The sequence below is a fragment of the Pseudomonas sp. S2_F03 genome (assembly GCF_054668335.1).
This window is the reverse complement of sequence record NZ_CP162759.1, coordinates 1,476,875-1,534,545: the sequence shown is the minus strand read 5'-3', so window position 1 is coordinate 1,534,545 and position 57,671 is coordinate 1,476,875. Positions and strand designations below refer to the sequence as shown.

Sequence of the window (57,671 nt, the reverse complement as noted above, 5' to 3'; positions counted from 1 at the left end):
CTTCCGCATTCAGGCGCCGCTGCAGAACCTGAGCAAGGCGCAGATCGTTGAGGCTGGCGTGAAGCTTGGCGTCAATTACGGGCTGACCGTTTCCTGCTATCAGGCCGACGATAACGGCCGTGCGTGCGGAAAATGCGACAGCTGCCGATTGCGTGCAGAAGGCTTCGCAGCGGCCGGAATCAGCGACCCAACACCTTATTTTTGATTTATTTCAAATTAGGTGTTGAATAGTCCTTAAAAATCAGTATTATACGCGCCACCACACAGCGGGTCGTTAGCTCAGTTGGTAGAGCAGTTGGCTTTTAACCAATTGGTCGTAGGTTCGAATCCCACACGACCCACCATTTTTGTAGCAGTTTTAAAAGTCTGGAAGGCCCACGCAAGTGAGGATTTCCGGATTTTTTTTTGCCTGCGATAAAGCAAGGACGAGCGAAACTGCGCGCACTGCGCAGTGGCGATGGATGAGTCCTTCAGCGAACTCTTGGTTAGGTTAGTGTTTCGTTCTGGCGGTGACCTGACTGCGTTGATACTCGATTTGCGGGCCACACGAGTCATTGACGAGGGCATCCTCAAAGACACCCTGTCTGACCCTGTCGCAGGCGCTGGAGCGCCTTCCAGGGCCTATATGTCTTTCGCTACCCCTTTGAACAACCCCTTCAGCTGTTGATTGCCCGCATCCACGAGATGGTTGTCATCAAAATACAAAGGAACGCCGTCCTTGGACCCCATGCAGTGTCCTTCCGGGCAAAGGTATGGGGCCGGGTCCACTACCGTCACGTTGCAACGCTTCGCAACTGCTTCAATTACGGCGATAGCGTTCCTGTTGCGCTGCTCATACTCATACAGCGGGATCGAAATGTCTGATGCCTGCTGGAATATCCGCCGATGCAGATTCAAGCCTTTGTAGACGCTGAAGGGCATTTCCGGAATCGGCTTCACGATATAAACCGGATGATTTTTCGCGATCGAGCAGACGACGTCGGAGTATTGCTCCGTGTAGGTCTCGACAAATGATGAAGCATCCAAGTGCTTCTGTTCAGGGAAGGAAATACGGTAGCTGTTGTTTCTGCTTGGGTCTGAATACAGTGCTGCCCTGCTGAATAGCACCACAGGGATGCCCTGGTACGACCTTTTCAATACTTCCAGTTTTTCATGATTGAACGCTTGGCATTGGCTTTCCAGCTCTTTGTCTCGCATTGCGAAGTTTTGCAGGGGAGGGCAGCCGCCGCGAGCCCAGGACAATGCGGCCTGCTTGTTCTCCATCTGGACAGCCGCAGCCGTAGATTGAGCATGACTGTCGCCAAATAGGATGACCGACACTTCACCCGTCCCGAGTTTGCAATCGGCGGCGGCAAAGTTGTTGGGGTAGCACTCCTGCGGGTACAGCTTGCTGGTGTATTCGGGCTGCCCCAAGTCGACAAATGCAAACCGCACGGCCGGGTAGTTCTTCACTACCGAAGACGTTATGGCTGACAAGGCAACCACCCCCACTGCGTATGACGCGAATTTGAGGATCGTTGCTGGCGCAGACGTAATCTTCTTCACCTTCGACTCAATCAGGTAGAACGACAGCGCACCCAGCACGAACGAAAGAACAATCGCCCCCACAATGTGCGGCACGCTCGTCAGCAAGCCACAGCTATAGAGAAACACCACCAACGGCCAATGCCACAGATAAACGGAGTAAGAGATTTTTCCGGTGAATTGCAGAGCCTTGTGGTTGCTGAAAACTGATTGAGTATTCCCGTAGATCACCAGCGCTGTGCCTAAGACCGGGAGCGCCGCAAGATACCCAGGCCAGAGATCCTGCTCAGAAAAGCAGAACACACTGGCCAGAATTGCCAGTAACCCGAGTCCCTCGCAAACCGTGCTGTTGCGCTTGCCGAGTTGAAGGGGAACAGAAATACCAGTCCCCCCCGCGATCAGCTCCCAGGCACGGGTCGGCAGCATGTAGAACGCAAAAACGGGATTGGCCTTCGTCACAAGGATGGACGCGCCAAAGGACATCAAGGCCAGTATCACCAGTGCATAGGTGGTCTTGCGGGCACCGAAGCATTTGTACAGCGCCATGAGCAGCACGGGGTAGAGCATGTAGAACTGCCACTCAACTGACAGCGACCAGGTATGCAGCAGCCAGTTCTCGTGCAGCGGGGCATCGAAATAGCTCCCGCCTTTGGCAAACATGAAATTAGAGCTGAAGAGCAAGCTGCTTTTGATCGTTCTGATGGTGTCCCGGTAGTCGTCAGGGGTAGAAACGCGAAGCCGAACACCAATAGCGCAACGCACAGAGCCAATAGTGCCGGAACAATTCGGCGTGCTCTTGATGCGTAGAACCCGAGGAGCGAGAAATTTTGTTTTTGAAGGCCGGTAAAGATGATTCCGGTCATCAGGAAGCCGGATATGACGAAAAAGACGTCAACCCCCGCAAACCCCCCGCCGAACCCTTCGATCTCGAAGTGGAAAAGCACTACGGATAGGACGGCAAGCGCTCGTAACGCATTGATATTTTTGTGAAATTGCATTTTATTCCCGCTATCACATCCCTATTGGCAGGGGGCATTGTAGTGGCCGTGTTTACTGATTTGTACATTCTCACTACAAATCTATTTGCCTGTGAGCATGGGTGTAGAGCACGCGGGGTGGTGCAGGTCAGAATCATCTTTTGCATCCGCGGGATATTCTGTAGCCTTGCGCATCTTCAACGCTGTCCGTGCCTGTTGAATACTCACTTTCCCGGCGGTACCCAGTAGGGTCCGGAGCCGGGTGTATACTCGACTTTCGCGCAAATGCGCCTGCAGGTCTTGCGAACATGACGCAGATTTCCGAACGCCTTTTGGTTCAGGCTCACCTCGATGCCAAGCAGCCCAAACCGCTGACTGCCGAGGAAGAGGCCTATTACCGTGCCGCCATCGCCGCCGAGCTCAAGGCTCAGAACGCGGTGCTGGTTGCCCACTTCTATTGCGATCCGGTCATTCAGGCATTGGCTGAAGAAACCGGTGGATGCGTCTCCGACTCGTTGGAGATGGCCCGCTTCGGCGCCGCACATCCGGCCAAAACCGTGGTGGTCGCCGGTGTGAAGTTCATGGGTGAAACCGCGAAAATCCTCACTCCTGAAAAACGTGTGCTGATGCCCACCCTCGAAGCGACGTGTTCGCTGGACCTGGGTTGCCCGGTGGACGAGTTTTCGGCGTTCTGTGATCAGCACCCGGAACGCACCGTCGTGGTGTACGCCAATACCTCGGCGGCAGTCAAAGCCCGGGCGGATTGGGTGGTGACCTCCAGTTGCGCACTGGAAATCGTCGAAAGCCTGATGGACAACGGCGAGACCATTATCTGGGGCCCGGACAAACACCTGGGCACCTACATTCAGCGCCAGACCGGTGCAGACATGCTGCTGTGGGACGGTGCCTGCATCGTTCACGAAGAGTTCAAGTCCAAGCAGCTTGAAGACATGAAGGCGCTGTACCCCGAAGCCGCGATTCTGGTGCACCCGGAGTCCCCGACCTCGGTGATCGAACTGGCGGATGCCGTCGGTTCTACCAGCCAGTTGATCGCGGCGGCGCAGAGCCTGCCAAACAAGACTTTGATCGTCGCCACCGACCGCGGCATTTTCTACAAAATGCAGCAGCTGTGCCCGGACAAGGTCTTCATCGAAGCGCCAACGGCCGGTAACGGTGCCGCGTGCCGCAGTTGCGCACACTGCCCGTGGATGGCAATGAACACGCTTGAGCGCCTGCTGAAGAGCTTGAAAGAGGGGGCGAATGAGATCTTTGTCGATCCTGCGCTGATTCCGCAGGCGATTCGCCCGTTAAAGCGCATGCTCGACTTCACTCAGGCTGCGCGAATGAAGCTGGCGGGTAACGCCTGATTCGCTGGCCGCTAAAAAAAACGCCCCGATTTGGTCGGGGCGTTTTTGCATCTGGTGGTCTACTTGGTTTTTTTCGGAATCTGTACGAGCTGAGTGTTGGAGTACATGTCATGCCAGCTGCGTTTCTGCTTGTCGAACAGCGACCAGTAAAAACCCAGCCCCAGACATAGCCAGGACGCTATCGACACTACAAACCGCAACAGCGCCTGCCACAGGCTGATGGACGAGCCGTCGACGTTCTGTACGCGGATGCACCACACCTGCATGCCCAGTGTCTGGCCAGACCAGGTCCAGAACTTGGCGAAAAAGCCGAACAGTACAAACAGCAACACCGTCGAGAGCAATGGATCGCCGTCCAGCGCGCCGGCTTCGGTCAGGGTGCGCATTTTTTCTTCGCCAAGGATGGCCATCTGGATCATCTTGTAAATGCCGCTGGTGACGATCAGCAGGGCGGTACACAACAGAAAGTCATAGAACATCGCTGCCATGCGACGACCCAGGGGGGCGGTGGGGAAGTCGCCCTGGGGGTTGAGCAGGTGTTTCGACATGGCAGCCTCTGGGCAGAAAAAAGAAGCCATTTTACGGATTTACGCGCACAAAAAAGCCCCTGATGTCAGCATCAGGGGCTTTTTCGTTACAGAAGATTAACCTTCTGCTTGAACCTCGTCAGCCTGCATGCCTTTCTGGCCTTGCACGGCAACGAAAGTCACTTTCTGGCCTTCTTTCAGGCTCTTGAAGCCGTTGCCCTGGATGGCGCGGAAATGTACGAACAGATCCGGACCGCTTTCAGGAGTGATAAAACCAAAACCTTTCTCGTCGTTAAACCACTTGACGGTACCGCTCTGACGTTGGGACATTTCTTATTTCCTTTGACGCAAAAATTAATGACAGTCTCCTTCTCGTGAAAGAGTACTGGGGCTGGTTGCAGGAGAGTAAGAAGACGTCGAACGGGATGTAGCTAACTTGTAGGCTACTGCCCAGGTCACGATTCCAAGCGACCCATGCAAACACAGTGGACAAACTCTACGCCAACTACGGGAGAAAAAACAAGCCCCGTTAGAGGCCCGGTTTTGCTCAGGTTGAGCGCACTAGTCGATCCACTAAAGCCTTCTTATTCTATGTCGCTGCTCAATTGTTTTAGAACGTTATAAGCAGCGTTCATAAGCGAAGCTTATTGGTAATGACATGCACTATTTTATGGCGGTTGCGTTACACATTAGTGCACTGTTAACGCAACCGCGTTACTTATAGAAACAGTCAATCAGCCGCGATAGTAGCGTTGTGCAACAAATGGCATTTTGCTTACAAGCAAAGGCACCTTTTTCCCACGGACAATCGCCCATGCGGGTGTGTCGATGGCGATGTAGGCGCTGTCGAGGTAACCCATGGCCAAAGGACCTGCCAGGGTCGGGCCAAAACCGCCGCTGCATACGGCGCCGATGATGTCGCCAGCCTCGTTGACGATTTCCGCACCCTCACGCACAGGCGTGCGTTCCTGAGGCAGCAGGCCTACGCGCTTGCGGCTGACGCCACCTTGTTGTTGCGCGAATACGGTTTCAGCGCCAGGGAAGCCGCCGGCCCGCGCACCATCGGCACGACGCGGCTTGGAGATGGCCCACAGCAGGCTCGCTTCGATCGGGGTGGTCTCGGTGTTCATGTCGTGGCCGTAGAGGCACAGGCCGGCTTCCAGGCGCAGCGAGTCGCGCGCACCCAGGCCGATGGCGGCGACTTCTGGTTCGGCCAGGAGGGCGCGTGCCAGGGCTTCGGCATTGGCGGCCGGTACGGAGATTTCGAAGCCGTCTTCACCGGTGTAGCCCGAACGGCTGACGAAGCAGTCCACGCCCAGCAATTTCACGCGGGTGAACTGCATGAAGGTCATCTTCGCCACTTCAGGGGCCAGGCGCGCAAGCACGGTGACTGCGGCCGGACCTTGCAGGGCCAGCAAGGCGCGTTCTTCGAACAGAGGCTCAATGGTGCATTGCTCGCCAATGTGCTTGCGCAGGTGCGCCAGGTCCTGATCCTTGCAGGCTGCGTTGACCACCAGGAACAATTCGTCGTTACCGAGGTTGGCGACCATCAGGTCGTCGAGAATGCCACCGGTTTCATTGGTGAACATCGCGTAGCGCTGCATGCCCACCGGCAGGTCGATGATGTCCACCGGCACCAGGGTTTCCAGGGCCTTGGCGGCATTGGCGCCGGTCAGGCGGATCTGGCCCATGTGCGAGACATCGAACAGCCCGGCCTGATCGCGGGTGTGCTGGTGTTCTTTCATTACGCCAAGCGGGTATTGCACTGGCATGTCATAGCCGGCGAACGGCACCATGCGCGCGCCGAGTTCGATGTGCAGGGCGTGCAGCGGGGTTTTCAGCAATTGTTCGGTGGACATATTCAGCTCCTGAAAAAGTGTGCCAATGCGCGTGAGCATCAGCACTCGATAATGTTGACCGCCAAACCGCCACGGGCGGTTTCCTTGTATTTGCTTTTCATGTCGGCGCCAGTCTGGCGCATGGTGCGGATGACCTTGTCGAGGGAGACGAAGTGCTGACCGTCCCCACGCAGCGCCATGCGCACCGCATTGATGGCCTTCACCGAGCCCATGGCATTGCGCTCGATGCAAGGCACTTGCACCAGCCCGCCAATCGGGTCGCAAGTCAGGCCCAGGTTGTGTTCCATGCCGATTTCCGCCGCGTTTTCCACTTGCTGCACGGTCCCGCCAAGGACCTCGCACAAGGCGCCGGCGGCCATGGAACAGGCCACGCCGACCTCGCCCTGGCAACCGACTTCGGCGCCAGAGATCGAGGCGTTTTCTTTGTAGAGAATGCCGATGGCCGCCGCGGTCAGCAGAAAGCGCACGACCCCGTCTTCATTGGCCCCCGGGATAAAGCGCATGTAGTAATGCAAAACCGCTGGAATGATCCCGGCTGCACCGTTAGTAGGCGCGGTCACGACGCGTCCGCCATTGGCGTTTTCTTCGTTGACCGCCAGGGCGTACAGGTTGACCCAGTCCAGCACCGACAGCGGATCGCGCAATGACGATTCCGGGTTCTTGCACAATTGTCGATGCAGGGCGGCGGCGCGGCGCTTGACCTTCAAGCCGCCGGGCAGAATGCCTTCGTTGCGGCAACCGGCGTCGACGCAGTCTTGCATCACTTGCCAGATTTTCAACAGGCCGGCGCGGGTTTCCGCTTCCGGGCGCCAGGCGCTTTCGTTGGTCAGCATCACCTGGCTGATGGACAGGCCGTAGGTGGTGCAATGACTGAGCAAGTCCTTGGCACTTTTGAACGGGAAGGTCAGCGGCGTGGCGTCTTCGACGATGCGGTCGGCGCCGGCGGCGTCTTCATCGACCACAAAACCACCACCGACCGAGTAGTACTCGCGGCTGCGGATCTGTAGGCCCGCCGCGTCGAACGCGCGAAAGATCATGCCGTTGGGGTGATAGGCCAACGGTTTGCGAATCATCGCCAGGTGTTCTTTCTCGTTGAACGCAATGCTGTGTTCGCCGAGCAGGTTCAAGCGCCCGCTACCGCGAATTTCTTGCAAGCGCGCAGCAACGGTTTCGGTGTCCACGGTGTCCGGGTGTTCGCCTTCGAGGCCGAGCAACACAGCCTTGTCGCTGCCGTGGCCCTTGCCGGTGGCACCGAGCGAACCGTAGAGCTCGATTTTGACGCAGGTGGTTGCAGCCAGCAGTCCTTCACGGCGCAAACCTTCGGCGAAGCGTGCGGCGGCGCGCATCGGACCGACGGTGTGGGAGCTGGAGGGGCCGATGCCAATCTTGAACAGGTCGAACACGCTTAACGACATGGTTGTTCTCCGGTTTCTTGTTATAGGTATGGGCGAAATCTAAGGCTTGCCACAGAACCCTGTGGGAGCGGGCTTGCTCGCGAAAGCGGTGAGTCAGTCACCATGAATGTTTACTGACCCACCGCTTTCGCGAGCAAGCCCGCTCCCACAAGGGTTTTGTGGTGTTCTTGAAAGTGGGGCGGATCAACCGCCCCACACTGCTTTAAGCGTAGCTTTCGATCGACGGGCAGGCGCACACCAGGTTGCGATCGCCGAAGACGTTGTCGACGCGACCGACCGGTGGCCAGTATTTGCCTTCGATCAGCGAGGCAACTGGATACACCGCTTGCTCACGGCTGTACGGGTGGGTCCACTCGCCAACGATCTCTGCTGCGGTGTGCGGAGCGTTTTTCAGTGGGTTGTCGTCCTTGTCCAGCGTGCCGTTTTCCACAGCGCGGATTTCTTCGCGGATGCGGATCATGGCGTCGCAGAAACGGTCCAGTTCTTCCTTGGATTCGCTTTCGGTCGGCTCGATCATCAGCGTGCCAGCCACCGGGAACGACATGGTCGGCGCGTGGAAGCCGAAGTCGATCAGGCGCTTGGCGACGTCATCGACACTGATGCCGCTGCTGTCTTTCAACGGACGCAGGTCGAGGATGCATTCGTGCGCCACCAGGCCGTTGCTGCCGGTGTACAGCACTGGGTAGTGCTCTTCCAGGCGACGGGAGATGTAGTTGGCATTGAGGATCGCCAGCTGCGAAGCGCGCTTGAGGCCCGCACCGCCCATCATCGAAATGTACATCCAGGTGATCGGCAGAATGCTCGCGCTGCCGAACGGTGCTGCGCAGACTGCGCCTTCCTTGCGTTCCATCTGGGCGTGACCCGGCAGGAACGGGGTCAGGTGCGATTTCACGCCGATCGGGCCGACACCCGGGCCGCCACCGCCGTGCGGAATGCAGAAGGTCTTGTGCAGGTTCAGGTGCGACACGTCGCCGCCGAACTTGCCCGGTGCGCACAGGCCGACCATCGCGTTCATGTTGGCGCCGTCGATGTACACCTGGCCGCCGTTGTCATGAATGATGCCGCAGATCTCGCGGATGCCTTCTTCGAACACGCCGTGGGTCGACGGGTAGGTAATCATCAGCGCAGCGAGGTGTTCGCGGTGCTCGATGGCCTTGGCGCGCAGGTCTTCGATGTCGACGTTGCCGCGAGCATCGCAAGCGGTGACGACGACGCGCATGCCAGCCATGTTAGCGGTGGCCGGGTTGGTGCCGTGGGCGGACGACGGGATCAGGCAGATGTCGCGACGGTCTTCGCCACGGCTCTGGTGATAGGCGCGGATGGCCAGCAGGCCGGCGTATTCACCTTGCGAACCGGCGTTCGGTTGCAGCGAGATCGAGTCGTAGCCAGTCGCGGCGCACAGCATCGCTTCCAGTTCGTCGGTCAGTTGCTGGTAGCCGGCGCTTTGCTCGGCCGGGGCGAACGGGTGCAGGGCACCGAATTCAGCCCAGGTCACCGGGATCATTTCGCTGGCGGCGTTGAGTTTCATGGTGCACGAACCCAGCGGGATCATGGTGCGGTCCAGTGCCAAGTCTTTGTCGGCCAGCTTGCGCAGGTAGCGCATCAGCTCGGTTTCCGAGTGGTAGCGGTTGAACACTGGGTGGCTGAGGATCGGCGATTGGCGCACCAGCGACGCAGGAATGGTGCTCTGCACTACGGCTGCGAGGGCGGCGAAGTCCGGCAGGGTCTTGCCGTCGGCGAAAATACTCCACAGGGTTTCGATGTCAGCCTGGGTGGTGGTTTCGTCGACCGACAGGCCCACACGCTGAGCATCGACCACGCGCAGGTTGATGCGCTGGGCGCGCGCCTGATCGTGCAGCTTGGCGGTATTGGCGCCGGTGTTCAGGGTCAGGGTGTCGAAGAAGCTGGCTTGTTCAACGGTCAGGCCCAGTGCGCTCAAGCCCTTGGCCAGAATCGCCGTCAGGTGATGCACGCGATTGGCGATCTGGGTCAGGCCTTTCGGGCCGTGGTACACGGCGTACATGCTGGCGATGTTGGCCAGCAGCACTTGCGCGGTGCAGATGTTCGAAGTGGCTTTCTCGCGACGGATGTGTTGCTCGCGGGTTTGCATGGCCAGGCGCAGGGCCGGCTTGCCGAAACGGTCCACGGAAACACCGACCAGACGGCCCGGCATGTCACGCTTGAATGCATCTTTGGTGGAAAAGTACGCCGCGTGCGGGCCGCCGAAGCCCAGCGGTACGCCGAAGCGTTGGGCGCTGCCGATGGCCACGTCGGCACCGAATTCGCCTGGTGCGGTCAGCACGGTCAGGGCCAGCAGGTCGGCCGCTACGGCGACCAGTGCGTTGGCCGCGTGGAAACGTTCGGTCAGCGCGCGGTAATCGAACACGTCACCGTTGCTGGCCGGGTATTGCAGCAGCGCGCCGAAGAACGGCGTCACGTCGGTCAGTTCGAGTTCGTCACCGACGACAACCTCGATGCCCAACGGCTCGGCACGGGTGCGCAGCACGTCGAGGGTTTGCGGGTGGCAATGCACGGAAGCGAAGAATTGGTGGCTGCCCTTGTTCTTGCTCAGGCGTTTGCAGAAGGTCATGGCTTCGGCAGCGGCGGTGGCTTCGTCAAGCAGGGAAGCGTTGGCAATCGGCAGGCCGGTCAGGTCGCTGATCAGGGTCTGGAAGTTCAGCAGCGCTTCGAGACGACCCTGGGAGATTTCTGGCTGGTACGGGGTGTAGGCGGTGTACCAAGCCGGGTTTTCCAGCAGGTTGCGCAGGATCGGCGATGGCGTGTGGGTGCCGTAGTAGCCCTGGCCGATGTAAGTCTTGAACAGCTGGTTTTTACCGGCGATGGCTTTGATCGACGCCAGGGCATCGGCTTCGCTCAGGCCGTCTTCCAGGCCCAGGACGCTGGTGCCTTTGATGCTGTCGGGAATGACGCTGGCGCTCAGGGCTTCCAGGGAGTCGAAACCGAGGCTGTTGAGCATGGCTTGCTCGTCACCGGCGCGAGGGCCGATATGGCGGGCGATGAATTCGTTGGCGGTGGTCAGATTCACTTGGGTCATGTCAGCGCTCCTCAGGCTTCGGCGTTGGCTTTGATCAGGCGGTCGTAGGCATCCTGATCGAGCAATTGGGCGACCGCCGAGGCGTCGCTTGGCTGGAAGCGGAAGAACCAGCCTTCGCCCAGCGGATCTTCGTTGACCAGTTCAGGGCTGCTGTCCAGCGCCGGGTTCACTTCCAGCACCTCGCCGTCCAGTGGCATGTACACGCCGCTGGCGGCTTTTACCGATTCCACGGTGGCGGCTTCGGCGCCTTTGTCATAGGACTGCAGCTCAGGCAGTTGTACAAAAACCACGTCGCCCAAGGCGTTCTGTGCGAAAGCGGTGATGCCGACAGTAACGCTGCCGTCAGCTTCGGTGCGCAGCCATTCGTGGTCTTCAGTAAAACGCAACTCGCTCATGTGAACTCCTAAGGGGGGCCAGACTCGTCTGGTGGACGCTATTGAATGCTTGGGCAAAGCCCTGGTTATGAGGACTACATAGCAAGAACACGGCCAATGTTGGTTTGGCCGTTATTTATCAATGACTTATGATGTTTTGCAGATTGGTTGAATTCACCGCGTGTAGCGAAATCGATACGGTCGGAGACGGGGGAGAAAGCCGAGGTGGATCAAAGCCTTGCACAGCCGTGATCGGGGAGGAGTGTAGCGATATCGTTCCGCTGTAGCGCTTTCAGTACAGATGGAGGTCGTTTTTGAACATGGACCCTGTAGGAGCCGAGCTTGCTCGCGATGGCGGTACTTCAGTCGAAATCAAAGGTGACTGAAGTACCGCCATCGCGAGCAAGCTCGGCTCCTACAGGGGGCTGTGGTGTTTGGGGGATTGTGATCCCGCCACAAGCTCAGGGCTTGTTGGGTATCCCGTACTTGCGCAACCGATGGGCAATCGCCGTGTGGGAAGTTTGCAGGCGGCTGGCCAGTTGGCGGGTCGAGGGGTAGCTGATATAGAGTTTTTCCAACAGGGTTTTTTCAAACGATTCCATGGCCTGTTCCAGGCTGTCGACTTCGCTGTCGTTCTGGCGCGCCACCGAGGTGCCGGCGATGTCGAGGTCGCCGATGTCGACCAGCGTGCTTTCGCAAATCGCCGCGGCACGGAAGATCACGTTCTGCAATTGCCGCACGTTGCCCGGCCAGCGATTGCCCAGCAACGCCGGGTAGGTGCCCGGTGCCAGGCGACAGACCGGGCGCTGGATTTGTGCACAGGCCTGCTGCATGAAATAGCGGGCGAGCAACAGAATGTCCTGGCCGCGTTCGCGCAGCGGCGGGACTTCAACGTTGAGCACATTGAGGCGATAGAACAGGTCTTCGCGAAAGCTGCCCTCGCTGACCATTTTTTCCAGGTCGCGGTGGGTGGCGCTGAGAATCCGCACATTGACCTTCACTTCGCGATCACCGCCAACGCGGCGAAAGCTGCCGTCATTGAGAAACCGCAGCAGTTTCGCCTGCAAGTACGGCGACATCTCACCGATTTCATCGAGAAACACCGTGCCCTGGTTGGCCAGTTCCATCAGCCCCGGTTTGCCGCCTCGTTGCGCGCCGGTAAAGGCACCGGGGGCGTAGCCGAACAGTTCGCTTTCGGCGAGGTTCTCCGGCAATGCCGCGCAGTTGAGCGCGAGGAATGGCGAACTGTGCCGAGCGCTGCTGGCGTGGCAGGCCCGTGCCACCAGTTCTTTGCCGGTGCCGGTTTCGCCCTGGATCAGCAGCGGCGCATCGAGGGCCGCGACCCGTTGTGCGCGCGCCTTGAGGGTGCGGATGACGGGTGACTCGCCCAGCAGCGCATCGAACCCTTCGGCATGGTCATGGTGCAGCGCCGAGAGGCGTTCGCCGATGCGGTTGGGTTGATACAAGGTCAACAGGGCGCCCGCGTCGGTGATCGGCGTGGCGTCCAGCAGCAATGTCTGACCGTCGACGGTGATTTCCCGCAGCGGCAGGCGAAAGCCATGCTCAAGCAGGGCGTCGAGCAGTGCCGGGTCGGCAAACAGGTCGGCGATGCTTTCGCCCGCCGGTTCACGACCGTACAACGCGATCAAGGCCGGGTTGGCCAGCAACACTTTGCCGGCACTGTCCAGCGCCAGGACCGGGTCGGTCATGGCCGCGAGCAAGGCATCGAGTTGCAGGTGTCGGCGCTGTCCGGGAAGAATGTCGACCACCGTCACCGCTTGCACACCACGCACGCTGAATAGCGCATCGCGCAGCTCTTCGAGAACTTGCGGGCTCAGGGTCGGGGCGTCGATGTAAACGTTGGGCGGCACCATCTCCACCGCATCCAGATTGAGGTTGCGCCCACCGAGCAGGGCCAGGACTTCCTGGGTAATACCGACGCGGTCGATGAAGCTGACGTGGATACGCATGGGGCGGTTCAGTGTTCTGAAGTGCGGAGGGTGGCAAGTATGCCTTGGCGCAGGGGATAAGGTGAAATTCGGTGCAGGATTTGCGGGCAACACAGAACCCCTGTGGGCGCGAGCAGGCTCGCTCCCACAGGGGACAGTGGATTACTCGAAGTCTTTGATATCTACCGGGTCGCCGGATTTCATGTCCAACTGCTTGCGTATGTCTTCAAACATCAAGTCGTAATGTTTGTGTACCGAGCCGATCTGGCTATGGGTCTTTGGAATGCCGTACTTCTCGGCGATCGCTGTCACGTTTCTGGCGAAGTTGTAAGCCTCCTCCTTGGGCAGAAAGAAGGTCTCTTTCATGTCCTTCCCTTGCATGCTGCCATGCAGGGTGAACTGAATTCCTTTCACCCCTTTATCATTTTTGCTGACTTCATAGTCGAGCTTCACGTCGTAGCTGACATCGTCCTTGGTCAACGCGTGTCGCTCGATGTGTAAATGACCTGGCTCAAACAGTGCCATAGACGTTTCTCCCTACAAGTAAGTAATGCCAGGATTCGCCGTGCTGATGCGCGTACCTGCCTTGCCCTGGACGATCGCTTCGATGTCCGAGAGTGAACCGATCACCGCGACCTTTCCAGTATGGCGTGCGAATTCACAGGCTGCCTGCACCTTGGGCCCCATGGAGCCGGCGGCGAAGCCAAGTTTTTCCATTTCATCTGGGTGAGCCTGGCCGATGGCTTTCTGGGTCGGCTTTCCGTAGTCGATGAACGCGGCGCTGACGTCGGTGGCGATCACCAGAATATCGGCTTCAAGCTGTTCGGCCAGCAGCGCCGAGCACAGGTCTTTATCGATCACCGCTTCGACACCTTCCAGTACGCCGGGTGAGGTGTACATGGTCGGGATGCCGCCACCGCCGGCGCAGATCACGATGCTGCCTTTTTCCAGCAGCCACTTGATCGGGCGGATCTCGAAAATGCGTTTTGGTTTGGGGCTGGCCACCACGCGACGGAATTTGTCGCCGTCCGGGGCAATCGCCCAGCCTTTTTCGGCGGCGAGTTTTTCCGCTTCGGCCTTGGCATATACCGGGCCGATCGGCTTGGTAGGGTTTTGAAAGGCCGGGTCTTTGGGGTCGACTTCAACCTGGGTGAGCAGGGTGGCGAAGGGCACTTCGAAGTCCAGCAGGTTGCCCAGTTCCTGTTCGATGATGTAGCCGATCATGCCTTCGGTTTCGGCACCGAGCACGTCCAGCGGGTAGGGGGAAACCGAGGTGTAGGCCGCGGCTTGCAGCGACAACAGGCCGACCTGCGGACCATTGCCGTGGGCGATTACCAGTTGGTTACCGGCATGGACCTTGGCAATTTGTTCGGTGGCGATCCGGATGTTGGCGCGCTGATTGTCCGCGGTCATGGGTTCACCACGGCGGAGCAGGGCGTTACCGCCCAAAGCGACGACGATACGCATAATGGCAATCCTTCCAGAAAAACAGTGAGATGCGGTCATTGTGGGAGCCTGGCTTGCCAGCGATGCAGACGCCTCGGTGAATCAGTTACAACGAGGTGATGCCATCGTCGGAACGCCGCCCGGGGCAAGCCCGGCTCCCACAAAGCCAGCTCCCACATTGACTGAGTCCAGTCAGTGGGAGCCGGGTGCGCCGTTAAAGGTCAGCCAAAGTCGACACCAGAATCGCCTTGATGGTGTGCATGCGGTTTTCCGCTTGCTCGAAGGCGATGCAGGCCGGCGACTCGAACACGTCATCAGTCACTTCGATGCCGTTCTTCAGGTTCGGGTACTGCTCGGCAATCTGCTTGCCGATTTTGGTATCACTGTTGTGGAAGGCCGGCAGGCAGTGCATGAACTTGGTGCGCGGGTTGCCGGTGGCTTTCATCAGTTCGGCGTTGACCTGGTACGGCAGCAGTTGCTGGATACGCTCGGCCCAGGCTTCAACGGGTTCGCCCATCGACACCCAGACGTCGGTGTGGATGAAGTCCACGCCTTTGACCGCGGCTTTCGGGTCTTCGGTCAGGGTGATGCGAGCACCGCTTTCTTCCGCATATTGCTTGCAGCGAGCCACCAGGTCGTCAAGCGGCCACAGGGCTTTTGGCGCGCAGATGCGCACGTCCATGCCCAGCTTGGCGCCGATCAGCAGCAGCGAGTTACCCATGTTGTTACGGGCGTCGCCCAGGTAGGCGTAGCTGATGTCGTGGATCGGCTTGTCGGCGTGTTCACGCATGGTCAGCACGTCGGCGATCATTTGCGTCGGGTGGTATTCATCGGTCAGGCCGTTGAACACGGGTACGCCGGCAAACTTGGCCAGTTCTTCGACGATTTCCTGCTTGAAGCCACGGTATTCAATGGCGTCGTACATGCGCCCCAATACGCGGGCGGTGTCTTTCATGCTTTCTTTGTGGCCGATCTGCGAGGAGTTCGGGTCGATGTAGGTGACGTTGGCGCCCTGGTCATAGGCCGCGACTTCGAACGCACAGCGGGTACGGGTCGAGGTTTTTTCGAAGATCAGCGCGATGTTGTTGCCTTTGAGGTGTTGCTGCTCGGTGCCGGTGTATTTGGCGCGCTTGAGGTCGCGGGACAGGTCGAGCAGGTAGCGCAATTCGCGAGGGGTGTGGTGTTCCAGGCTCAGCAAATTACGGTTGTGAATATTAAAAGCCATGATGGATCTCCTTTGGTGTCGGTTATCCCCTTGGTCGCGCATGCCCTGGGGTACAGGGCTGCGCCGGCCAAGGCTGAAGGTTAGTAGTCGATTGGGTCGCGAATGATCGGGCAGGTCATGCAGTGGCCGCCGCCACGCCCACGTCCCAGCTCGCCTGCGCTGATAGTGATGACTTCGATGCCCGCCTTGCGCAGCAAGGTGTTGGTGTAGGTGTTGCGGTCATAACCGATCACCACGCCTGGCTCCACAGCCACCACGTTGTTGCCGTCGTCCCACTGTTCGCGCTCGGCGGCGAAGCTGTTGCCGCCGGTTTCCACCACGCGCAACGCTTTCAGGTTGAGGGCCTTGGCCACGGTGTCGAGGAAGCTGGCGTCTTCGCGTCGGATGTCGATGCCACCCGGTTTTTTCTCATCCGGACGCAGGGTGAAGGCGACGATCTGATTGACGACTTCAGGGAAAACCGTGACGAGGTCGCGGTCACAGAAGCTGAACACGGTATCGAGGTGCATCGCTGCACGGGATTTCGGCAGACCGGCGACGATGACTTTTTCGACCGCTTTGTTTTTGAACAGGCTTTGCGCCAGCAGGCCAATGGCCTGGCGGGACGAGCGTTCGCCCATGCCGATCAGCACCACGCCGTTGCCGATTGGCATCACGTCGCCCCCCTCCAGGGTGGAGCTACCGTGTTCCTGGTCCGGGTCGCCGTACCAGACCTGGAAGTCGGCGTTGGTGAATTCCGGGTGGAATTTGTAGATGGCGGTGGCCAGCAGGGTTTCCTGGCGGCGCGCCGGCCAGTACATCGGGTTCAGGGTCACGCCACCGTAGATCCAGCACGTGGTATCGCGAGTGAACTGGGTGTTGGGCAATGGCGGCAGAATGAAGCTTGAGTGGCCGAGGAAGTCGCGGAACATCTCGATGGCTTTACCGCCGAAACTGGTCGGCAGGTCATCGGCGGAGACGCCGCCGATCAGGAATTCGGCGATCTTGCGTGGCTCCAGGCTGCGCAGCCACGAGCTGGTTTCATTGATCAGGCCCAGGCCCACCGAGTTAGCGGTGATCTTGCGCTCCAGAATCCAGTCGAGCGCTTCCGGAATCGCAACGATGTCGGTCAGCAGGTTGTGCATTTCCAGCACATCGATGTTGCGTTCGCGCATTTTGGTGACGAAGTCGAAATGGTCACGCTTGGCTTGGGCGACCCAAAGCACATCATCAAACAGCAGTTCGTCACAGTTGTTCGGGGTCAGCCGCTGGTGGGCCAGGCCTGGGGAGCAAACCATGACTTTGCGCAGTTTGCCGGCTTCGGAATGCACGCCGTACTTAACTTTTTCCGTGGTCATTACAGTGATCCTCCAGATGACAAATTATTCAGGTGTTACAGGGTCAGGAAGCCGGAATACAGCCCATAGGCCGCCACCACGGCGCCTATGATTACGGCTGCAAAAATCAGCTTCTCGACGTTGGTGAAAACAGGTTTGCCCAGTTCACGCTTGGCCTTGGCGAACAGGATTACGCCGGGCGCATAGAGCAGGGCGGACAGCAGCAGGTATTTGGTGCCGCCGGCGTAGACCAGCCAGACCGCGTAGATCACCGAGATGGCGCCGATCAACAGGTCCTTGGTGCGCTCGCCCGAGTCGTTTTCGTAAGTCTCGCCGCGCACCGCCAGCAGCAGCGCGTAAGCCGCCGACCACAGGTAAGGCACCAGAATCATCGAGGTGGCGAGGTAGATCAGCGACAGGTAAGTACTGGCCGAAAACAGCGTGATGATCAGGAACAGCTGCACCATCGCGTTGGTCAGCCACAGCGCGTTGACCGGCACATGGTTGGCGTTTTCCTTGCGCAGGAACTCCGGCATGGTGTGGTCCTTGGCCGCGGCGAACATGATCTCCGCACACAGCAGCACCCACGACAGCAACGCCCCCAGCAGCGAGATGATCAGGCCTACGCTGATTAGCACCGCGCCCCAGTGACCGACCACGTGCTCCAGCACGGCCGCCATCGACGGGTTCTGCAGCTTGGCCAGTTCCGGTTGAGTCATGATGCCCAGCGACAGCACGTTCACCAGCACCAGAAACAGCAGCACAGTGATGAAACCGATGACGGTGGCTTTACCTACATCGGTGCGTTTTTCTGCGCGGGCCGAGAAAATGCTCGCGCCCTCGATGCCGATGAACACCCAGACGGTGACCAGCATCATCTTGCGTACCTGGTTCATCACGCTGCCCAGGTCCGGGTTTTTCACGCCCCAGATGTCAGCGGTGAAGATGTCCAGTTTGAAGGCGAAAATCGCGATCAACACAAACAGCACCAGCGGCACGATCTTGGCGACCGTGGTCACCAGGTTGATGAATGCTGCTTCCTTGATCCCCCGCAACACGAGGAAATGCACGCCCCAGAGCAGCAACGATGCACCGATCACGGCAGCCACCGTGTTGCCTTCACCGAAAATCGGGAAGAAGTAACCCAGGGTGCTGAACAAGAGTACGAAATACCCGACGTTGCCCAACCACGCACTGATCCAGTAACCCCAGGCGGAAGAGAAACCCATGTAGTCGCCGAAACCGGCCTTGGCGTAGGCGTATACCCCGCCGTCCAGATCAGGCTTTCGGTTGGCCAGGGTCTGGAAGACAAACGCCAGGGTCAGCATGCCGACGGCGGTGATGGCCCAGCCGATCAGTACGGCGCCAACGTCAGCACTGGCGGCCATGTTTTGTGGCAAGGAGAAGATCCCGCCACCAATCATTGAGCCGACAACCAGAGCAACCAACGCGCCAAGTTTCAGTTTTGCGGGGGATTCAGACATCGCATGACTCCAGTGCAGGAGAAGAGAGACAACAGAGTAGTTCTGTTAGCTGTTCGAACATCTGACTTAGATCAGTGCATGAGCACATTCCATTGTTAATTAAAGACTTTTGGATGATTTTCGGTCCGGATACGGATGGCCGGAGAAGCCTAATCCAGAGGCCTCGCTCAGAGCTAGCCGGAATAAGCGAGCTTTGCTGGCGATCTTTAAGTTAGTTCTTTTTGGCGTTTCCGCAAATATTTGGCGCCTGTTTTTGGTGCGGAGTTGATTTATTAGGATTAACCCACAAAATCGCTCTTTGCCATGACGGTCATAGAATGTTCGGTTATAAATAAATGACCGTGACATGGCGTTATCTAATAAACGTTATTACGCTGTATCTATTTAGTTAAAACCCGTCATGTGACGGTTTTATAACCATGGTCGCCCGGCCGTATTTGGAAAAAGTGGAGACGCAGGAATGTCACAACCGACGCAAAAGCTTCGCCTGAGCGCGTTGATCGCCTTGGTGGTGGGCTCGATGATTGGCGGGGGGATTTTCTCGTTGCCGCAGAACATGGCGGCGCGAGCCGATGCGGGGGCGGTGCTGATCGGCTGGGCCATCACTGCGGTCGGCATGCTGACCCTGGCGTTCGTCTTCCAGACCCTGGCCAATCGCAAGCCTGAACTGGATTCCGGGGTGTATGCCTACGCCAAGGCCGGCTTCGGCGACTACATGGGATTTTCCTCCGCTTGGGGTTACTGGATCAGCGCCTGGCTGGGCAACGTCGGTTATTTCGTGTTGCTGTTCAGCACCCTCGGTTATTTCTTTCCGGTCTTTGGCCAGGGCAACACACCCGTCGCCATCGGCTGTGCCTCGGTGCTGCTGTGGGCCGTGCATTTCCTGGTGATGCGCGGGATCAAGGAGGCGGCGTTCATCAATCAAGTGACCACCGTGGCCAAGATCGTGCCGCTGATCATGTTCATCGTCATCGCCGCCGTCGCTTTCAAGGCGGACATTTTTACCCGGGACATCTGGGGCCGCAGCAACCCGAATTTTGGCGGGGTGATGGACCAGGTTCGCAACATGATGCTGGTGACGGTGTTCGTCTTCATCGGGATCGAGGGCGCCAGTGTCTACTCGGCCCGGGCGGAGAAACGGTCGGACGTGGGACGGGCGACGGTCATCGGTTTTATCGGGGTGCTGGCCTTGCTGGTGCTGGTGAACGTGTTGTCGCTGGGCATCATGAGCCAGCCAGAATTGGCCAACCTGCAGAACCCGTCGCTGGCGGCCGTGCTGGAACATATCGTCGGCCCCTGGGGGGCGTTGCTGATCAGCGTCGGCCTGGCGATATCGCTGCTGGGGGCTTTGCTGTCCTGGGCGCTGCTGTGTGCCGAGATCCTGTTCGCCACGGCCAAAGACAAGACCATGCCCGCCTTCCTGAAAAAGGAAAACGCCAACCACGTGCCGGTGAATGCGCTGTGGCTGACCAACGTGATGATCCAGCTCTTTCTGCTGATCACGCTGTTTTCCGCCGGCACTTACACCAGCCTGATCTACCTCGCGTCGTCGATGATTCTGGTGCCGTACCTGTGGTCGGCAGCGTATGCGGTGTTGTTGAGCGGGCGCGGCGAAACCTACGAGCACGCCAGCGCCGAGCGCACCAAGGACCTGATGATCGGCGGTATCGCGCTGGGGTATGCGGTGTGGTTGCTGTATGCCGGCGGGGTCAAATATTTGCTGCTGTCGGCGTTGTTGTATGCGCCGGGGGTGATTCTGTTCGCCAAGGCCAAGCATGAGCAAGGCGAGCCATTGTTCACGCATGTCGAGAAGGGCATTTTTACCTGCGTCATGATTGGTGCCGGGTTGGCCGCGTATGGTCTGTACAGCGGGTTGCTGTCGTTGTGAGGTTGTTGCTGGCCTATCAGCCGCCGTATGACTGGTCGGCGATGCTGGGATTTTTGTCGGTGCGGGCGGTGGCCGGGATGGAGGCCGTGGCCGACGGGGTCTACTCGCGCAGCATCGGGTTGAACGGTGACTACGGTACGTTTTCGATAGGACCGACAGACGCTGACGCCCTTGAACTGACTCTGGATTTTCCGGATGCGATGGCCGTGCCCGGGATCGTGGCGCGGCTGCGTCGGATGTTTGATCTGGATGCGGATTTGCCAGCGATCCACCGCCAGTTGGCACGGGACCCGTTGATGAAACGCCTGATTGCCCAGCGTCCGGGCTTGCGGGTGCCGGGGGCCTGGGATGGATTGGAGTTGGCGATTCGAGCGGTGTTGGGGCAACAGATCACCGTGGGCGCGGCGATCCGCCTGGCGGGCAAGCTCGTGGCGCAGTATGGCGCGCCGTTGCAGTCGCCGCTGGCGGGATTGACCCATGTGTTTCCTGAGTCGGCCGTGTTGGCGAACGCGGATCTGGCGGCATTGGGCATGCCGAAAAGCCGGGGGCGAACCTTGTCCGGTGTGGCTCAGGCGTTGCGGGATGATCCTCGGTTGTTTGAGCCGGGCCGAGAAGATGGCGTGGCGCGGCTACTCGCCTTGCACGGGATTGGTGACTGGACGGCGCAGTACATTGCGTTGCGCCAGTTGCGCGAGCCGGATGCGTTTCCGTCTGGGGATGTGGGATTGATCAAGGCACTGGCGGCGTTGGAAAACGCGCCAGTGACGGGTCGGGACCTGTTGTCGCGAGCCGAGGCGTGGCGACCTTATCGAGGGTATGCGGCGCAGTTGCTCTGGACATCACTCAGCCGCTCTGACTGAGCTGTTTGTTCTGGCCCCATCGCGGGCAAGCCCGCTCCCACAGTGGATCTGTGCCGATCACAAAACCTGTGGGAGCGGGCTTGCCCGCGATGGGCCAGAATCATCACCACCACTGCGCACGATGGGAACCCAACTCTGTCGCGGGTAGCCCCCACTGCAACGGTGTCCCGGTGATTTTCAACGGCACATGAAGCCGATGCGCCGGCCCCCAAGGCGTATGCTCAATCACGATCCCTTGATCGTTGTCATCCTCTGCCTGCAACGGTTCTTGCACCCCGGCACCCTGTTCAATCAACAGTTTCGCCGTCCGCGCCAACGACAACCGCGCCGAACCCCCACGCCCCAATAAAATGACAGCCGCAGCCGCCATCAAATACCCGGTGGCGTGATCGAGCGCCTGCACCGGCAAGGGTGTCGGTTTGTCCGCGTGTTTCCACTGCATCCCGGCGTCGCAAATCCCGCTGCTCATCTGCACCAGGCTGTCGAAGCCACGGCGGTTCTGCCACGGGCCGCTCCAGCCATAGGCGTTGAGGCTGACATCCAGCAGGCCCGGCGCCAGTGTCCGGCGCTCGGCAACGCCATAGCCCAAGCGTTCCAGTGCATCGGCGCGGTAACCGTGCAAAAGGATGTCCGCTTCCTTGAGCAGGGTTTCGAATACAGCGCGATCATCTTTACTGTGCAGATCCAAGCGCGCACAGCGTTTGCCCAAGGTCACCTCCGGTACCACGCCGGGTTCGTTCCAGGTCGGCGGGTCAATGCGCAGCACCTGCGCACCGAGGCCCGCGAGAAAACGGCTGGCGACCGGACCTGCCAGCACGCGGGTCAAGTCCAGCACCTTGATCCCGGCCAGTGGCTGGGCCACGGAGCCGCGCCACGCTTTGGCGGGGTGGCCGCTGGCGTCGCTGAACTGAATCAATGGCTCGGCGTTGACGGCCAACCCTTGCGGGTGCCGCTGCCATTGCGCCCACGTGCGCATTTCGGCGGCGCAGCCCCCGGCGTCGACCACCGCCTGCTCCAGAGCGCTTTTGGCCCAATGCGCCACTTTGCTCGCCATCGCCGCGCGGTCAACGCAGGTGCCAAGCACGCTTTCAGCCGCTACCCGGTGATGGGGGGCGTTGGTGTGCAGGCGGATCCAGCCGTCATTCGTCGCGTAGTCACCGGCCACCGGGTCCCACATCGGCGGAACGCTCCAGCCGACGGGGCGGATCGACGTGGCGAACCAGAAAGAGGCAAGGCGGCGGTCGACTTCAATCCCCGGCAAGCGACCGGTGTGCTGCCGCAATAGCTCGCTGACAGCCTGTCCGGCGGCGGCAATGCTGGCGCAGGCCAGATCGGTCACGGCAAACGCCGAGGGCAGGGCGCCGCTCGACGTGAAAGGTATGGGGGTGTGAGGCAAGCCGAGTGCGGCTTGAATGGACGTGAGTAAATCAGTCATCGAAGGCCCTCCGGAACGAGAGCCCGAGCATAGTTCAAAACGGCTGACAGACCAGATGATCGTTCCCACGCTCTGCGTGGGAATGCCTCAATGGACGCTCTGCGTCCGCTTTTGGGACGCAGAGCGTCCCGGGCTGCATTCCCACGCAGAGCGTGGGAACGATCCTGTCGCGGGCAAGCCTTGCTCCTACAGGAACGGGAATTACACCCGGAACTGATCCATCAATTTCATCTGGTGCGTGGTCAGCGAGTTGAGATGGCTGCTGATCTGCGCCGATTCGGTGGCTTGGCCGGTCAGGGTTTCGGTGACGGTGCGGATCGCCGAGACGTTGCGGTTGACCTCTTCGGCCACTGCGCTTTGCTGTTCGGCAGCGCTGGCGATTTGCAGGTTCATGTCGCTGATCACCGTCACTGCATCACTGATTTTGCCCAGGGCCTGGACCGCTTGCTGGATCTGCCCAGCGTTGTTGTGGGCCTGGGTCTGGCTCGAATGCATGGTGGCGACCACGCCGCGCGTGCCGCTCTGGATGCGCTCGATCACCTGGCGAATTTCTTCCACCGAATCCTGCGTGCGTTTGGCCAGGTTGCGCACCTCGTCGGCCACCACCGCAAACCCGCGACCGCTTTCACCGGCACGGGCCGCTTCAATCGCGGCGTTGAGCGCCAGCAGGTTGGTTTGTTCGGCAATGCTGCGGATCACTTCCAGCACCGAACCGATCTGCTCACTGTTGACCGCCAACGCTTCGACTTCGGTCACCGCTTTGCTGACTTCGTCCGCCAGTTGATTGATGTCGCGGGTGCTGCGCTCGATGATCTGCATGCCATCTCGGGCCGATTGGTCGGCACCTTTGGCCGCACTGGCGGCGTTCGAGGCACTGTTGGCAACGTCGTGGGCGGTGGCGCTCATTTCGTTGGACGCGGTGGCGACCTGGTCGATTTCACGGAACTGCACTTGCATGCCTTCGCTGGTCTGACGGGCGATTTCCGAAGACTGGTCGGCCGTGCCGCGGGCGTCGGTGATGCTTTGCTTGATCTGCGCGATGGTCGGTTGCAGCTTGTCGAGGAAGCGATTGAACCAGCTGACCAGTTCACCCAATTCGTCTTTCTTGCTGTAGTTCAAACGCTGGGTCAGGTCGCCGTCGCCGCTGGCAATCGCCTTGAGCATGTCGGCCACGCTGTTGATCGGGCGGGTCACGCCCGACGCGGTGAGCCAGATCAGCAGCAAGCCGCCCAAACCAGCAATGACGGCACCCAGCACCGCTTTGATCGTGCCGCTTTGCTGGGCGTCATCGAGCACCGCTTGCAGTTTCACCGAGTCGGCCAGCAACACTTGTTTGGGCAAGTCGATCACCACGGCCCAGGTTTTCGCGTCAGTGATGGGGCTGACCGGGTAGACCGCGCGGATCAGGTCGCCTTGCTGAAGAATCTTCGGCGCTCCGCTGCCGAGCAATTGCAGGATGTCCCTGCCGTCCGCGCCGAGGGTGTCGCCGATGCTCTTGCCGACTTTACCGGCGTCGACACTGTAGGCCGCGAGCACGCCTGTGCCGGAGACGATCAGCATGTGCCCGGCGCTGTTGAACAGTTCACGCTGGGAGTCGACCGCCGCCGCTTGCAGGGCATCTAGCGCGATGTCGACACCGACCACGCCGATGGACTTGCCATCCACCAGCAGCGGCACGGAAATGGTGGTCATCAACACTTCTGTTTTGTTAGCGCCGACGGTATCGGCGTAGGGGTCGAGCAGGCAGGTACGCTTGCTGTCCCGCGGGCAGGTGTACCAGACGTTGTAGGGTGTGCCGCTGAGGTTCAGGGTGGTTTTGGTCATGTCCTCTTCGACCATGATTGTGTTGAGCGCCTCGCCCCCTGCACGGCTCCAATACGTGGCGAATCGCCCGGCTTCGTTGGACTGGCGGACCGCATCATTGACGAACTCGCTGTCCTTGCCATCCAGCCCGTTGGGCTCGAACGCCAGCCAGATCCCCAGCACTTTGCTGTTGCGCTCGAACGCGGTTTTCAGGTTCTGGTTCAACTCTTCACGCAGGGCGCCGGCATCAAGCGAGCGCTTGGCTGCCAGGGTGCGCATGTCCTTGATCTGATCGGCCAGGGCCGTCACCACCGTCAGCGTTTCACCGAAGGTCTTCTGCACTCGCACCGCTTGTTCGGCAGCTTTGGCTTGCAGCAGGCTCTGTACGCTGTCGGTGAGCATTTTGCTGCTGGAGGCGTTGACCAGATCATCGTTCTGATCGGTCTGGTAAATGTTCATGCCGACGATCAAGACGACCACGCCGAGCAGGCAAAGACCGGAGAGCAAAACGATTTTCAGACGGATAGAGAGGGAGTCGAACATAGGGCGAACTCACAAATGGATGAAGTGTTGGCAAGGAGTCGAAACCGACTCGGTACGCCAAATCCATTTAGCGCCATTCAATGCACATCGGCGCTTTGTGAAGGTTGCATGAACGCAAGTCGACGAACGGTAGTGGTTGACCGTTTGCGCAGGAAAATGCCCTGAAAAGAGCTGAATTTCAGGAAATTCTCGGTACTGATTCCGGACGCGACCAGATCCACAGATTGCCCAGGCTCATGCCGGCAATCGCCAGGTAAATCGGCCAGCCGTGATCGAGCATCACCAGCATCAGCGTGGCGCACAGCAACATGCTGACGGTGGCACTGACCTTGGCTCGACGGGTGATGATCTTGCCGTTGCGCCAGTTGCGCAGGATCGAACCGAACAGCCGATGGTTTTCCAGCCAGGCACTCAAGCGCGGCGAACTGCGGGTCGCGGCCCAGGCGGCGAGCAGGATGAATTCGGTGGTGGGCAGGCCGGGCACGACGATGGCGATCAGGCCGATACCGAGGCTGATGTAGGCCAGCAGGCCGAAGAGCAGGCGGGAGAGTTTTGAAGAGGAGGGCTGAGGCATTGGTCTCAAGGGCACGGGGGTGAGGCGGACCTGTGGGAGCGGGCTTGCCCGCGATGACGGTCTACCCTTCAACAAAGATGCTGAATGTCACATTGCAATCGCGGGCAAGCCCGCTCCCACAGGATAGTTGTTTGGCTTCAGGCCGGTTCGGCTGCGGTGGCGTAAGCCTGTTCCAGCAACACGGTAAACCGGTTGAACGCGTCGATGGCGCCTTTGTCCAGATCGGCTTCTTCCTGTGCGCTGAGCGTCAGGCCATCCAGCGTCTTCACGAAACTTTTCCAGCCTTCAGCGCGACCACCGGTTGGTTCGCCAAGATGGCGGGCGCCGAAGGTTTCACTCAAGCCCAGGCCAACGGCTCGCTTGATCAGGAACGCCGCGCCGAGCTTCGACCCTTCGGAAACGAACAGCCAGCCCAGCGCTTCGGCCTGGGTCGGGTTCTTCACGGCACCGGCAATGGCGGCCGGCACTTCGGTTTCCAGATCAGCGAGGTCAGCCTTGGCCGCTTCGGCACGGCAACGGGCCGGCAGGTCGGGAACAATCGCGGTCAGTGCGGCATCGTTGTACAGCGCCACCAGTTCCGATTGGAACAGGTACTGAGCGACCACGAAACGGGCGAAGTTGGCCTGGGTTTCAAACGGCGCGTGGGCTTTGACCAGGGCATCAAGTTTGGTATGCGGTTCGTGGGTGATCTGGTTCAAACGTTGCGAACGCAGAGCAGGGCGTTGAGCGGTGTCCTGAGAGGTCATGAGAAATCCTTGAGAAATGGAGGCGCTTGGTAACGAGACGAATCAGCAGGCGCGCGACAGTAAAAAATCTTCACTGTGCAGCTTTTACTGGGCTGCACAGTGAGCCGGGCGGGATCAGATATCCCAGACCAGATTGACCGCGAAGTTGCGACCCGGCTGGGTCAGGCGGTCGAGGTTGGCCGGCTGAGTCACCGAGGCTTCGCCGACGCTGTCGTAGCCGCGTACGTCATCCCATTGCCAGTACTTTTTGTTGGTCAGGTTGTAGAGGCCGGCGTTGACGGTCACGTCGTCGGTCACCTTGTAGAAACCGGCCAGGTCGAGCACGCCATAACCCGGTGTCTTGAACTGGGTGCTGGTGCCGTCCGGAGTCTTGAAGCTGGTGCTGTCGACGCGGGTCTTGCGCTTGACCAGTGTCCAGTTCAGCAGGGCGCCGTAGTTGTCCTGGTCGTAACCCAGGCCGAACACGCCGGTCAGCGGGTTGATACTGTTCAGCGGCTGACCGGTGTCATCGTTGCGACCGTACTGGTAGGCCGCCGAGCCTTGGGTATAGAGGCCGTTCGGAGCGCCGAAGTTGTCCAGGTTCAGGCGACCCTTGAGCTCCACACCTTTGATGGTCGCGTGGGCGATGTTGTTGCTCTGGAACGTGGTCTCGGTATAGCCGGGCGTAATGGCGTTCTCGTCAATGAAGTCGCGGTATTTGTTGTAGAACACCGCCACATCGAACGTGCCGGCCTCGAACTGACCGCGCAGGCCGGTTTCATAGCTCTTGCTCTTTTCCGGTTCCAGGTCCGGGTTAGGGGCGACCTGATAGCCGCCCGCGAGGTTTTCGAAGCGACCATACAAAGCCTTGGCCGTCGGCGTGCGGAAGCCTTCGGCGTATTGGCCATACCAGGTGTAGTTGTCGTTGAAGCGGTAGGTGGTGCCGAGTTTTGGCGACAGTTGATGCCAGGTCTTGGTGTCTTCGCTCACGACGCCGTTGCCGCTCTGGTCGGCGGTGGCCAGGAACTCGTCGGTGACGTGCGGCTTGAGTTGGGTGTAGTCGTAACGAGCACCGGGCAGGAAGGTCCAGTTGCCCCAGCTGATCTGATCCTGGGCAAACAGGCTGTAAGTGTTGATCGTCGGATCGGGGAAATCGCTCGCCGGTTTCAGGGTGTCGGCGGGGCTCGCGGCACCGATGACCCGGCAGGAACCGGCCACAGTCAGACAGGTGCCGGTGCCGGTACGCAGGCCGGTGACTTTGTCCTGTTTGATGGTCGTGCCGTAGGTGACGAGGTGAGCGGTGTCGGCAATGGCGAATGACTTGTCAGCCTGGACATCGAACACCCACTGGCGATCTTTGTAGTTGGTGTCGCGGTTGCGCAGCACGGTGCGCGAAGGTGCGTAGATTTCCTGGGTGCTCTGGTCGGCCTTGGCGATCTGATAGTTCAGGGTCCACTTGATGTTGTCTGCCAGGGCGCTGTCCAGACCAAAGTTATGATCCAGGCCAAAACGTTCGCGAGTGATCGTGTCGTTCCCGGTACGGGATTTATAGAAGCCGAAACCACGCCCGGCGTTGAACGGGCCGCCCACCGCGCTCAACTGGTTGGTGTCGCTGTCGGCCTTGTAGTTTTCGAAAGTCAAACCAAAGCGCGCGTCGTCGGCGTAATCCCAGCCCAGCTTGGCCAGTACGCTGGTGGTGCGCACGTCCTCAGGGTTGGCCTCGGTGCGGTTCAGGCCGGTGCCACCGGTTTCGCCGTAAGACTCTGTTTCATGACCGTTGCGCTGGCTCAGGTGCAGCAGGCCGTCGAACTCGCCGGTACGGCCGGCCACGGTGCCGGAGGTCAGCCAGCTTTCATCGGCCGAGCTGTAACCGGTTTTCAGGCGCGCGCCGACGTCCTTGCCAGGTTTGATGATGTCATCCGGGTCCAGCGTGTAGTAGCTGACAGCGCCGCCGATGGCGTTGCTGCCATACAACACCGACGCGGGGCCCCGGAGGATTTCCACGCGTTTGACGATTTCCGGGTCGACGTAGTTGCGGTTGGTCTGGGCATACGGGCCGTTGAAGAAACTGTCCGGCACTTGCACCCCATCGACCTGGGTCAATACGCGATCGCCGTCGATGCCACGGATGTTGTAGCCCGTTAGACCGGCGCGCTGGCCTGTGCCGCCAACCGAAACGCCCGGTTCATAGCGCACCAGTTCCTTGATGGTATTGACGTTGTTGCGGTCCAGGTCTTCACGGGTATAAACGCTGACTGTGCTCGGTACGCTGTTCACGTCCTGTTCATTACGGGTGGCGCTGATCGTGACCTGGTCCAGGTTGATCGCGCCGTTGTTGCTGCGTTTCTCCAGCACAATGTTGCTGGTGCCCAGTTTGCGATAGCTCAGGTTGGTCCCCACCAACAGGCGATCGAGGGCTTTTTCCGGTGGCAACGAACCGCGTACGCCCTGGGAAGCCACGCCTTCAGCCAGCTCTGCCGGCAAGCCGACTTGCCAACCTGTCACGGCGGTAAAGGCATTGAGTGCCGACACCAGCGACTGAGCAGGGATGGCGAACGAATAATCACCCATGTTGCGGGTCGACGGTTCGGCCGCCGTGGCGGCCATGAGCGGCGCGGTACCGGCCATGAGGATGGCGGCGGTCAGCAGCGACAGCACGCAGGAAGGTGAAGAGGACTGGCGGGTAAGGCGAGAGGACATCGATAGCGCTCCGTGTCGCACGAATCTTTATAGGTGCTGATTGGCATGTAGAGATGCGAATCAATTGCATTGGCTATAACGAGACGAACGAACGCGTGCTATCGAGTAAAAATAATTCTCATTTAGTTCAGGATGACTAAAGCGGGGAATTCCTGAAGCCGTGCGGAGGTGATGTGTGCCAGCGAGCGGACCACATCCAGCGGTTGGTCGAGACGGTAATTGCCGGTCACCGCGACGTCGGCCAATTGCTCGTTGTTGTTGATGATCCAGCCCGGATAGTAGCGACGCAGCTCTGCCAGTACCTGGCTCAGCGGGCAGTTCTCGAACACCAGTCGGCCCTGGACCCAGGCCAGTTCGGTGGCGGCATCGAGCTTGGCGGGCCGGTCGAAACCGTTGGGGCCGATACGAATGCTTTCACCGGCGCTGAGGCGCACACGCGTATCGTCGTGCGTCGCCCGCAAGTCGACATCCCCGCGCTGCACCCGAACCTGCGTCACGCCGTCCAGATAACGCACGGCAAACGCGGTATCGCGCACGCTGGCCGTAACGGGCCCGGCGTCGATTTCCAATGGCTGGCCACGACTGGCTTGCACTTCGAAAAACGCTTCGCCCTGATACAACCTGGCCACGCGCTGTTGATCGTTGATGGTGCTGGAAAACGCCGAGTCGGTATTGAGCAGCACTTTGGAGCCGTCCTCCAATTGCAGGCGCTGGCGTTCACCGATCACGGTCAAGTGGTCGGCCTGAAGGCGCATCGGCAGGTTGCTGAAACTGAACAGGCCGAGGATCAACACGGCGGCCGTCGCCAAGGGTTTCCAGTGCGGACGCAGGCGCGACAGGACGGTTACTTTCGGCGGCCGGGCGGCCAGTTGTTGTGCGCATTGCACCACTTGCGGGCCATCCCAGATCGCCTGCGCCTTGGCGAACGCCTCGGCATGCAGCAGATCAGCAGCCAGCCAGTCATGAAACGCCTGGGTCTGGTCTTCGCTCGGGCTGCCCAGCACGATCAGCCAGTCCAGGGCCTGGTCCATCGCGTTGGCGGGGTCCCTGGCCGGCGAGGGCGAAGGGGAGCGGTGGGTGTCCGTCACGGTGTTTCCTCGGCAGTGTCTGTGCACGGCTGTTTTTTTGGTGAGGCTTGGAAGTGGGGCAAGGGTAGCAAAGCCTGACGAACTCAGTCGCCGTTTGAGCGCTCGGCGACTCCGATGCAGATCGTCATGATCAGCTTCAGTTCCTTCTGCACAGTACTCAACGAGACGCCGAGCTTCTCGGCGATCTCCAGATAACTGTGTCCGTTCAGGCGGCTGAGGATAAAAATCTGCTGCTGACGATGGCTCAGTTCACCGAGGCTCACGTTCAAACGCTCCAGCAATTGTTCGGCATGGACGGCATCTTCGGCGCTGCTGGTAGGGGCGGCGATGCTTTCCACCACGTCCAGCGGCACGTCGTCGAGCAGGGTGCGGGACTGAATGCGACGCGCGCGCAAATGGTCCAGCGCCAGGTTGCGGGCGGTCTGGAACACGAAGGGTTCGAGGTGATCGATGGGCCGTTCACCCAGCGCGCGAGTCACTCGCAGGTAGGTCTCCTGCAGGAGGTCTTCGGCAGTGCTGTGATTGTTGACCATCCGCTCCAACGTGCGCAGCAGCGAAACGCGCTGGGCGATGAAGACATGATTGAAGCGCGATTGACTCACGGGGGAACCTGATCCATTTTGAGCGAATGATAATGCTTATCATCCGCTCGGATGGTCAAGTACTGATTGTGAGGGGTTACGCTCGGCCGGATAAATACGTCGCGTAATCGGGGATGCGATGTTCGTGTGCCTGATCCATCAACGGGCTGCTGAGCAGGTAGTCGGCGCTGCATTCATTGCACGCCACCGGAATGTTCCAGACCGCCGCCACGCGCAGCAAAGCCTTGATGTCCGGGTCGTGTGGTTGCGGCTCGAACGGGTCCCAGAAAAACACCAGCAGGTCGACGCGCTGCTCGGCGATGCGTGCGCCGAGCTGTTGGTCACCGCCTAGGGGGCCGCTGATCATGCTTTCCACCGGCAGGTCGAGGCGTTGTTGTAATAACAACCCGGTGGTGCCGGTGGCGAGCAGTTCATGTTGCGCGAGTTTGTCTTTGTGCCGTTCGGCCCAGTCCAGCAAAAACACTTTGCAGTGGTCATGGGCGACCAAGGCGATACGCTTGCGCGCCGCCAGGGTCTTTTGCGTAAAACTGATACCGATCATCGGTGACTGCTCCGGGCTTATTCAGCGTTGCACAACGCCAGGCAGTTATCGAGCATGCGGTTGGAGAAGCCCCATTCGTTGTCGTACCAGGCCAACACCTTGAGCAGCTTGCCGCTGGACTTGGTGTGGTTGGCGTCGAAGATCGACGACAGCGGGTTGTGGTTGAAGTCGCTGGAAACCAGCGGCAGGGTGTTGTACCCGAGAATCTTCGAATGCTGGCTGGCTTCTTTCATCAGCGCATTCACTTCATCGGCCGATGCTTCACGCTTGAGCTGAACGGTCAGGTCCACCAGCGACACATTGATCACGGGCACGCGAACGGCCATGCCGGTCAGCTTGCCCGCCAGTTCCGGCAGGACGAGGCCGACGGCTTCAGCGGCACCGGTCTTGCTCGGGATCATGTTCTGGGTGGCGGAACGGGCGCGGTACGGGTCGGTGTGATAGACATCGGTCAGGTTTTGATCGTTGGTGTAGGCGTGGATCGTGGTCATCAGACCGCTCTCGATCCCGAGTTCACGGTGCAGCACCTGAGCGACCGGGGCCAGGCAGTTGGTGGTGCACGACGCGTTGGAAATGATTTGGTGGTGTTGGCGCAAAATGTCGTGGTTAACCCCATACACCACGGTGGCGTCGGCGCCTTTGGCCGGGGCCGAGATGATGACTTTGCGCGCGCCGGCCGTAATATGCGCGGCGGCTTTGGCGCGGTCGGTGAACAGACCGGTGCATTCGAACACGACATCAATCTTTTCTGCAGCCCAGGGCAGTTCGGCGGGGTTGCGAATGGCGCTGACGGCGATGCGGTCGCCGTTGACGGTCAGGCTCTCCTGGTCGTGCTGGACATCGGCGTCGAACGTGCCGTGAACAGTGTCGTACTTGAGCAGATGAGCGTTGATCGCGCTGTCACCCAAATCATTGATGGCAACGATCTGCAGGTCCTGACGATAGCCTTGGGTATACAGTGCGCGTAAGACGTTGCGGCCAATTCGGCCAAAACCATTGATTGCGATTCGAAGAGTCATTTAACAGGGCCGCCGTCGTTTTGTTGTTGGAATTACAAGATTATTCGCATAAAAATAGAAAACAAGCCTTTTTAATGGCAATATTTTGTTCAATCTACAACGAGTGACCTGAACAAACTGGTCCGACCGATCAAGAAAACCGTCTGTCATCCCAATCACAACGGTCCTTGTTCAGCATAGACAATCAGGTCGCCACATCCGTTAGCCTGGAGTTCTACACATGCATCCCCGCGTCCTTGAGGTCACCGAACGGCTTATCGCCCGTAGCCGCGCCACACGTGAGGCCTACCTTGCTTTGATTCGCGGTGCGGCCAGCGACGGTCCGATGCGCGGCAAGCTGCAATGCGCCAACTTCGCCCACGGCGTGGCGGGTTGCGGTACGGAAGACAAGAACAGTCTGCGGATGATGAACTCCGCCAACATCGCGATAGTTTCGTCATATAACGACATGCTCTCGGCACACCAGCCGTATGAAGTCTTCCCGGAACAGATCAAAAGAGCGCTGCGCGAGATCGGTTCGGTCGGCCAGTTTGCCGGCGGCACCCCGGCCATGTGCGACGGCGTGACCCAGGGCGAGCCGGGCATGGAACTGAGCTTGCCGAGCCGCGAAGTGATCGCGATGTCCACCGCCGTGGCGTTATCCCACAACATGTTCGACGGCGCGCTGATGCTCGGCATCTGCGACAAGATCGTGCCGGGCCTGATGATGGGGGCTTTGCGTTTCGGTCATCTGCCGACGATTTTTGTGCCGGGCGGGCCGATGGTCTCGGGCATTTCCAACAAGCAGAAAGCCGATGTGCGCCAGCGCTACGCCGAAGGCAAGGCCAGCCGCGAAGAGCTGTTGGAATCGGAAATGAATTCCTACCACAGCCCTGGCACCTGCACGTTCTACGGCACCGCCAACACCAACCAATTGCTGATGGAAGTCATGGGCCTGCACTTGCCGGGCGCCTCCTTCGTCAACCCGAACACGCCACTGCGCGATGCCTTGACTCGCGAAGCGGCGCACCAGGTAACGCGTCTGACCAAGCAGAACGGCGACTTCATGCCGATCGGCGAAATCGTCGACGAGCGTTCGCTGGTCAACTCCATCGTGGCGCTGCATGCCACGGGCGGCTCGACCAACCACACCTTGCACATGCCGGCCATCGCCATGGCGGCGGGTATCCAGTTGACCTGGCAGGACATGGCCGACCTCTCCGAAGTCGTGCCGACCCTGAGCCACGTCTACCCGAACGGCAAAGCCGACATCAACCACTTCCAGGCGGCGGGCGGCATGTCGTTCCTGATCCGCGAACTGCTGGACGCCGGGCTGCTCCACGAAAACGTCAACACCGTGCTGGGTCACGGCCTGCGTCGTTACACCATGGAACCGTTCCTCGATAACGGCGAACTGGTCTGGCGCGAAGGCGTGACCGACAGCCTCGACGAAAGCATCCTGCGCCCGGTCGCTCGCGCCTTTTCGCCTGAGGGCGGTTTGCGGGTGATGGAAGGCAACCTGGGGCGCGGCGTGATGAAAGTCTCGGCCGTAGCCTTGGAAAACCAGATCGTCGAAGCACCGGCGATGGTGTTCCAGGATCAGCAGGACCTGGCCGATGCGTTCAAGGCCGGTTTGCTGGAGAAGGATTTTGTCGCGGTGATGCGCTTCCAGGGCCCGCGCTCCAATGGCATGCCGGAACTGCACAAGATGACGCCGTTCCTTGGCGTGCTGCAGGATCGTGGCTTCAAAGTGGCGCTGGTGACGGACGGGCGTATGTCCGGTGCCTCGGGCAAAATCCCGGCGGCGATTCATGTCAGCCCCGAAGCGTATGTCGGTGGCGCTTTGGCGCGGGTGCAAGAGGGCGATATCATCCGCGTCGATGGCGTCAAAGGCACCCTGGAGCTTAAGGTGGACGCCGCTGAATTCGCAGCGCGCGAACCTGCCAAGGGCCTGTTGGGCAATAACATTGGCAGCGGTCGTGAACTGTTTGGTTTCATGCGCATGGCCTTCAGCTCGGCGGAGCAGGGCGCCAGCGCCTTTACTTCTGCCCTGGAGACGCTTAATTGAAACTGGCTTTGGTCGGTGACATCGGTGGGACCAACGCACGTTTCGCGTTGTGGAAAAACCAGCAACTGGAATCGGTCCAGGTGCTGGCGACGGCAGACTTCGCCCATCCGGAAGACGCGATCAATCTTTACCTGAGTGGTTTGGGGCTGGCGCCGGGTTCGATCGGCTCGGTGTGCCTGTCGGTGGCCGGTCCCGTGAGTGGCGATGAATTCAAGTTCACCAACAATCACTGGCGACTGAGCCGCAAGGGTTTCTGCGAGACCTTGCAGGTCGAGCAGCTGTTGCTGGTCAATGACTTCTCGGCCATGGCGCTGGGCATGACCCGTTTGCAGCCCGGCGAATTCCGCGTGGTCTGCGAAGGCATGCCGGAACCGTTGCGCCCGGCCGTGGTGATTGGTCCGGGCACTGGTCTTGGCGTGGGTACGTTGCTGGATCTCGGTGAAGGGCGTTTTGCCGCGTTGCCGGGTGAGGGCGGTCACGTCGACTTGCCGTTGAGCAGTCCGCGGGAAACTCAGCTGTGGCAACACATCTTCAATGAGATCGGGCATGTCAGTGCTGAAACCGCGTTGAGCGGCGGCGGTTTGCCACGGGTTTACCGGGCGATTTGTGCGGTGGACGGTCACACGCCGGTACTTGAAACCCCGGAAGCGATTACTGCGGCCGGGTTGGCCGGTGACCCGATTGCATTGGAAGTGCTGGAGCAGTTCTGTTGCTGGCTTGGCCGCGTGGCCGGCAACAACGTGCTGACCACCGGCGCGCGCGGTGGCGTGTACATCGTTGGCGGGGTGATCCCGCGGTTCGCCGATTTCTTCCTTGAAAGCGGATTTGCCCGGTGCTTCGCCGACAAGGGCTGCATGAGCGACTACTTCAAAGGCATCCCGGTGTGGCTGGTGACGGCACCGTATTCAGGGCTGATGGGCGCAGGCGTGGCGCTCGAACAGGCTTGAGACCGAGTACCATTCATCGCGAGCAAGCTCGGCTCCTACACAGGGTTGTGATGACCTGTAGGCGCTGAGCTTGCTCGCGATGGGGCCCTCACAGACACCAACGTTCTTTGCACGATCAGGCATAATCCGCCCAATTCAAACAACAAGGACGCCGCCCCGTGAGCTCAGTCAACAAGTCGATTTTGTTGGTCGATGACGATCAAGAGATACGCGAGTTGCTGGACACCTACCTGACCCGCGCCGGTTTCCAGGTCCGCACCACGCCCGATGGCGCCGGTTTTCGCCAGGCGCTGAACGAGGCGCCGAGCGATCTGGTGATCCTCGATGTGATGCTCCCGGACGAAGATGGCTTCAGCCTCTGCCGCTGGGTTCGCCAGCACCCGCGTCAGGCGCAAGTGCCGATCATCATGCTCACCGCCAGCTCCGACGAAGCCGACCGGGTCATTGGCCTGGAGCTGGGTGCTGACGATTACCTCGGCAAACCGTTCAGCCCACGTGAATTGCAGGCGCGCATCAAGGCGTTGTTGCGCCGCGCGCAGTTCGGTCAGGAACGCAACGGAGGCGAAGTGCTGGCCTTCGATGACTGGCGCCTGGACATGGTCAGCCATCGACTGTTCCACACCGACGGTGAAGAAGTGATTCTGTCCGGCGCCGATTTCGCGTTGCTGAAACTGTTCCTCGACCACCCCCAGGAAATCCTCGATCGAGACACCATCGGCAACGCCACCCGGGGTCGCGATTTGATGCCGCTGGACCGCATCGTCGACATGGCGGTCAGCCGTTTGCGTCAACGCCTGCGTGACACTGAAAAACCGCCACGATTGATCCGCACCGTGCGCGGCAGCGGCTATCAACTGGCCGCCAATGTGATTGCCAGCAATGGCCACTGAGTCTTTGCGCAAGCTTGCGGCCAAGGTGCCGATGCCGCGTTCGCTGCTGGGGCGGATGTTGCTGCTGACGTTGCTGGCGGTGTTGTTTGCGCAGACGTTGTCGAGCGTTATCTGGGTGTCGCAATTGCGCGCGACGCAGCTTGAAGGCCTGGTCACCAGTGCCCGCAGCCTGGCGCATTCGATGACGGCCAGCGTCAGTTATTTCCGCTCGCTGCCGGTCGCTTTCAGGCCGTTGGTGCTGGACCAGTTGCGCAGTATGGGCGGCACCCGATTCGTGGTGACCCTCAACGACAAACCCTTGGGCATGGACGTGCTGCCGATCACCCCGCGCAAGGAAGCGGTGCTCAAAGCGGTGGACGAAGTGCTGCGCCAGTCACTGGGTCAGGACACCGACATTTCGGTGACCTTCGTCAGCCCCGAAGACCTGCGAATTTTCAACGGTGGCCTGAAGCTCGACGAATTGCCTCGCTCGTGGGCGCACTACGCCTTGACGCTGGAGCCGGTGAACCCGCCTGTGCTGGTTACGCAAATCCAGATGGCGCCGGGTGAATGGCTGTACATCGCCTCGCTGCTGCCCGAGCCCTACACCAGTCTTGAAGAGCAGGGGCTGCCGGCGCAGCAGGTCTGGTTCATTGTGCTCACCAGCGGTTTTCTGCTGCTGTTCATCGGTTTGCTGGTGCACTGGCAGAGCCGTCCGCTCAAGCGTCTGGCCCGTGCCGCCCGGGACATGTCGCTGGGGGCCGACGTGCAATCGGTGGCTGAGGGCGGCGGCAGTGAAGTGGTCGAAGTGAGCCGTGCATTCAATGCCATGCGCGAACGCATCAGCCGGTACCTGACCGAGCGCAGCCAGTTGTTCAGTGCGATTTCCCATGACCTGCGTACGCCCATCACTCGCTTGCGCCTGCGCGTGGAATTGCTGGAAGACGAAAAGCTGCAAGCCAAGTTCGGACGGGATCTGGATGAGCTGGAGTTGCTGGTCAAAGGCGCGCTGCAATGCGTGAAAGACACCGACATTCACGAAAACATCGAACCGGTGGACCTCAACCATGTGCTTGATTGCCTGGTGGAGCCGTATCTGGCACCCAATGGCAATGGTCGCGTGACTCAGCAGGGGCGGGCGCTGGCAGCGTACCCCGGCAAGCCGTTGGCACTTAAACGTTGTATTGGCAACCTGATCGACAACGCCTTGAAGTACGGGCAGAACGCGCATTTGCACATCGATGATGACGACAGTGCGTTTGTCCTGCATGTCGATGACGAAGGGCCGGGCGTGCCCGAGCAACGGTTGGAACAGGTCTTCGAACCGCACTTTCGCCTGGCCGGGCAGCAGCAGGGGTATGGGCTGGGGCTGGGAATTGCGCGCAACATTGCGCATAGCCATGGTGGGGAAGTGAGCCTGCAAAACCTGCGTGAGGGTGGGTTGCGGGTGACGTTGCAGTTGCCGCGCAGCGTTGACTAGTCAGACCGCGTTATCGTTCATCGCGAGCAAGCTTTGCTCCCACAGGTATTGCGCCCATCCTGTAGGAGCCGAGCTTGCTCGCGATGGCGTCAGACCATTCAACACACTCCTCAAGGCGAATGTCACAGACTGGTGACATAACTCGCCCCCTTCGTTACCTGCCTGTCATCGCCCGTTGTTTAGACTGCCCTCCAGTCATAACAACAAAAAAGGTATGCCATGGACACCTTCCAACCGGCGTTCAGCAGTTGGCTGAACGCGCCTGCCCATCAGCAATGGCTTGCAGCTGAAGGCCTGCGCCTGCTGGCGTTTGCCAAGGCTTCAACGCTTGCCGACGGCTTCGGCAATCTGGATGAAAAAGGCCGCCTGCCGGCCAACGCCTACGCCGAAACCATGAACACCGCCCGCATGACCCACAGCTTCGCCATGGCGCACATCCAGGGGCTTGCGGGGTTTGCGGAGTTGGTGGATCACGGCGTCCGCGCCCTCAGCGGGCCGCTGCGCGATGCCGAACACGGGGGCTGGTTTGCGGTCGCGCATCATCGCGACGGCAACACTGGTAAGGCCGCCTACCTGCACGCCTTTGTTGCGTTGGCCGCCAGTTCCGCCGTCGTCGCCCAGCGTCCCGGCGCACAAGCCTTGCTCGACGATGCAATCAATATCATCGACACGCATTTCTGGAGCGAGGAGGAAGGCGCGATGCGCGAATCCTTCAATCGCGACTGGCGTGAAGAGGAGGCCTATCGCGGTGCCAACAGCAACATGCACGCCACCGAAGCCTTCCTCGCACTGGCCGATGTCACCCAGGACAACCGCTGGCTGTGCCGTGCACAACGCATCGTCGAGCGCGTCATTCACGGTCATGCCGCGGCCAATGATTATCTGGTGATCGAGCATTTCGACCGTCAGTGGCAGCCGCTACGCGAGTACAACCACGACAACCCGGCCGACGGTTTTCGCCCCTACGGCACCACACCGGGCCACGGTTTTGAATGGGCGCGACTGGTGCTGCACCTTGAAGCGGCGCGGGTTCAGGCGGGAATGCTCACGCCAGGCTGGCTCGCCACCGACGCGCAAAAACTCTTCGACCACAACTGCCGTCACGGCTGGGATGTCGATGGGCTGCCCGGGATTGTCTACACCCTCGACTGGGACAATCGGGCGGTGGTTCGCCACCGTCTGCACTGGACCCATTGCGAAGCCAGTGCCGCCGCCAGTGCGTTGTTTAAACGCACCAGCGATGCGCGATACGAAACCTGGTACCGACTATTCTGGGAATTCTGTGACAGTCATTTTATCGATCGTTGCGACGGCAGTTGGCACCATGAGCTGGATCCGCAAAACCGCCCAAGTGCTGATATCTGGGCCGGTAAACCCGACCTGTATCACGCCTGGCAAGCCGTATTGATTCCGCGTCTGCCTCTGGCGCCGAGCATGGCCACGGCTCTGGGCCAGTTGTCTCAGAGTGCGCCTGTGTAACCATGCAGTGACATTCCAGCGTCCCTTCGTTACCTGCGAGGGGATAACTCCTGTTTAAAATCCTATGCAGCGCAAGCACCAGACTTGCATGCATAACAACAAGAAAGGTACTTCTAGATGAATGCGATTTCTCGCCTCGCTACTGTCATTTCTCTCGCCTCCCTGTCTGCGCTCCCTCTCAGTGTGCTTGCCGCCGAATCCAAAGGTTCCGTGGAAGTTGTTCACTGGTGGACGTCGGGTGGTGAAAAAGCAGCGGTCGATGTGCTCAAGGCTCAAGTCGAAAAAGACGGCTTCACCTGGAAAGACGGCGCTGTCGCCGGCGGTGGTGGTTCTACGGCCATGACCGTGCTCAAAAGCCGCGCCGTAGCGGGTAACCCGCCGGGCGTCGCACAGATCAAAGGCCCGGACATCCAGGAGTGGGGCAGCACTGGCCTGCTCAGCACCGACGCGTTGAAAGACGTTTCCAAGTCGGAAAACTGGGATGGCCTGCTGTCCAGGAAAGTCTCCGATACCGTGAAGTACGAAGGTGACTACGTCGCCGTTCCGGTGAACATTCACCGTGTGAACTGGCTGTGGATCAACCCGGAAGTGTTCAAGAAAGCCGGGATCGAAAAAGCTCCGACCACCCTCGAAGAATTCTATGCCGCTGGCGACAAGCTCAAAGCCGCAGGCTTCATCGCCCTGGCCCACGGCGGTCAGCCTTGGCAGGACAGCACCGTGTTTGAAGACGTGGTGCTCTCGGTCATGGGCGCCGACGGTTACAAGAAAGCCCTGGTCGACCTGGACCAGAAAACCCTCTCCGGCCCGGAGATGACCAAGTCGTTCACCGAACTGAAAAAAATCACCGGCTACATGGACCCGAACCGCGCCGGTCGTGACTGGAACATCGCCGCCGCCGACGTCATCGGCGGCAAGGCCGGTATGCAGATGATGGGCGACTGGGCGAAAAGCGAATGGACAGCGGCGAAGAAAGTCGCGGGCAAGGACTACCAGTGCGTACCGTTCCCGGGCACCGAAAAAGCCTTCACCTACAACATCGACTCCCTGGCGGTGTTCAAGCTCAAAGCGGATCGCAAGGGTGACATCGCTGCCCAGCAAGACCTGGCCAAGGTCGCATTGGGCACTGATTTCCAGAAAGTCTTCAGCATGAACAAAGGGTCGATCCCGGTGCGTAACGACATGCTGAATGAAATGGACAAGCTCGGCTTCGACGAGTGCGCCCAGAAGTCAGCGAAGGACTTCGTTGCGGACGACAAGACGGGCGGCCTGCAACCGAGCATGGCGCACAACATGGCCACCTCCCTGGCCGTACAGGGCGCGATCTTCGATGTGGTCACCAACTTCATGAACGACAAGGATGCTGACCCGGCCAAGGCCAGCGCCCAACTGGCATCGGCTGTCAAAGCGGCCCAGTAATCCCCTGTAGGAGCTGAGCTAGCTCGCGATAGCGGTGTAACAGTCGACATCTCTTTTGAATGTCAGTCCGTCATCGCGAGCAAGCTCGGCTCCCACAAGGGCTGTGTCGATCTCACTTCTCTCCACCTGGATTATCCCGATGAGCTCTGTGGCGGTTTTCAGCAAAGCCTCACCGTTCGATGCGCTGCAACGCTGGTTACCCAAGTTGGTACTGGCGCCGAGCATGCTGATCGTGTTGGTTGGTTTCTACGGTTACATCATCTGGACGTTCATTCTGTCCTTTACCAATTCCAGCTTCATGCCGAGCTACAAGTGGGTCGGCCTGCAGCAATACATGCGCCTGATGGACAACGATCGCTGGTGGGTCGCGAGCAAAAACCTCGCGGTGTTCGGCGGCATGTTCATCGGTATCAGCCTGGTGCTCGGCGTGTTCCTCGCCGTGTTGCTGGACCAGCGCATTCGCAAGGAAGGTTTCATTCGCACCGTTTACCTGTACCCGATGGCGCTCTCGATGATCGTCACCGGTACCGCATGGAAATGGCTGCTCAACCCAGGCCTGGGTCTGGACAAGATGCTGCGTGACTGGGGCTGGGAAGGCTTTCGCCTTGACTGGCTGGTGGATCAGGATCGCGTGGTCTACTGCCTGGTGATCGCCGCTGTGTGGCAAGCCTCCGGGTTTGTCATGGCGATGTTCCTCGCCGGTCTGCGCGGTGTCGATCAGTCGATCATCCGTGCCGCCCAGGTCGACGGTGCAAGCCTGCCGACCATCTACCTGAAGATCGTTTTGCCGAGCCTGCGCCCGGTGTTCTTCAGTGCCTTCATGATCCTTGCGCACATCGCGATCAAGAGCTTCGACCTGGTCGCGGCGATGACGGCGGGCGGCCCCGGCTACTCGTCCGACCTGCCGGCGATGTTCATGTATTCCTTCACCTTCAGCCGTGGCCAGATGGGCATCGGTTCGGCCAGCGCCATGCTCATGCTCGGTGCCGTGCTGACCATCCTCGTGCCGTACCTGTACTCCGAGCTGCGAGGCAAACGCCATGACTGATCAATTCGGAAAACGCAGCCTCAGCTTCAGCCGGGTCGCCATATACGCCACACTGCTGCTCGCAGCGGCGGTGTACCTGATCCCGCTGGTGGTGATGCTGCTGACCAGCTTCAAATCCCCGGAAGACATCCGCACCGGCAACCTGCTGAGCTGGCCGACCGTGATCGACGGTATCGGCTGGATCAAGGCCTGGGACGTGGTCGGCGGCTATTTCTGGAACTCGGTGAAGATCACCGTGCCGGCGGTGCTGATTTCCACCTTCATCGGTGCCATGAACGGTTACGTGCTGTCGATGTGGCGTTTCCGTGGCTCGCAACTGTTCTTCGGCCTGCTGCTGTTTGGCTGCTTCCTGCCGTTCCAGACCGTGCTGTTGCCGGCCTCGTTCACCCTCGGCAAGTTCGGCCTGGCCAACACCACCACCGGCCTGGTGCTGGTGCACGTGGTCTACGGCCTGGCGTTCACCACGCTGTTCTTCCGCAACTACTACGTGAGCATTCCGGATGCACTGGTCAAGGCTGCACGCCTGGACGGTGCGGGCTTCTTCACGATCTTCCTGAAGATCCTGCTGCCGATGTCGATCCCGATCGTGATGGTCTGCCTGATCTGGCAGTTCACTCAAATCTGGAACGACTTCCTGTTCGGCGTGGTGTTCGCCAGTGGCGATGCCCAGCCAATTACCGTGGCCCTGAACAACCTGGTCAACACCAGCACCGGGGCCAAGGAATACAACGTTGATATGGCCGCCGCGATGATCGCCGGGCTGCCGACACTGCTGGTCTACATATTCGCTGGCAAGTATTTCCTGCGTGGGCTGACGTCCGGCGCGGTCAAGGGGTAGAAACATGGCAACTCTCGAATTACGCAACGTCAACAAGACCTACGGTGCCGGTTTGCCGGACACCCTGAAAAACATCGAACTGAAGATCGATGACGGTGAGTTCCTGATCCTGGTAGGCCCATCGGGCTGCGGTAAATCCACGCTGATGAACTGCATCGCCGGCCTGGAAACCATCAGCGGCGGCGCAATCCTGGTGGACGATGCCGACATCAGCGGCATGAGCCCCAAGGATCGCGACATCGCCATGGTGTTCCAGTCCTACGCGCTGTACCCGACCATGAGCGTGCGCGACAACATCGCGTTCGGCCTGAAGATCCGCAAAATGCCGACTGCCGAAATTGACGAAGAAGTCGCTCGCGTCGCCAAATTGCTGCAGATCGAACACCTGCTTACCCGCAAGCCGGGTCAGCTCTCCGGTGGTCAACAACAGCGTGTCGCCATGGGCCGGGCCCTGGCGCGTCGGCCGAAGATTTACTTGTTCGACGAACCGCTGTCCAACCTCGACGCCAAGCTGCGGGTCGAGATGCGCACCGAAATGAAACTGATGCACCAGCGCCTGAAAACCACCACGGTCTACGTGACCCACGACCAGATCGAAGCGATGACCCTGGGCGACAAAGTGGCGGTGATGAAGGACGGGATCATCCAGCAGTTCGGCACGCCGAAAGACATCTACAACAACCCGGCCAACCTGTTCGTGGCGAGCTTCATCGGCTCGCCACCGATGAACTTCATCCCCCTGCGTTTGCAGCGCAAGGACGGTCGTCTGGTTGCATTGCTCGACAGCGGCCAGGCCCGTTGCGAGTTGCCACTGGGCATGCAGGATGCCGGCCTCGAAGACCGCGAAGTGATCCTGGGCATGCGCCCTGAACAGATCGTGTTGGCCAATGGCGAACCGAACGGATTGCCGACCATTCGCGCTGAAGTCCAGGTCACCGAGCCAACCGGCCCCGACACCCTGGTGTTCGTCAATCTCAATGACACCAAAGTCTGCTGCCGTCTGGCACCAGACGTCGCACCGGCGCCGGGCGAGACACTGACCCTGCAATTCGACCCATCGAAAGTGTTGTTGTTCGACGCCAAGACGGGGGAGCGTTTGGGGGTGGCGGGCTTGCCGAAAAGCGAAATGCACGCTGACAACGTGGCCCAATTCAAAGGCCGCTGAAGATAAAAAGTGTGGGAGCAGGCTTGCTCCCACAGGGGGATACGCGGCGGATGGCCTGTCGTCCGCTGCAACCGATGTCACCGCGTTAGAAAAAGAAAAGTTAATAACAATAAAACGAGGATGTAGGGATGAAGAAGAACAACAACGCTCAGCTTATCTGCCAGTTGTCAGCTGTTGCAGTGATGATGATGGCCGGTAGCGCACACGCGGCTGATGCGTTCAGCGCCGACTCCGAATGGATGACCGGTGATTGGGGTGGCGAGCGGACCAAGCTGATCGAGCAGGGCATCGACATCAAAATGGATTACGTCGGTGAAGTCGGCGGCAACCTCCATGGCGGTTTCAACGACGACAAAACGGCTCGTTACGCAGACCAGTTTGGCCTTGGGGCAGCACTGGACCTGCAAAAACTGTTTGGCTGGGATAACACTCAGGCCAAGATCCAGCTCACCAACCGTAACGGTGAGAACATCTCCAATGACCGTATCGGCGACCCGCGTGCCGGCACCTTGAGTTCCTCCCAGGAAGTCTATGGCCGTGGTCACATGGTCCGTCTGACCCAGTTGTGGATCAAGCACCAGTTCTTCGACAATAAACTGGACATCAAGGCCGGTTACTTCGGCGAAGGCGAAGACTTCAACACCTTCCCATGCGAGTTCCAGAACCTGGCGTTCTGTGGTTCCCAGGTGGGTAACTGGGCCACCAACATCTGGTACAACTGGCCGGTCATGCAGGCTGCGGTCCGCGTGAAGTACAACATCTCGCCTGAGTTCTATGCGCAGATCGGCGCGTACAACCAGAACACGTCGCAACTGGAGCACGGTAACGGCTTCAAGCTCAGCGGCAGTGGTACCAACGGCACCGTCCTGCCAGTCGAACTGGTCTGGTTGCCTAACCCTGGCAACCTGCCGGGCGAATACCGTGTCGGTTACTACAAAAGCACGGCCAAGGCCGATGACGTTCTCAAGGACGACAGCGGCAATGATGCGGCCACCAGCGGTAACGCCTATCGCAGCCACAGCAGCAAGCACGGCTATTGGTTCGTTGCACAGCAACAACTCACCAGCCACAACGGTGACAAGTCCCGCGGTCTGAACATTGCAGCCAACGCCACGTTCCACGACAAGGACACCAACATTGTCGACAACTACCAGTCGTTGATGTTTGTGTACAAGGGCCCGTTCGATGCGCGTCCTAAAGATGACATGGGCATCGGTTTCGCCCGTATCCATGTCAACGATGACGTGAAGAAAAACGCCGAGGCGGTCAACGCTGCCAACAATGTGACTGAGTATGAGGATCCACTGTTCTCGCCACTGCGGACCACTGAATACAACTACGAACTCAACTACGGCTTCCACGTTACCAACTGGCTGACCGTGCGTCCTAACCTGCAATACGTCACTCACCCAGGCGGTGTGGATGAAGTCGATAACGCGCTGGTGGCCGGTCTGAAAATTCAGTCGGTGTTCTAACGCTGTTGCGATAAGCTCCTCTCTATGTGCGCATATTTGCGGACAGCCAAGGCTGTCCGCTTTTTTTTGGGAGGCCTTAGAGGGCCTGTGGCGCACTGGGCACAACAGTTAGAGTACCCCCATTGATTTTCAGGACCGTGGCACATGCATGAGCATCCGCTACAACGCTTCTTCAAATCCTTGCGCGAACGTCCGGTGTTTGCGTGGGAGCGCTATCAGAAGCGCGACGTGTTGGTGATCGACCATCCGCTGTGTCAGGCGGTGTTCAGTCGCCAGGGCGCGCAGTTGCTGCACTTCCAGCCAACGGGTCAAAAACCCTGGCTGTGGTGCGCGGCGAAGTGGCCGCAGGTCGGCGCGATTCGGGGTGGCGTGCCGGTGTGCTGGCCGTGGTATGGCCGTCATCCGAGCGAGAATGCGTGGCCATCTCATGGCTGGGCGCGGTTGATCGACTGGAAGCTGCTCGACAGCCGCCATGACGACGATGGCGTGCGATTGCACTGGCAGCTTCAATTGTGTGACTGGCAAGTGGACCTGCACGCCCACCTTGGCGAACGCATGGAATTGCGCCTGAGCACCGAGCATCAGGACGACATGCCGTGCCAGTTGAGCCAGGCTTTGCATGCTTACTGGCGTATTGGCGATGTCAGCGAGATAGCGCTGTCTGGGCTCGATGGCGCGCAGGGTTATGACCATTTGAATCGCCAGAGTTGTCAGCAGGATGGTGAGTTGAGGGTCGATGGCGGGTGCCAGCGAGTGTTCCAGCAAGACGGCGAATTGCAACTCAAGGACCACGCCTGGCAGCGTGAGTTGTGCATTGATACGGGTGACGAGGCGGACACGGTGGTCTGGCATCCGGGCTCGCGGCCGTTGCTGGGGGTGAGCTGGAATGAAATATCAGAGTTTGTGTGTGTGGAAGCGGCCAGTGGCGGCACCCACAGCCTGAGCCTGGCGCCGGGACAGAAGGCGCATTTGAGTTTGCAGGCGCGGGTAGGGGCTTAGCGCAGATCAAAAGATCGCAGCCTCGTTTCACTCGACAGCTCCTACAGGTGCGGCGATCTCTTGTAGGAGCTGTCGAGTGAAACGAGGCTGCGAATCGTCAATTAATTGAACTCGTCGCCCACCGGATACCGGCTCGCATTCAAGCTCTCTTTGATCTTGCGCAAATGCGGCTGGAAGTCCACACCGCGACGCAGGGTCATGCCGGTAGCCAGCACGTCCAGCACGGTCAGTTGAATGATCCGCGAGGTCATCGGCATGTAGATGTCAGTGTCTTCGGGTAGCGGGATATTCAGGCTCAGGGTGCTGGCCTTGGCCAGTGGTGAACCTTCGGCTGTCAGACCCAGCACCGATGCACCGTTCTCCCGGGCGATGCGCGCCACTTCCACGAGTTCGCGGGTGCGGCCGGTGTAGGAGATGATCACGAACAATTCGCCGGTGTGTGCCACCGACGCAATCATCCGTTGCATCAGCACATCGGCATGGGCGGTGACGGCCAGATTGAACCGGAAGAATTTGTGCTGTGCGTCCAGTGCCACCGGGGCCGAGGCACCGAGGCCGAAGAAGTGGATCTGCCGGGCCTGGATCAACAGGTCGACGGCGCGGCTGATCAGGTTCGGGTCCAACGCTTGCAAGGCACTGTCCAGGGAGGCTATGGCGCTGCCGAAAATCTTCTTTGTATAGGCTTCAGGATTGTCATCGGCCTCGACCGCACGGCTGACATACGCCGCGCCACTGGCCAGGCTTTGAGCCAACTGCAGTTTGAGTTCCGGGTAGCCGCTGACGCCGAACGAACGGCAGAAACGGTTGACCGTCGGCTCGCTGACCTTCGAGGCCTGGGCGAGGGCGGCGATGCTGAACCGGGTGGCCTGCTGTGGGTTGAGCAGGATCACTTCGGCGACTTTACGTTCAGCCTTGTTCAGGTCTTCAAGGCGATTCTGGATCTGTTCCAGTAAATTCCGCACGCGGTCCATATATGTTCCTTGGGTCAGCAGCGCAAATTAGAGTTCGGCTATGCCAAAAGGGCCTTTGATGCGGCCCCAAACGGTGGCCTATCCTACTGATGGCTCCGACCGACCACCACTCGGAATCTATATTTTGCGAAAATGTTGTGGTTATTACTACATTTTCTCTTGAGCGATGCCTTGAAAAAAGGTATTTGTAGCTTAACTTGATAAAAGAACAAACATCATGCCTTCGATTACGGTTGAACCGTGCACCTTTGCCTTGTTCGGCGCCCTCGGCGATCTGGCCTTGCGCAAGCTGTTTCCTGCCCTCTATCAACTCGACGGCGCAGGCCTCTTGCACGAGGATACGCGCATTATCGCGCTGGCCCGCGAGCCCGGCACCGAGCAGCAACACCTGGCATTCATCGCCGCCGAGTTGCGTCGTTATGTCGGGGCCAAAGAGCTGGATGCGGCCGTGGTCGAACGCTTCCTGGCCCGACTGAGCTACCTGCACGTCGACTTTCTCCAGGCTGACGATTACATCGCCCTGGCTGAAATGGCCGGCAGTGCCCAGCGCGTGATTGCCTACTTTGCGACGCCTGCCGCCGTTTACGGCGCGATCTGCGAGAACCTGGCCAAGGTCGGCCTGGCGCAAAACACCCGCGTAGTCCTGGAAAAGCCCATCGGCTCGGACCTGGAATCCTCGCGCAAGGTCAACGACGCCGTGGCGCAGTTCTTCCCGGAAAACCGTACCTACCGCATTGACCATTACCTGGGCAAAGAGACGGTTCAAAACCTGATCGCGCTGCGTTTCGCCAACAGCCTGTTCGAAACCCAGTGGAACCAGAACTACATCTCCCACGTGGAAATCACCGTGGCCGAGAAGGTCGGGATCGAAGGCCGTTGGGGTTACTTCGACAAGGCCGGTCAACTGCGGGACATGATCCAGAATCACCTGCTGCAGCTGCTTTGCCTGATCGCCATGGACCCGCCGGCCGACCTGTCCGCCGACAGCATCCGCGATGAGAAAGTCAAAGTCCTCAAGGCGCTGGCGCCGATCAGCCCGGAAGGCCTGACCACTCAAGTAGTGCGCGGTCAGTACATCGCCGGTTACAGCGAAGGCAAATCGGTCCCGGGTTACCTGGAGGAAGAAAACTCCAACACCCAGAGCGACACCGAAACCTTCGTCGCCTTGCGTGCCGATATTCGCAACTGGCGCTGGGCCGGCGTGCCGTTTTACCTGCGCACCGGCAAGCGCATGCCGCAGAAGCTGTCGCAGATTGTCATCCACTTCAAAGAACCGTCGCATTACATCTTCGCCCCTGAGCAGCGCCTGCAAATCAGCAACAAGCTGATTATCCGCCTGCAACCGGACGAAGGTATTTCCTTGCGCGTGATGACCAAAGAGCAAGGCCTGGATAAGGGCATGCAGCTGCGTAGCGGTCCGTTGCAGCTGAATTTTTCCGACACTTATCGCAGCGCGCGGATTCCCGATGCCTACGAGCGGTTGTTGCTGGAAGTGATGCGCGGCAATCAGAACCTGTTTGTCCGTAAAGATGAAATCGAAGCCGCGTGGAAATGGTGTGACCAGTTGATCGCCGGGTGGAAAAAATCCGGTGATGCGCCCAAGCCGTACGCGGCCGGGTCCTGGGGACCGATGAGCTCCATTGCTCTGATCACGCGGGATGGGAGGTCGTGGTATGGCGATATCTAATTTGAAACTGCCTCAGGGCGTCAGCGCCCATGCGTTCAAAAGCCCGGTGCTGTTGGCCGAAACGCTGGCACTGACGGTTGCCAAGCAATTGAGCGAAGCGATCGACACCCAAGGCACCGCCACGCTGGTGGTGTCCGGTGGTCGCAGCCCGGTGGCGTTTTTCCAGCACCTGGCCAAACAGGCGCTGGACTGGTCGAACGTGGTGGTCAGCCTGGCCGACGAACGTTGGGTGCCGGTTGAGCATGCCGACAGCAATGCCGGTCTGCTCAAGCGCTATCTGTTGCAAGGGCCGGCGGCCAAGGCTCAGTTCCTGAGTCTGTACAGCGCCAGCGCCAACCTTGAACAGGCGGCCGAGCAGGCCGATCGTTTGCTCTCCGAACTGCCGGTGATCGATGTATTGGTGCTGGGCATGGGTGACGACGGTCACACCGCGTCGCTGTTTCCGAACAGCCCGAACCTGGCCGATGCCTTGAAGGCCGACGGCATCCGTCGTTGCTACCCGATGTTGGCACCTACCGTGCCGCATCAACGCCTGACCATGAGCCGTGCGCTGCTGGCATCGGCCAAGCATAAAGTTCTGTCCATTTCCGGTCAGTCAAAACTGACCACCCTGAGTGCCGCATTGGCCAGTGACGATGTCGCCGCCATGCCGATTCGCGCGTTTTTGCAACCCACGTTAGAGATTTACTGGTGCCCATGAGCCAAGGAACAGCCGCTATGACAACCCCATCCCCGACCGTTTCCATGGCGGACAAAGTTGCCCTGATCGACAGCCTCTGCGCCAAGGCGCGGATTTTGCCGGTGATTACCATCGCTCGCGAACAGGACGTCCTGCCGCTGGCTGACGCCCTCGCCGCCGGCGGCCTGACTGCCCTGGAAGTGACCCTGCGTTCGCAGTTCGGCCTCAAGGCCATCCAGATCCTGCGCGAACAGCGTCCGGAACTGGTGACCGGTGCCGGCACCGTGCTGGATCGCCACATGCTCGCCGCCGCCGAAGCGGCCGGTTCGCAATTTATCGTTACGCCAGGCATCACCCGTGATTTGCTCGAAGCCAGTGTCAACAGCCCGATCCCGCTGTTGCCCGGTATCAGCAACGCCTCCGGCATCATGGAAGGCTATGGCCTGGGTTATCGCCGCTTCAAGCTGTTCCCGGCGGAAGTGAGCGGCGGCGTCGCTGCCATCAAGGCCTTGGGCGGCCCGTTCGGCGAAGTGAAATTCTGCCCGACTGGCGGCGTTGGCCCGGCCAATATCAAGAGCTACATGGCATTGAAAAACGTCATGTGCGTGGGCGGTAGCTGGATGCTTGATCCGGAGTGGATCAAGAACGGCGACTGGGCCCGCATTCAGGAATGCACTGCCGAGGCCTTGGCGCTGCTGGACTGATCTGCTTTACCTGACACTTCGTTGTGTGTTCTACGGCTTTACGGTGCGCTTGGTCGGTGCACCGTTTTTTTTTGCCTGTAGAAAAACAACAGGGCATATGAGGTTTTTGTAGCAGCTGCCGAAGGCTGCGTCCAGCTGCGAAGCAGTCGTAAAATCTGTGCCCACGGTGCATCAGGCAGACCGCATGCGCTGGATTTACGACTGCTTCGCAGCTGGACGCAGGCTTCGCCAGCTGCTACAGATCGGACGCAGGCTGCTACGGATCGGCCTCAGGCGATAAATAATTACCGCACCTGCACATTCGTCGCACCCTAACCTGCGCTCTTCTATTGGAAGAGAGAACGTCATGGACGACAACACCTGCGCTGCACCTTCACAACCGGCTTGCCTGCTGTCCCCCGAACAAATCGCCGGTCCGTATTTCCGTAACCCGAAACTGATCAGGCGCAACATCAGCGAAGGCGCTGATGGCGTTCCCTTGATACTGCGCCTGGCGATCGTCGATGCCATGACCGGGCAGCCTGTCACGGGTGCGCTGGTCGATATCTGGCATTGCAACGCGCGTGGTGCCTATTCGGGCTGGAGCAAGATCAATCCGGACAAGGAAGTCGATGTCGGTGAAATCGGCTCGATCCCGCGCACCGACGACGACACTTACCTGCGCGGCGGTCAGTTCACCGACAAGCACGGAGTTGTGCGGTTTACCACGATTTACCCGGGGTTTTACGCCGGCCGCTCGCTGCACATTCACGTCGCTGTGCGCATCACGGCCGGTAACAATTACCTGCAAGAGCGGCATGTCGCCTGGGTCGGCCAGCTTTACTTGCCCGAGGCGGCTTCGCGGTCGGTACTGAACACCCGAGAGTACAGCGGCAGAAAGGCTTCACCGCTGACCAACGATGAAGACATTTACTACAAGCACCACGGCGGCGAAGCTTCGACGTTAAGCGTTCATACGCTTAGTCGAAAGTCGAATGACGATGGCTATTTCGGATCCACCACCATCGCCATCGACACCTTCGCGGTTTCATCACACATCAAGCCGGAGGACTTCGACAGGTACACCGTGTGATTTCAGCCCAGTTCGGTCAGCGCCCGGGTCAGCAGCGTCATATGTGACGCAGTGGTGGTCAGGCCCGGTGTGATGCGAATGCACGGTCCGCTCGCGGCACCGCTGCGCATCACGGTAAACAGGTTGTAGTCGCTGAGCAGTCGCTCAACCATCGGCTGTTGATCGCTATGGCGCGTGAAGCGCAGTGACGTGATGCCGCAATACAGGCGAGGGTCATCCGGCGTCATGACTTCAATCCCCGGCAATTCGCGCGCTGCACGCACCCACAGGTTACGCAAGTAGTTGAGCCGGGCACCCTTGGCGGCAGAACCACCCATGGCATGATGTTCCTCGATCACCAGCGGCAATGTCAGCAGCGCCGGGATATTCGGTGTGCCGTACGGCGTGCGGGCGCGAATGTCGGTGACGGGGTAGTGCGATTCGCCCATGTCCGGGTCGATATCGGCCAGGCGCTCGGGAGCAATGTAGATGAACCCTAGCGTCAGCGGTGCTCCGATCCATTTGTGCAGGTTGAAGCCGGCGAAGGAGATACCCAGTTCATCCAGATTGAAGTCGATTTGCCCCAACGCGTGGGCGCCGTCGAGGATCACATCGATCCCGTGTTCTTTCGCGGCGGCGGCAATCGCCTGCACCGGCATCACCAGGCCGGTGCGATGGGTGACGTGAGTCAGGGCCATCAGTTTGAGTTTGGGGTAGCGCTCAAAAGCGTCACGGTAGGTCGCCAGTAAACTGTCGAAACTGGCGGGGTGCTGGTGGTCGATCTCGATCACCTCGGCCCCGCGATTGCGCGCCAGCCAGCGCAGGGCGTTTTTGACCGAGTCGTACTCCAGATCGCAGATCAATACCTGGTCGCCCGGCTGAAGACGGTTGTAGTTGCGGATCAACGATTGCAGACCCTCCGAGGCATTGCGGGTCAGCGCCACGGTGTCGGCAGGCACGCCCACCAGTGCGGCCAACTGCGCGCGGATCTTCTGGGTTTCGACCTGTTCGAATCGCTGGCGTACGTACACCGAGTTGCTGCGGTTGATCATTTCGATGTTGCGCTGGTATTCCTCGACCACCGTTCGCGACATGCGCCCGAAGTAACCGTTCTCCAGGTTGATCGGGCCGGGTTCGACGGCATAGCGGTCGGCAAAGGTCTGCCAGAACATTTCATCACGGGCGCGACGGGTGTTATCGGGCATGGGGTACTCGGTCAGGATCAATGGCGGGGGGCGGGTTTGCCATGTTTGGCGCGCAGGGGTTCGAGCAATTCCGACAAGCCGTTGTGATCGATTTCCTGCATCAGGGCCAACAAGCCACCTAATTCGCCATGAGGAAATCCTTCCCGGGCAAACCAATTCAGGTAGGGGCCGGGCAGGTCGGCAATGATCCGGCCCTTGTATTTGCCAAAGGGCATTTCGCGGGTGATCAGCAGTTCTAGTTTTTCAGGGTTCATCGGTTGGCCGTCAGGATTCAATCAGTGCGGAAAATACAGGCATTCTGCATGCAGGCCAATTGACAGTTCATGCAAAAAAAACGGATACAGATTTCGCCTGTAAAATTAAGTCATTGAAATATAAAGGTTAAATTGTTGAATCGAAGCTGGCATGCAGGGTGCAACAGTCATTGCATCTTTCATCAACCCGCAAGGAATTGAAAAATGACCGACATGAATAAAGAAGCCATCTCTGTACTCAACGACCTGATTGAAACCAGCAAAGACGGTCAGGAAGGGTTCAAGACTTGCGCTGAAGACATCAAACACCCTGAACTCAAAACGTTGTTCGTTCAGCGTTCTGCCGACTGCGCCACGGCGGCGTCTGAACTGCAATCCGCCGTGCGTTCGATGGGCGGCGATCCAGAAACCTCCACCAGTGTCAGCGGCGATATGCACCGTCGCTGGGTCGACGTGAAGTCGATGTTTACCGGCAAGGACGAAGAGGCTGTCCTGAACGAAGCCGAGCGCGGTGAAGACCATGCGCTGAAGGCTTACCGAGAGGCGATGGAGAAAATCAACAAACACAACCTGGTGGGCATTCGTGACCTGGTTGAACGTCAGTACCACGGCGTGCAACGCAATCATGACCAGGTCAAAGCCCTGCGTAACCAGGCTCGCGCACGCTCGTAAGCGTTCGCTTCCACTAAAAAAACGCCAGCGAGTCTGGCGTTTTTTGTGCCTGCTGGTTCAAGGCAAGGGCATTGTTCAACCGATGCTGATCGCCGGCAAAGTCGGCAGCGTCACGGTCTGCTGCTTGCGCGGTGCCAGGATCTCCGCTTCGCCATCCACCACCAATTCATCACGCTGGTTGAACACGCGGGTGGCAATGCGCACACGAAACTTCGGCAGTTTCTCCAGAATCTCCAGACGCACGGTCAAGGTGTCGCCAATTTTCACCGGTTTCTGAAAGCTCATTTGCTGGCCGATATAAATAGTGCCTGGCCCAGGCAGTTCACAGGCAACCGCTGCGCTGATCAGCGCGCCACTGAACATGCCATGCGCGATGCGCTCCTTGAACATGGTGCCCGCCGCGAACTCGGCGTCCAGGTGCACCGGGTTGTGGTCGCCGGACATGGCGGCGAACAACTGAATGTCGCGCTCCTCGACGGTCTTGCTATAGCTGGCGGTCTGGCCGACTTCGAGGGCTTCGTAAGGGGTATTGGTAACCTGGGTCATCTGTCTCGGTTCCTGTGACGAATAAAAAAATCCACAAAAAAACTATTCCGACCGGGGTGGCCGACGGTGGCTCAATGCCTGGGCGATCCACTGCAACACATCGCTGATCACTTCCTCGCGGTTGCTCTCGTTGAACAGTTCGTGGCGCGCCTGCGGGTAAATAGTCAGGTGCAGGTTCTGGCTGCCCGCCGCACGCAAGGCATCGGCCAGATCTTTCAGACGCTTGCCTTCGCTCACCGGATCACATTCACCGCCAATCACCAGCAACGGCAGGCCCGGATCGATCTGAGCGAGATTGGACGCTTTGCTGATTTGCTGCAACCCACCGAGTAGATCGATCCACATCTGGTTAGTGCAGCGAAAGCCACACAGCGGATCGTTGGCGTACAGATCCACTTCCACCGGGTCGCGACTGAGCCAGTCGAATTGTGTGCGTGCCGGTTTGAATTGTTTGTTGAACGAGCCGAAGGACAGCCATTCGATCAACGCACTACGCCCCTTGGGCCCCTGGCGCAGCTTTTCGAAACGGGCGATCTGGCGCGCCGCGCGATAGAGCGTCACGGGCTGGAAATTCGAACCGCTGAGCACCGCGCCGTGCAGGCTGGCGCTGTGATGCAGCAGGTAAGCCTGGGCGATGTAGCTGCCCATGCTGTGACCGAGCAACACGATCGGCACACCAGGATGCTGTTGACCGATGTGCTGGTTGAGGCTGGCGAGGTCGCCGACGACTTTGCACCAGCCATCGTCATCGGCGAAATGGCCGAGTGTGCCGTTTTCGGCGGTTTTGCCATGTCCACGCTGATCCGGCGCATAGACGCCGTAACCGTGCTCGCAGAATTTTTCCGCCAGCCGGGCGTAGCGACCGCTGTGCTCGGCCATGCCGTGAGCCAGCAGAATGACCGCGTGTAATGGCGCGGCGGGCAGCCACTGGTTGACGAACAGGCGGCTATGGTCAGTCGCGGTCAGCCAGAACGTGTCGTGGATCATGTCGATTCCTTTGCATGGGGCTGCATGTGGCATGGGCGTGGTTGCATTGTATAGCGCATCCCGCGCGTCCCGTCTGATCAGGCCACGCCACGGCGGGAAGATTCACACGATCAATGAGGCGCGTGCGCATATTTGCCTGAATCGCCATAGCTGCTAGTGTCCGTGAAGCTCCGCTTTTCGCTTTTGTTTTTGAACAAGGGCGCAACAGCGGCCCCGGATAGGCTCAGGTAAAGAGGATAAGAACAATGCAACCTGATTTCTGGAATGACAAACGCCCGGCCGGCGTGCCCCTGGACATAGACCTTGGGGCTTACAAGTCGGTGATCGAGGTGTTCGAGCGTTCCTGCAAGAAATTTGCTGACCGCCCGGCATTCAGCAACATGGGCGTGACCCTGACCTACGCCGAACTGGAACGCCAGAGCCTGGCATTCGCTGCTTACCTGCAAGCCCACACCGACCTGGTGCCGGGGGATCGCATCGCGGTGCAGATGCCCAACGTCCTGCATTATCCGATTGCTGTATTCGGTGCCTTGCGTGCCGGGTTGATCGTGGTCAACACCAACCCGTTGTACACCGCGCGGGAGATGCGTCATCAGTTCAAGGATTCCGGTGCCCGGGCACTGGTGTACCTGAACATGTTCGGGCAGAAAGTCCAGGAAGTGCTGCCCGACACCGACATCCAGTACCTGATCGAAGCGAAAATGGGCGACCTGATGCCGGCCGCCAAGGGCTGGCTGGTCAATACCATGGTCAGCAAGGTCAAGAAAATGGTCCCGGCGTATGCCCTGCCGCAGGCCATTTCGTTCAAGAGCGCATTGCGCATGGGGCGTGGCCTGGGCATCAAGCCGCTGAAAGTCGGCCTCGACGACATCGCCGTGTTGCAATACACCGGCGGCACCACCGGTTTGGCCAAGGGCGCCATGCTGACCCACGGCAACCTGGTGGCGAACATGCAGCAGGCGCGTGCCTGCCTGGGGCAGTTCGGTGCCGACGGTCAACCACTGCTGCGTGAAGGTCAGGAAGTGATGATCGCGCCACTGCCGCTGTATCACATCTATGCATTCACGGCGAACTGCATGTGCATGATGGTGACCGGCAACCACAACGTGCTGATCACTAATCCGCGAGACATTGGCGGCTTCATCAAGGAGCTCAAGAACTGGCGTTTCTCGGCGTTGCTGGGGCTCAACACCTTGTTCGTCGCCCTGATGGACCACCCGGACTTCAAGACCCTGGATTTCTCCAGCCTCAAGCTCACCAACTCCGGCGGCACGGCGCTGGTCAAGGCCACCGCCGAGCGCTGGGAGCAGATGACCGGTTGCCGTATCACTGAAGGTTACGGCCTGACCGAAACCTCGCCGGTGGCCTGCACCAACCCGTACGGCGATCAATCGCGAATCGGCACGGTCGGCCTGCCGGTGCCGGGCACTTCGCTGAAAGTGATCAACGATGAAGGCGTCGAGCAACCGTTGGGCGAGCGCGGCGAACTGTGCATCAAAGGCCCGCAGATCATGAAGGGGTACTGGCAGAAACCCGACGCCACCGCTGAAGTGCTGGATGCCGAGGGCTGGTTCAAGTCAGGCGACATCGCGGTGATCGACCCGGACGGTTTTGTGCGCATCGTCGATCGCAAGAAGGACATGATCATCGTGTCGGGTTTCAACGTGTACCCGAACGAGATCGAAGACGTGGTGATGGCTCACCCGAAGGTCGCCAACTGCGCGGTCATCGGTGTGCCGGACGAGCGGTCGGGCGAGGCGGTGAAGTTGTTTGTGGTGGCCCGCGAAGCCGGGGTCAGCCTTGAGGAGTTGAAGGCTTACTGCAAGGAGAACTTCACGGCGTACAAAGTGCCCAAGCACATCGTGTTGCGTGAGTCGTTGCCAATGACGCCGGTCGGGAAGATTCTGCGGCGGGAGCTGCGCGATATCGCGTAATCGATGAATGGCCGCGTTTCACGCGGATCGCGGGCAAGCCATGCTCCTACAGGTTTCATTATCGTCCACATAGAATGTGATCGACACGGAACCTGTAGGAGCAAGGCTTGCCCGCGATGCTTTTAAAGATCTGGAAAGGCCCTGTTTCAGGGGCTTTCAAGGCTTTATAGGATTTTTGCTCTAAAATGACCGCTAGCAATTCTTGAGTCACAATTGTGACCGTAGTGGCCGCTTTTGGCTCTAGTCGACCCTTGGCAAAGCTGCTACTCTCGGCGCGCTTTGTGCTTCTCGGCCTGTGTAAAAGCCCAGATTCACCAATGACCAAACACCAATAATAATCGCATCAAATGCGGTGCTGAATTCGCGTTGCTGAGGAGTGGGCTTCCATGATCGAAGACTTTTGGAAGGATAAGTACCCAGCTGGGATTGCTGCCGAGATCAATCCAGACGAGTACCCGAATATTCAGGCAGTGTTGAAGCAATCCTGCCAACGCTTCGCCAACAAGCCGGCATTCAGCAACCTGGGCAAGACAATCACCTACGGTGAACTGTACGAATTGTCCGGTGCCTTTGCCGCTTACCTGCAACAGCATACCGACTTGCAGCCGGGCGATCGAATCGCCGTGCAATTGCCTAACGTGCTGCAGTACCCGGTTGCCGTCTTCGGTGCCATCCGCGCCGGGCTGATCGTGGTCAACACCAACCCGCTGTACACCGCGCGGGAAATGGAACACCAATTCAACGACTCCGGTGCCAAAGCCCTGGTCTGCCTGGCCAACATGGCACACCTGGCGGAAACCGTCGTTCCGAAAACCGGCGTCAAGCACGTGATCGTCACGGAAGTGGCCGACCTGTTGCCACCGCTCAAGCGCCTGCTGATCAACAGCGTCATCAAGTACGTGAAGAAGATGGTCCCGGCGTA

Annotated in this window: 50 protein-coding genes and 1 tRNA gene (2 of these 51 running past the window's edge); 23 read left to right on the top strand and 28 right to left on the bottom strand. The window is 59.5% G+C overall.

Features of this window, described 5'->3' with window-relative positions:
- Together queC and AB4N76_RS07405 are read left to right on the top strand one after the other, a co-directional pair.
- Positions 1-205: the end of a 7-cyano-7-deazaguanine synthase QueC gene (gene queC / locus AB4N76_RS07410; protein WP_046032058.1), read on the top strand. Its footprint begins 488 nt before the window's first position; the window shows 205 of its 693 coding nt (coding positions 489-693); its start codon lies off the left edge, out of view; it ends in the stop codon at positions 203-205.
- A gap of 63 nt (positions 206-268) precedes the next feature.
- Positions 269-344 (top strand) — tRNA-Lys (locus tag AB4N76_RS07405).
- Between the two features lie 277 nt (positions 345-621).
- Here the strand turns inward: AB4N76_RS07405 and AB4N76_RS07400 are convergent.
- Positions 622-2,130 carry an acyltransferase family protein gene (locus AB4N76_RS07400; RefSeq protein WP_460164598.1) on the bottom strand — a complete coding sequence of 503 codons (1,509 nt, stop codon included), beginning with the start codon at positions 2,128-2,130 and terminating at the stop codon, positions 622-624.
- Positions 2,019-2,522, bottom strand: coding sequence for an acyltransferase family protein (locus tag AB4N76_RS07395; RefSeq protein WP_460164326.1), 504 nt, complete (start codon positions 2,520-2,522; stop codon positions 2,019-2,021). Before AB4N76_RS07395 ends, AB4N76_RS07400 begins: the two co-directional genes overlap by 112 nt.
- A 287-nt stretch (positions 2,523-2,809) precedes the next feature.
- Here AB4N76_RS07395 and nadA point away from each other — a divergent pair, with 287 nt between their 5' ends.
- Entirely contained in the window at positions 2,810-3,868 is a 1,059-nt protein-coding gene (nadA, locus tag AB4N76_RS07390) for a quinolinate synthase NadA (protein WP_046032056.1), read from the top strand.
- A gap of 59 nt (positions 3,869-3,927) precedes the next feature.
- Here nadA and AB4N76_RS07385 read toward each other — a convergent pair whose 3' ends face one another.
- From AB4N76_RS07385 to arcD (AB4N76_RS07330), 12 genes are all read right to left on the bottom strand, one after another.
- Positions 3,928-4,416 (bottom strand): RDD family protein, encoded by a 489-nt coding sequence (locus AB4N76_RS07385; RefSeq protein WP_077431378.1) that lies wholly within the window; start codon positions 4,414-4,416, stop codon positions 3,928-3,930.
- 96 nt (positions 4,417-4,512) lie between these two features.
- Positions 4,513-4,725: a cold-shock protein gene (locus tag AB4N76_RS07380; RefSeq protein WP_007934683.1), complete on the bottom strand. Its 213-nt coding sequence runs from the start codon at positions 4,723-4,725 to the stop codon at positions 4,513-4,515.
- A gap of 404 nt (positions 4,726-5,129) precedes the next feature.
- Positions 5,130-6,254: a glycine cleavage system aminomethyltransferase GcvT gene (gene gcvT / locus AB4N76_RS07375; protein ID WP_460164325.1), complete on the bottom strand. Its 1,125-nt coding sequence runs from the start codon at positions 6,252-6,254 to the stop codon at positions 5,130-5,132.
- A 38-nt stretch (positions 6,255-6,292) separates the two neighbouring features.
- Positions 6,293-7,669 (bottom strand): L-serine ammonia-lyase, encoded by a 1,377-nt coding sequence (locus AB4N76_RS07370; protein ID WP_046032054.1) that lies wholly within the window; start codon positions 7,667-7,669, stop codon positions 6,293-6,295.
- A gap of 202 nt (positions 7,670-7,871) precedes the next feature.
- Positions 7,872-10,724 carry an aminomethyl-transferring glycine dehydrogenase gene (gcvP, locus tag AB4N76_RS07365; protein WP_046032053.1) on the bottom strand — a complete coding sequence of 951 codons (2,853 nt, stop codon included), beginning with the start codon at positions 10,722-10,724 and terminating at the stop codon, positions 7,872-7,874.
- An 11-nt stretch (positions 10,725-10,735) separates the two neighbouring features.
- Entirely contained in the window at positions 10,736-11,119 is a 384-nt protein-coding gene (gcvH, locus tag AB4N76_RS07360; protein ID WP_046032052.1) for a glycine cleavage system protein GcvH, read from the bottom strand.
- Positions 11,120-11,559: 440 nt separating this feature from the next.
- On the bottom strand, positions 11,560-13,068 hold the full coding sequence (locus AB4N76_RS07355; RefSeq protein WP_046032051.1) for a sigma-54-dependent transcriptional regulator: 1,509 nt from the start codon (positions 13,066-13,068) through the stop codon (positions 11,560-11,562).
- 141 nt (positions 13,069-13,209) lie between these two features.
- Positions 13,210-13,572 (bottom strand): DUF5064 family protein, encoded by a 363-nt coding sequence (locus AB4N76_RS07350; RefSeq protein ID WP_046032050.1) that lies wholly within the window; start codon positions 13,570-13,572, stop codon positions 13,210-13,212.
- A 12-nt stretch (positions 13,573-13,584) separates the two neighbouring features.
- Positions 13,585-14,514 (bottom strand): carbamate kinase, encoded by a 930-nt coding sequence (gene arcC, locus AB4N76_RS07345; protein ID WP_460164324.1) that lies wholly within the window; start codon positions 14,512-14,514, stop codon positions 13,585-13,587.
- 193 nt (positions 14,515-14,707) lie between these two features.
- A complete protein-coding gene (locus tag AB4N76_RS07340; protein ID WP_046032048.1) occupies positions 14,708-15,718 on the bottom strand; it encodes an ornithine carbamoyltransferase in 1,011 nt (336 codons plus the stop codon).
- An 80-nt stretch (positions 15,719-15,798) separates the two neighbouring features.
- Positions 15,799-17,055, bottom strand: coding sequence for an arginine deiminase (arcA, locus tag AB4N76_RS07335; RefSeq protein WP_077431380.1), 1,257 nt, complete (start codon positions 17,053-17,055; stop codon positions 15,799-15,801).
- A gap of 35 nt (positions 17,056-17,090) precedes the next feature.
- A complete protein-coding gene (arcD, locus tag AB4N76_RS07330) occupies positions 17,091-18,518 on the bottom strand; it encodes an arginine-ornithine antiporter (protein WP_046032046.1) in 1,428 nt (475 codons plus the stop codon).
- 460 nt (positions 18,519-18,978) lie between these two features.
- On the opposite strand from arcD (AB4N76_RS07330), the gene arcD (AB4N76_RS07325) reads away from it, so the two are divergent.
- Positions 18,979-20,406 carry an arginine-ornithine antiporter gene (gene arcD, locus AB4N76_RS07325; RefSeq protein WP_046032045.1) on the top strand — a complete coding sequence of 476 codons (1,428 nt, stop codon included), beginning with the start codon at positions 18,979-18,981 and terminating at the stop codon, positions 20,404-20,406.
- Complete coding sequence (locus tag AB4N76_RS07320; RefSeq protein WP_460164323.1) at positions 20,403-21,266, top strand: DNA-3-methyladenine glycosylase family protein; 864 nt, start codon at positions 20,403-20,405, stop codon at positions 21,264-21,266. Before arcD (AB4N76_RS07325) ends, AB4N76_RS07320 begins: the two co-directional genes overlap by 4 nt.
- 103 nt (positions 21,267-21,369) lie before the next feature.
- Here AB4N76_RS07320 and AB4N76_RS07315 read toward each other — a convergent pair whose 3' ends face one another.
- From AB4N76_RS07315 to gap, 9 genes are all read right to left on the bottom strand, one after another.
- Complete coding sequence (locus tag AB4N76_RS07315) at positions 21,370-22,701, bottom strand: CoA transferase (RefSeq protein WP_460164322.1); 1,332 nt, start codon at positions 22,699-22,701, stop codon at positions 21,370-21,372.
- A gap of 201 nt (positions 22,702-22,902) precedes the next feature.
- On the bottom strand, positions 22,903-25,047 hold the full coding sequence (locus tag AB4N76_RS07310; protein WP_460164321.1) for a methyl-accepting chemotaxis protein: 2,145 nt from the start codon (positions 25,045-25,047) through the stop codon (positions 22,903-22,905).
- 178 nt (positions 25,048-25,225) lie between these two features.
- Positions 25,226-25,621 (bottom strand): YbaN family protein, encoded by a 396-nt coding sequence (locus AB4N76_RS07305; protein WP_077431384.1) that lies wholly within the window; start codon positions 25,619-25,621, stop codon positions 25,226-25,228.
- A gap of 137 nt (positions 25,622-25,758) precedes the next feature.
- Positions 25,759-26,367 (bottom strand): biliverdin-producing heme oxygenase, encoded by a 609-nt coding sequence (locus AB4N76_RS07300; protein WP_460164320.1) that lies wholly within the window; start codon positions 26,365-26,367, stop codon positions 25,759-25,761.
- Between the two features lie 114 nt (positions 26,368-26,481).
- The gene (locus AB4N76_RS07295) at positions 26,482-29,046 is read right to left on the bottom strand and encodes a TonB-dependent receptor (RefSeq protein ID WP_077431385.1); all 2,565 of its coding nucleotides are present in this window, start codon (positions 29,044-29,046) and stop codon (positions 26,482-26,484) included.
- Positions 29,047-29,168: 122 nt separating this feature from the next.
- The gene (locus AB4N76_RS07290) at positions 29,169-30,134 is read right to left on the bottom strand and encodes a FecR family protein (RefSeq protein ID WP_077431386.1); all 966 of its coding nucleotides are present in this window, start codon (positions 30,132-30,134) and stop codon (positions 29,169-29,171) included.
- 83 nt (positions 30,135-30,217) lie between these two features.
- On the bottom strand, positions 30,218-30,736 hold the full coding sequence (locus AB4N76_RS07285; protein ID WP_077431387.1) for an RNA polymerase sigma factor: 519 nt from the start codon (positions 30,734-30,736) through the stop codon (positions 30,218-30,220).
- Positions 30,737-30,812: 76 nt separating this feature from the next.
- Positions 30,813-31,277, bottom strand: coding sequence for a methylglyoxal synthase (locus tag AB4N76_RS07280; RefSeq protein ID WP_046032036.1), 465 nt, complete (start codon positions 31,275-31,277; stop codon positions 30,813-30,815).
- Positions 31,278-31,294: 17 nt separating this feature from the next.
- On the bottom strand, positions 31,295-32,296 hold the full coding sequence (gap, locus tag AB4N76_RS07275) for a type I glyceraldehyde-3-phosphate dehydrogenase (protein WP_077431389.1): 1,002 nt from the start codon (positions 32,294-32,296) through the stop codon (positions 31,295-31,297).
- 220 nt (positions 32,297-32,516) lie between these two features.
- On the opposite strand from gap, the gene edd reads away from it, so the two are divergent.
- The 11 genes from edd (at position 32,517) to AB4N76_RS07220 (ending at position 46,059) form a co-directional block, all read left to right on the top strand.
- A complete protein-coding gene (gene edd / locus AB4N76_RS07270) occupies positions 32,517-34,343 on the top strand; it encodes a phosphogluconate dehydratase (protein WP_046032034.1) in 1,827 nt (608 codons plus the stop codon).
- Complete coding sequence (locus AB4N76_RS07265; protein ID WP_046032033.1) at positions 34,340-35,290, top strand: glucokinase; 951 nt, start codon at positions 34,340-34,342, stop codon at positions 35,288-35,290. The genes edd and AB4N76_RS07265 overlap by 4 nt, the downstream gene beginning before the upstream one ends.
- A 158-nt stretch (positions 35,291-35,448) precedes the next feature.
- Positions 35,449-36,180 carry a response regulator gene (locus AB4N76_RS07260; protein WP_046032032.1) on the top strand — a complete coding sequence of 244 codons (732 nt, stop codon included), beginning with the start codon at positions 35,449-35,451 and terminating at the stop codon, positions 36,178-36,180.
- Complete coding sequence (locus AB4N76_RS07255; RefSeq protein WP_046032031.1) at positions 36,170-37,639, top strand: ATP-binding protein; 1,470 nt, start codon at positions 36,170-36,172, stop codon at positions 37,637-37,639. The genes AB4N76_RS07260 and AB4N76_RS07255 overlap by 11 nt, the downstream gene beginning before the upstream one ends.
- A gap of 219 nt (positions 37,640-37,858) precedes the next feature.
- A complete protein-coding gene (locus AB4N76_RS07250; protein WP_460164319.1) occupies positions 37,859-39,118 on the top strand; it encodes a D-mannose isomerase in 1,260 nt (419 codons plus the stop codon).
- 117 nt (positions 39,119-39,235) lie between these two features.
- Positions 39,236-40,534 (top strand): ABC transporter substrate-binding protein, encoded by a 1,299-nt coding sequence (locus AB4N76_RS07245; RefSeq protein ID WP_046032029.1) that lies wholly within the window; start codon positions 39,236-39,238, stop codon positions 40,532-40,534.
- Between the two features lie 139 nt (positions 40,535-40,673).
- The gene (locus AB4N76_RS07240; protein WP_007974433.1) at positions 40,674-41,582 is read left to right on the top strand and encodes a carbohydrate ABC transporter permease; all 909 of its coding nucleotides are present in this window, start codon (positions 40,674-40,676) and stop codon (positions 41,580-41,582) included.
- Positions 41,575-42,420 (top strand): carbohydrate ABC transporter permease, encoded by an 846-nt coding sequence (locus AB4N76_RS07235; RefSeq protein ID WP_046032028.1) that lies wholly within the window; start codon positions 41,575-41,577, stop codon positions 42,418-42,420. The genes AB4N76_RS07240 and AB4N76_RS07235 overlap by 8 nt, the downstream gene beginning before the upstream one ends.
- A 4-nt stretch (positions 42,421-42,424) precedes the next feature.
- On the top strand, positions 42,425-43,585 hold the full coding sequence (locus tag AB4N76_RS07230; RefSeq protein WP_046032027.1) for an ABC transporter ATP-binding protein: 1,161 nt from the start codon (positions 42,425-42,427) through the stop codon (positions 43,583-43,585).
- Positions 43,586-43,713: 128 nt separating this feature from the next.
- Positions 43,714-45,060, top strand: coding sequence for a carbohydrate porin (locus tag AB4N76_RS07225; protein WP_046032026.1), 1,347 nt, complete (start codon positions 43,714-43,716; stop codon positions 45,058-45,060).
- A 144-nt stretch (positions 45,061-45,204) separates the two neighbouring features.
- Positions 45,205-46,059, top strand: a complete 855-nt coding sequence (locus tag AB4N76_RS07220) for a D-hexose-6-phosphate mutarotase (RefSeq protein ID WP_046032025.1) — start codon at positions 45,205-45,207, stop codon at positions 46,057-46,059.
- Between the two features lie 101 nt (positions 46,060-46,160).
- Here AB4N76_RS07220 and AB4N76_RS07215 read toward each other — a convergent pair whose 3' ends face one another.
- Positions 46,161-47,021, bottom strand: a complete 861-nt coding sequence (locus AB4N76_RS07215; RefSeq protein WP_175649041.1) for a MurR/RpiR family transcriptional regulator — start codon at positions 47,019-47,021, stop codon at positions 46,161-46,163.
- A 226-nt stretch (positions 47,022-47,247) separates the two neighbouring features.
- Here AB4N76_RS07215 and zwf point away from each other — a divergent pair, with 226 nt between their 5' ends.
- The 4 genes from zwf (at position 47,248) to AB4N76_RS07195 (ending at position 51,172) form a co-directional block, all read left to right on the top strand.
- Positions 47,248-48,717: a glucose-6-phosphate dehydrogenase gene (zwf, locus tag AB4N76_RS07210; RefSeq protein ID WP_046032024.1), complete on the top strand. Its 1,470-nt coding sequence runs from the start codon at positions 47,248-47,250 to the stop codon at positions 48,715-48,717.
- Positions 48,704-49,417 (top strand): 6-phosphogluconolactonase, encoded by a 714-nt coding sequence (gene pgl, locus AB4N76_RS07205; protein ID WP_046032023.1) that lies wholly within the window; start codon positions 48,704-48,706, stop codon positions 49,415-49,417. The genes zwf and pgl overlap by 14 nt, the downstream gene beginning before the upstream one ends.
- Positions 49,418-49,434: 17 nt before the next feature.
- Positions 49,435-50,100 carry a bifunctional 4-hydroxy-2-oxoglutarate aldolase/2-dehydro-3-deoxy-phosphogluconate aldolase gene (locus tag AB4N76_RS07200; protein WP_046032022.1) on the top strand — a complete coding sequence of 222 codons (666 nt, stop codon included), beginning with the start codon at positions 49,435-49,437 and terminating at the stop codon, positions 50,098-50,100.
- A gap of 346 nt (positions 50,101-50,446) precedes the next feature.
- Positions 50,447-51,172, top strand: a complete 726-nt coding sequence (locus AB4N76_RS07195) for an intradiol ring-cleavage dioxygenase (RefSeq protein WP_046032021.1) — start codon at positions 50,447-50,449, stop codon at positions 51,170-51,172.
- A gap of 2 nt (positions 51,173-51,174) precedes the next feature.
- On the opposite strand, the gene AB4N76_RS07190 is transcribed toward AB4N76_RS07195, so the two are convergent.
- A complete protein-coding gene (locus tag AB4N76_RS07190; RefSeq protein WP_046032020.1) occupies positions 51,175-52,356 on the bottom strand; it encodes an aminotransferase class V-fold PLP-dependent enzyme in 1,182 nt (393 codons plus the stop codon).
- A gap of 17 nt (positions 52,357-52,373) precedes the next feature.
- Complete coding sequence (locus AB4N76_RS07185; RefSeq protein ID WP_003213031.1) at positions 52,374-52,610, bottom strand: DUF3820 family protein; 237 nt, start codon at positions 52,608-52,610, stop codon at positions 52,374-52,376.
- Positions 52,611-52,814: 204 nt separating this feature from the next.
- On the opposite strand from AB4N76_RS07185, the gene AB4N76_RS07180 reads away from it, so the two are divergent.
- Positions 52,815-53,282 (top strand): ferritin-like domain-containing protein, encoded by a 468-nt coding sequence (locus tag AB4N76_RS07180; RefSeq protein WP_046032019.1) that lies wholly within the window; start codon positions 52,815-52,817, stop codon positions 53,280-53,282.
- 75 nt (positions 53,283-53,357) lie between these two features.
- Here the strand turns inward: AB4N76_RS07180 and AB4N76_RS07175 are convergent, their stop codons facing one another.
- Together AB4N76_RS07175 and AB4N76_RS07170 are read right to left on the bottom strand one after the other, a co-directional pair.
- A complete protein-coding gene (locus tag AB4N76_RS07175) occupies positions 53,358-53,828 on the bottom strand; it encodes a MaoC family dehydratase (RefSeq protein WP_008151121.1) in 471 nt (156 codons plus the stop codon).
- Between the two features lie 42 nt (positions 53,829-53,870).
- On the bottom strand, positions 53,871-54,815 hold the full coding sequence (locus AB4N76_RS07170) for an alpha/beta hydrolase (RefSeq protein WP_046032018.1): 945 nt from the start codon (positions 54,813-54,815) through the stop codon (positions 53,871-53,873).
- A 245-nt stretch (positions 54,816-55,060) separates the two neighbouring features.
- On the opposite strand from AB4N76_RS07170, the gene fadD2 reads away from it, so the two are divergent.
- Together fadD2 and fadD1 are read left to right on the top strand one after the other, a co-directional pair.
- Positions 55,061-56,749 carry a long-chain-fatty-acid--CoA ligase FadD2 gene (gene fadD2, locus AB4N76_RS07165; RefSeq protein ID WP_046032017.1) on the top strand — a complete coding sequence of 563 codons (1,689 nt, stop codon included), beginning with the start codon at positions 55,061-55,063 and terminating at the stop codon, positions 56,747-56,749.
- A gap of 386 nt (positions 56,750-57,135) precedes the next feature.
- Positions 57,136-57,671: the 5' end (the start) of a long-chain-fatty-acid--CoA ligase FadD1 gene (fadD1, locus tag AB4N76_RS07160; RefSeq protein ID WP_077431393.1), read on the top strand. The gene runs 1,165 nt beyond the window's last position; the window shows 536 of its 1,701 coding nt (coding positions 1-536); it begins with the start codon at positions 57,136-57,138; its stop codon lies beyond the right edge, outside the window.

What these genes read in the sequence shown, in the direction of transcription:
- AB4N76_RS07380 (WP_007934683.1), bottom strand. Translation starts at nt 4,725, where the DNA reads ATGTCCCAACGTCAGAGCGGTACCGTCAAGTGGTTTAACGACGAGAAA.
- AB4N76_RS07280 (WP_046032036.1), bottom strand. Translation starts at nt 31,277, where the DNA reads ATGATCGGTATCAGTTTTACGCAAAAGACCCTGGCGGCGCGCAAGCGT.
- AB4N76_RS07195 (WP_046032021.1), top strand. Translation starts at nt 50,447, where the DNA reads ATGGACGACAACACCTGCGCTGCACCTTCACAACCGGCTTGCCTGCTG.
- gap (WP_077431389.1), bottom strand. Translation starts at nt 32,296, where the DNA reads ATGACTCTTCGAATCGCAATCAATGGTTTTGGCCGAATTGGCCGCAAC.
- AB4N76_RS07295 (WP_077431385.1), bottom strand. Translation starts at nt 29,046, where the DNA reads ATGTCCTCTCGCCTTACCCGCCAGTCCTCTTCACCTTCCTGCGTGCTG.
- AB4N76_RS07255 (WP_046032031.1), top strand. Translation starts at nt 36,170, where the DNA reads ATGGCCACTGAGTCTTTGCGCAAGCTTGCGGCCAAGGTGCCGATGCCG.
- AB4N76_RS07305 (WP_077431384.1), bottom strand. Translation starts at nt 25,621, where the DNA reads ATGCCTCAGCCCTCCTCTTCAAAACTCTCCCGCCTGCTCTTCGGCCTG.
- nadA (WP_046032056.1), top strand. Translation starts at nt 2,810, where the DNA reads ATGACGCAGATTTCCGAACGCCTTTTGGTTCAGGCTCACCTCGATGCC.
- AB4N76_RS07190 (WP_046032020.1), bottom strand. Translation starts at nt 52,356, where the DNA reads ATGCCCGATAACACCCGTCGCGCCCGTGATGAAATGTTCTGGCAGACC.
- fadD2 (WP_046032017.1), top strand. Translation starts at nt 55,061, where the DNA reads ATGCAACCTGATTTCTGGAATGACAAACGCCCGGCCGGCGTGCCCCTG.
- AB4N76_RS07200 (WP_046032022.1), top strand. Translation starts at nt 49,435, where the DNA reads ATGACAACCCCATCCCCGACCGTTTCCATGGCGGACAAAGTTGCCCTG.
- edd (WP_046032034.1), top strand. Translation starts at nt 32,517, where the DNA reads ATGCATCCCCGCGTCCTTGAGGTCACCGAACGGCTTATCGCCCGTAGC.
- arcA (WP_077431380.1), bottom strand. Translation starts at nt 17,055, where the DNA reads ATGACCACGGAAAAAGTTAAGTACGGCGTGCATTCCGAAGCCGGCAAA.
- arcD (WP_046032046.1), bottom strand. Translation starts at nt 18,518, where the DNA reads ATGTCTGAATCCCCCGCAAAACTGAAACTTGGCGCGTTGGTTGCTCTG.
- gcvT (WP_460164325.1), bottom strand. Translation starts at nt 6,254, where the DNA reads ATGTCCACCGAACAATTGCTGAAAACCCCGCTGCACGCCCTGCACATC.
- AB4N76_RS07385 (WP_077431378.1), bottom strand. Translation starts at nt 4,416, where the DNA reads ATGTCGAAACACCTGCTCAACCCCCAGGGCGACTTCCCCACCGCCCCC.
- AB4N76_RS07240 (WP_007974433.1), top strand. Translation starts at nt 40,674, where the DNA reads ATGAGCTCTGTGGCGGTTTTCAGCAAAGCCTCACCGTTCGATGCGCTG.
- gcvH (WP_046032052.1), bottom strand. Translation starts at nt 11,119, where the DNA reads ATGAGCGAGTTGCGTTTTACTGAAGACCACGAATGGCTGCGCACCGAA.
- AB4N76_RS07230 (WP_046032027.1), top strand. Translation starts at nt 42,425, where the DNA reads ATGGCAACTCTCGAATTACGCAACGTCAACAAGACCTACGGTGCCGGT.
- AB4N76_RS07185 (WP_003213031.1), bottom strand. Translation starts at nt 52,610, where the DNA reads ATGAACCCTGAAAAACTAGAACTGCTGATCACCCGCGAAATGCCCTTT.
- AB4N76_RS07310 (WP_460164321.1), bottom strand. Translation starts at nt 25,047, where the DNA reads ATGTTCGACTCCCTCTCTATCCGTCTGAAAATCGTTTTGCTCTCCGGT.
- AB4N76_RS07250 (WP_460164319.1), top strand. Translation starts at nt 37,859, where the DNA reads ATGGACACCTTCCAACCGGCGTTCAGCAGTTGGCTGAACGCGCCTGCC.
- AB4N76_RS07245 (WP_046032029.1), top strand. Translation starts at nt 39,236, where the DNA reads ATGAATGCGATTTCTCGCCTCGCTACTGTCATTTCTCTCGCCTCCCTG.
- arcD (WP_046032045.1), top strand. Translation starts at nt 18,979, where the DNA reads ATGTCACAACCGACGCAAAAGCTTCGCCTGAGCGCGTTGATCGCCTTG.
- AB4N76_RS07175 (WP_008151121.1), bottom strand. Translation starts at nt 53,828, where the DNA reads ATGACCCAGGTTACCAATACCCCTTACGAAGCCCTCGAAGTCGGCCAG.
- AB4N76_RS07170 (WP_046032018.1), bottom strand. Translation starts at nt 54,815, where the DNA reads ATGATCCACGACACGTTCTGGCTGACCGCGACTGACCATAGCCGCCTG.
- arcC (WP_460164324.1), bottom strand. Translation starts at nt 14,514, where the DNA reads ATGCGTATCGTCGTCGCTTTGGGCGGTAACGCCCTGCTCCGCCGTGGT.
- AB4N76_RS07180 (WP_046032019.1), top strand. Translation starts at nt 52,815, where the DNA reads ATGACCGACATGAATAAAGAAGCCATCTCTGTACTCAACGACCTGATT.
- AB4N76_RS07300 (WP_460164320.1), bottom strand. Translation starts at nt 26,367, where the DNA reads ATGACCTCTCAGGACACCGCTCAACGCCCTGCTCTGCGTTCGCAACGT.
- AB4N76_RS07370 (WP_046032054.1), bottom strand. Translation starts at nt 7,669, where the DNA reads ATGTCGTTAAGCGTGTTCGACCTGTTCAAGATTGGCATCGGCCCCTCC.
- AB4N76_RS07235 (WP_046032028.1), top strand. Translation starts at nt 41,575, where the DNA reads ATGACTGATCAATTCGGAAAACGCAGCCTCAGCTTCAGCCGGGTCGCC.
- AB4N76_RS07340 (WP_046032048.1), bottom strand. Translation starts at nt 15,718, where the DNA reads ATGGCTTTTAATATTCACAACCGTAATTTGCTGAGCCTGGAACACCAC.
- AB4N76_RS07350 (WP_046032050.1), bottom strand. Translation starts at nt 13,572, where the DNA reads ATGGCACTGTTTGAGCCAGGTCATTTACACATCGAGCGACACGCGTTG.
- AB4N76_RS07355 (WP_046032051.1), bottom strand. Translation starts at nt 13,068, where the DNA reads ATGCGTATCCACGTCAGCTTCATCGACCGCGTCGGTATTACCCAGGAA.
- pgl (WP_046032023.1), top strand. Translation starts at nt 48,704, where the DNA reads ATGGCGATATCTAATTTGAAACTGCCTCAGGGCGTCAGCGCCCATGCG.
- zwf (WP_046032024.1), top strand. Translation starts at nt 47,248, where the DNA reads ATGCCTTCGATTACGGTTGAACCGTGCACCTTTGCCTTGTTCGGCGCC.
- AB4N76_RS07315 (WP_460164322.1), bottom strand. Translation starts at nt 22,701, where the DNA reads ATGACTGATTTACTCACGTCCATTCAAGCCGCACTCGGCTTGCCTCAC.
- AB4N76_RS07395 (WP_460164326.1), bottom strand. Translation starts at nt 2,522, where the DNA reads ATGCAATTTCACAAAAATATCAATGCGTTACGAGCGCTTGCCGTCCTA.
- AB4N76_RS07220 (WP_046032025.1), top strand. Translation starts at nt 45,205, where the DNA reads ATGCATGAGCATCCGCTACAACGCTTCTTCAAATCCTTGCGCGAACGT.
- gcvP (WP_046032053.1), bottom strand. Translation starts at nt 10,724, where the DNA reads ATGACCCAAGTGAATCTGACCACCGCCAACGAATTCATCGCCCGCCAT.
- AB4N76_RS07225 (WP_046032026.1), top strand. Translation starts at nt 43,714, where the DNA reads ATGAAGAAGAACAACAACGCTCAGCTTATCTGCCAGTTGTCAGCTGTT.